At 58.1% G+C, this 55,957-nt stretch carries 56 protein-coding genes and 2 riboswitches (2 of these 58 only partly in view); of the genes, 24 read left to right on the forward strand and 32 right to left on the reverse strand.

Going from position 1 to position 55,957, the window contains the following annotated elements:
- The 12 genes from F0155_RS02980 to F0155_RS03035 form a co-directional block, all read right to left on the reverse strand.
- Window positions 1-311: the 5' end (the start) of a DUF6456 domain-containing protein gene (locus F0155_RS02980; protein WP_150522983.1), read on the reverse strand. It extends 514 nt beyond the left edge of the window; the window shows 311 of its 825 coding nt (coding positions 1-311); it begins with the start codon at window positions 309-311; the stop codon falls past the left edge of the window.
- Window positions 283-720, reverse strand: coding sequence for a helix-turn-helix domain-containing protein (locus F0155_RS02985; RefSeq protein ID WP_161599742.1), 438 nt, complete (start codon window positions 718-720; stop codon window positions 283-285). The genes F0155_RS02980 and F0155_RS02985 overlap by 29 nt, the downstream gene beginning before the upstream one ends.
- Before the next feature lie 192 nt (window positions 721-912).
- Window positions 913-1,548 carry a LysE family translocator gene (locus F0155_RS02990; RefSeq protein WP_150522985.1) on the reverse strand — a complete coding sequence of 212 codons (636 nt, stop codon included), beginning with the start codon at window positions 1,546-1,548 and terminating at the stop codon, window positions 913-915.
- 129 nt (window positions 1,549-1,677) lie between these two features.
- Window positions 1,678-2,094, reverse strand: coding sequence for a Ros/MucR family transcriptional regulator (locus F0155_RS02995; RefSeq protein ID WP_150522986.1), 417 nt, complete (start codon window positions 2,092-2,094; stop codon window positions 1,678-1,680).
- A gap of 503 nt (window positions 2,095-2,597) precedes the next feature.
- Window positions 2,598-2,951 carry a monovalent cation/H(+) antiporter subunit G gene (gene mnhG / locus F0155_RS03000; RefSeq protein ID WP_204934383.1) on the reverse strand — a complete coding sequence of 118 codons (354 nt, stop codon included), beginning with the start codon at window positions 2,949-2,951 and terminating at the stop codon, window positions 2,598-2,600.
- Entirely contained in the window at window positions 2,948-3,304 is a 357-nt protein-coding gene (locus tag F0155_RS03005; RefSeq protein ID WP_150522988.1) for a cation:proton antiporter, read from the reverse strand. Before F0155_RS03005 ends, mnhG begins: the two co-directional genes overlap by 4 nt.
- A complete protein-coding gene (locus F0155_RS03010) occupies window positions 3,301-3,777 on the reverse strand; it encodes a Na+/H+ antiporter subunit E (protein ID WP_150522989.1) in 477 nt (158 codons plus the stop codon). The genes F0155_RS03005 and F0155_RS03010 overlap by 4 nt, the downstream gene beginning before the upstream one ends.
- Window positions 3,774-5,366 carry a Na+/H+ antiporter subunit D gene (locus tag F0155_RS03015; RefSeq protein WP_150522990.1) on the reverse strand — a complete coding sequence of 531 codons (1,593 nt, stop codon included), beginning with the start codon at window positions 5,364-5,366 and terminating at the stop codon, window positions 3,774-3,776. The genes F0155_RS03010 and F0155_RS03015 overlap by 4 nt, the downstream gene beginning before the upstream one ends.
- 6 nt (window positions 5,367-5,372) lie before the next feature.
- Complete coding sequence (locus F0155_RS03020; RefSeq protein WP_150522991.1) at window positions 5,373-5,750, reverse strand: Na+/H+ antiporter subunit C; 378 nt, start codon at window positions 5,748-5,750, stop codon at window positions 5,373-5,375.
- Window positions 5,750-6,169 (reverse strand): Na+/H+ antiporter subunit B, encoded by a 420-nt coding sequence (locus F0155_RS03025; RefSeq protein ID WP_150522992.1) that lies wholly within the window; start codon window positions 6,167-6,169, stop codon window positions 5,750-5,752. Before F0155_RS03025 ends, F0155_RS03020 begins: the two co-directional genes overlap by 1 nt.
- Window positions 6,169-8,547: a putative monovalent cation/H+ antiporter subunit A gene (locus F0155_RS03030; protein WP_150522993.1), complete on the reverse strand. Its 2,379-nt coding sequence runs from the start codon at window positions 8,545-8,547 to the stop codon at window positions 6,169-6,171. Before F0155_RS03030 ends, F0155_RS03025 begins: the two co-directional genes overlap by 1 nt.
- Window positions 8,548-8,923: 376 nt before the next feature.
- The gene (locus F0155_RS03035; RefSeq protein ID WP_150522994.1) at window positions 8,924-9,259 is read right to left on the reverse strand and encodes a DUF2834 domain-containing protein; all 336 of its coding nucleotides are present in this window, start codon (window positions 9,257-9,259) and stop codon (window positions 8,924-8,926) included.
- A 157-nt stretch (window positions 9,260-9,416) separates the two neighbouring features.
- On the opposite strand from F0155_RS03035, the gene F0155_RS03040 reads away from it, so the two are divergent.
- The gene (locus tag F0155_RS03040; protein WP_150522995.1) at window positions 9,417-10,661 is read left to right on the forward strand and encodes an MFS transporter; all 1,245 of its coding nucleotides are present in this window, start codon (window positions 9,417-9,419) and stop codon (window positions 10,659-10,661) included.
- A 9-nt stretch (window positions 10,662-10,670) separates the two neighbouring features.
- Here the strand turns inward: F0155_RS03040 and F0155_RS03045 are convergent, their stop codons facing one another.
- The 4 genes from F0155_RS03045 to F0155_RS03060 all read right to left on the reverse strand — a co-directional run bounded on the left by F0155_RS03045 (window position 10,671) and on the right by F0155_RS03060 (window position 13,860).
- The gene (locus F0155_RS03045) at window positions 10,671-11,660 is read right to left on the reverse strand and encodes a FecCD family ABC transporter permease (RefSeq protein ID WP_192913743.1); all 990 of its coding nucleotides are present in this window, start codon (window positions 11,658-11,660) and stop codon (window positions 10,671-10,673) included.
- A gap of 95 nt (window positions 11,661-11,755) precedes the next feature.
- Window positions 11,756-12,691, reverse strand: coding sequence for an ABC transporter substrate-binding protein (locus tag F0155_RS03050; RefSeq protein WP_150522997.1), 936 nt, complete (start codon window positions 12,689-12,691; stop codon window positions 11,756-11,758).
- Between the two features lie 18 nt (window positions 12,692-12,709).
- Entirely contained in the window at window positions 12,710-13,483 is a 774-nt protein-coding gene (locus tag F0155_RS03055; RefSeq protein ID WP_150522998.1) for an ABC transporter ATP-binding protein, read from the reverse strand.
- A complete protein-coding gene (locus tag F0155_RS03060) occupies window positions 13,480-13,860 on the reverse strand; it encodes a DUF1636 family protein (protein ID WP_150522999.1) in 381 nt (126 codons plus the stop codon). Before F0155_RS03060 ends, F0155_RS03055 begins: the two co-directional genes overlap by 4 nt.
- A 296-nt stretch (window positions 13,861-14,156) precedes the next feature.
- A riboswitch (cobalamin riboswitch) is annotated at window positions 14,157-14,373 on the reverse strand.
- A gap of 284 nt (window positions 14,374-14,657) precedes the next feature.
- Between F0155_RS03060 and F0155_RS03065 the strand changes: the two genes are divergently transcribed.
- Window positions 14,658-16,907, forward strand: a complete 2,250-nt coding sequence (locus F0155_RS03065; RefSeq protein ID WP_150523000.1) for a mechanosensitive ion channel family protein — start codon at window positions 14,658-14,660, stop codon at window positions 16,905-16,907.
- Between the two features lie 53 nt (window positions 16,908-16,960).
- Window positions 16,961-17,174, reverse strand: a riboswitch (cobalamin riboswitch).
- Between the two features lie 127 nt (window positions 17,175-17,301).
- Here F0155_RS03065 and F0155_RS03070 read toward each other — a convergent pair.
- Window positions 17,302-17,859 (reverse strand): hypothetical protein, encoded by a 558-nt coding sequence (locus F0155_RS03070; RefSeq protein ID WP_150523001.1) that lies wholly within the window; start codon window positions 17,857-17,859, stop codon window positions 17,302-17,304.
- A gap of 242 nt (window positions 17,860-18,101) precedes the next feature.
- Here F0155_RS03070 and F0155_RS03075 point away from each other — a divergent pair, with 242 nt between their 5' ends.
- From F0155_RS03075 to F0155_RS03090, 4 genes are all read left to right on the forward strand, one after another.
- Window positions 18,102-18,452 carry a DMT family protein gene (locus tag F0155_RS03075; RefSeq protein ID WP_150523002.1) on the forward strand — a complete coding sequence of 117 codons (351 nt, stop codon included), beginning with the start codon at window positions 18,102-18,104 and terminating at the stop codon, window positions 18,450-18,452.
- A gap of 61 nt (window positions 18,453-18,513) precedes the next feature.
- Entirely contained in the window at window positions 18,514-20,598 is a 2,085-nt protein-coding gene (locus tag F0155_RS03080; RefSeq protein WP_150523003.1) for a S9 family peptidase, read from the forward strand.
- A gap of 113 nt (window positions 20,599-20,711) precedes the next feature.
- Window positions 20,712-22,313, forward strand: coding sequence for an ABC transporter substrate-binding protein (locus F0155_RS03085; protein ID WP_208999097.1), 1,602 nt, complete (start codon window positions 20,712-20,714; stop codon window positions 22,311-22,313).
- A 140-nt stretch (window positions 22,314-22,453) separates the two neighbouring features.
- Window positions 22,454-22,807 (forward strand): hypothetical protein, encoded by a 354-nt coding sequence (locus F0155_RS03090; protein WP_150523004.1) that lies wholly within the window; start codon window positions 22,454-22,456, stop codon window positions 22,805-22,807.
- Between the two features lie 78 nt (window positions 22,808-22,885).
- Here F0155_RS03090 and F0155_RS03095 read toward each other — a convergent pair whose 3' ends face one another.
- The 5 genes from F0155_RS03095 to F0155_RS03115 all read right to left on the reverse strand — a co-directional run bounded on the left by F0155_RS03095 (window position 22,886) and on the right by F0155_RS03115 (window position 28,261).
- Entirely contained in the window at window positions 22,886-24,580 is a 1,695-nt protein-coding gene (locus tag F0155_RS03095) for a BCCT family transporter (RefSeq protein WP_150523005.1), read from the reverse strand.
- A gap of 171 nt (window positions 24,581-24,751) precedes the next feature.
- Window positions 24,752-25,666: a cytochrome c gene (locus F0155_RS03100; RefSeq protein ID WP_150523006.1), complete on the reverse strand. Its 915-nt coding sequence runs from the start codon at window positions 25,664-25,666 to the stop codon at window positions 24,752-24,754.
- 345 nt (window positions 25,667-26,011) lie between these two features.
- On the reverse strand, window positions 26,012-26,473 hold the full coding sequence (locus F0155_RS03105) for a c-type cytochrome (protein ID WP_150523007.1): 462 nt from the start codon (window positions 26,471-26,473) through the stop codon (window positions 26,012-26,014).
- Window positions 26,474-26,648: 175 nt separating this feature from the next.
- On the reverse strand, window positions 26,649-27,248 hold the full coding sequence (locus F0155_RS03110) for a superoxide dismutase (protein ID WP_150523008.1): 600 nt from the start codon (window positions 27,246-27,248) through the stop codon (window positions 26,649-26,651).
- A 155-nt stretch (window positions 27,249-27,403) separates the two neighbouring features.
- The gene (locus F0155_RS03115; protein WP_150523009.1) at window positions 27,404-28,261 is read right to left on the reverse strand and encodes a DUF6159 family protein; all 858 of its coding nucleotides are present in this window, start codon (window positions 28,259-28,261) and stop codon (window positions 27,404-27,406) included.
- Between the two features lie 213 nt (window positions 28,262-28,474).
- On the opposite strand from F0155_RS03115, the gene F0155_RS03120 reads away from it, so the two are divergent.
- The 3 genes from F0155_RS03120 to F0155_RS03130 all read left to right on the forward strand — a co-directional run bounded on the left by F0155_RS03120 (window position 28,475) and on the right by F0155_RS03130 (window position 32,798).
- On the forward strand, window positions 28,475-29,155 hold the full coding sequence (locus tag F0155_RS03120; RefSeq protein ID WP_150523010.1) for a thermonuclease family protein: 681 nt from the start codon (window positions 28,475-28,477) through the stop codon (window positions 29,153-29,155).
- Window positions 29,156-29,367: 212 nt separating this feature from the next.
- Complete coding sequence (locus tag F0155_RS03125; protein ID WP_150523011.1) at window positions 29,368-31,545, forward strand: hybrid sensor histidine kinase/response regulator; 2,178 nt, start codon at window positions 29,368-29,370, stop codon at window positions 31,543-31,545.
- A gap of 86 nt (window positions 31,546-31,631) precedes the next feature.
- Window positions 31,632-32,798, forward strand: a complete 1,167-nt coding sequence (locus tag F0155_RS03130) for a YbfB/YjiJ family MFS transporter (protein ID WP_208999098.1) — start codon at window positions 31,632-31,634, stop codon at window positions 32,796-32,798.
- A 25-nt stretch (window positions 32,799-32,823) separates the two neighbouring features.
- Here F0155_RS03130 and F0155_RS03135 read toward each other — a convergent pair whose 3' ends face one another.
- Window positions 32,824-33,681, reverse strand: a complete 858-nt coding sequence (locus F0155_RS03135) for a branched-chain amino acid aminotransferase (protein ID WP_150523012.1) — start codon at window positions 33,679-33,681, stop codon at window positions 32,824-32,826.
- Window positions 33,682-34,021: 340 nt separating this feature from the next.
- On the opposite strand from F0155_RS03135, the gene F0155_RS03140 reads away from it, so the two are divergent.
- Together F0155_RS03140 and F0155_RS03145 are read left to right on the forward strand one after the other, a co-directional pair.
- Entirely contained in the window at window positions 34,022-34,453 is a 432-nt protein-coding gene (locus F0155_RS03140; protein ID WP_150523013.1) for a VOC family protein, read from the forward strand.
- 120 nt (window positions 34,454-34,573) lie between these two features.
- Window positions 34,574-35,236, forward strand: coding sequence for a haloacid dehalogenase type II (locus tag F0155_RS03145; RefSeq protein ID WP_150523014.1), 663 nt, complete (start codon window positions 34,574-34,576; stop codon window positions 35,234-35,236).
- Between the two features lie 609 nt (window positions 35,237-35,845).
- On the opposite strand, the gene F0155_RS03150 is transcribed toward F0155_RS03145, so the two are convergent.
- The 3 genes from F0155_RS03150 to F0155_RS03160 form a co-directional block, all read right to left on the reverse strand.
- Entirely contained in the window at window positions 35,846-36,271 is a 426-nt protein-coding gene (locus F0155_RS03150; protein ID WP_150523015.1) for a cupin domain-containing protein, read from the reverse strand.
- Window positions 36,272-36,400: 129 nt separating this feature from the next.
- Window positions 36,401-36,859 (reverse strand): hypothetical protein, encoded by a 459-nt coding sequence (locus F0155_RS03155; RefSeq protein WP_150523016.1) that lies wholly within the window; start codon window positions 36,857-36,859, stop codon window positions 36,401-36,403.
- A gap of 81 nt (window positions 36,860-36,940) precedes the next feature.
- Entirely contained in the window at window positions 36,941-37,702 is a 762-nt protein-coding gene (locus F0155_RS03160) for an outer membrane protein (RefSeq protein WP_150523017.1), read from the reverse strand.
- Between the two features lie 178 nt (window positions 37,703-37,880).
- On the opposite strand from F0155_RS03160, the gene F0155_RS03165 reads away from it, so the two are divergent.
- Genes F0155_RS03165 through F0155_RS03175 form a run of 3 tightly spaced genes read left to right on the forward strand, consistent with a single transcriptional unit; the run spans window position 37,881 to window position 39,341 of the window.
- Window positions 37,881-38,474 (forward strand): DUF2975 domain-containing protein, encoded by a 594-nt coding sequence (locus tag F0155_RS03165; protein ID WP_150523018.1) that lies wholly within the window; start codon window positions 37,881-37,883, stop codon window positions 38,472-38,474.
- Between the two features lie 25 nt (window positions 38,475-38,499).
- A complete protein-coding gene (locus tag F0155_RS03170) occupies window positions 38,500-39,081 on the forward strand; it encodes a DUF2975 domain-containing protein (protein ID WP_150523019.1) in 582 nt (193 codons plus the stop codon).
- A 38-nt stretch (window positions 39,082-39,119) separates the two neighbouring features.
- On the forward strand, window positions 39,120-39,341 hold the full coding sequence (locus tag F0155_RS03175) for a helix-turn-helix domain-containing protein (protein WP_150523020.1): 222 nt from the start codon (window positions 39,120-39,122) through the stop codon (window positions 39,339-39,341).
- 254 nt (window positions 39,342-39,595) lie between these two features.
- Here F0155_RS03175 and scpA read toward each other — a convergent pair whose 3' ends face one another.
- Together scpA and F0155_RS03185 are read right to left on the reverse strand one after the other, a co-directional pair.
- Complete coding sequence (gene scpA, locus F0155_RS03180; RefSeq protein ID WP_150523021.1) at window positions 39,596-41,764, reverse strand: methylmalonyl-CoA mutase; 2,169 nt, start codon at window positions 41,762-41,764, stop codon at window positions 39,596-39,598.
- The gene (locus tag F0155_RS03185; RefSeq protein WP_150523022.1) at window positions 41,761-43,785 is read right to left on the reverse strand and encodes a methylmalonyl-CoA mutase family protein; all 2,025 of its coding nucleotides are present in this window, start codon (window positions 43,783-43,785) and stop codon (window positions 41,761-41,763) included. The genes scpA and F0155_RS03185 overlap by 4 nt, the downstream gene beginning before the upstream one ends.
- Window positions 43,786-44,409: 624 nt before the next feature.
- Here F0155_RS03185 and F0155_RS23870 point away from each other — a divergent pair.
- Window positions 44,410-45,111, forward strand: a complete 702-nt coding sequence (locus F0155_RS23870; protein WP_150523023.1) for a helix-turn-helix transcriptional regulator — start codon at window positions 44,410-44,412, stop codon at window positions 45,109-45,111.
- 138 nt (window positions 45,112-45,249) lie between these two features.
- Here the strand turns inward: F0155_RS23870 and F0155_RS03195 are convergent, their stop codons facing one another.
- A complete protein-coding gene (locus F0155_RS03195; protein ID WP_150523024.1) occupies window positions 45,250-45,657 on the reverse strand; it encodes a DUF4332 domain-containing protein in 408 nt (135 codons plus the stop codon).
- A 45-nt stretch (window positions 45,658-45,702) separates the two neighbouring features.
- The gene (locus tag F0155_RS03200) at window positions 45,703-46,098 is read right to left on the reverse strand and encodes a DUF2267 domain-containing protein (protein ID WP_150523025.1); all 396 of its coding nucleotides are present in this window, start codon (window positions 46,096-46,098) and stop codon (window positions 45,703-45,705) included.
- Window positions 46,099-46,260: 162 nt separating this feature from the next.
- On the opposite strand from F0155_RS03200, the gene F0155_RS03205 reads away from it, so the two are divergent.
- The 7 genes from F0155_RS03205 (at window position 46,261) to F0155_RS03235 (ending at window position 52,996) form a co-directional block, all read left to right on the forward strand.
- Complete coding sequence (locus F0155_RS03205) at window positions 46,261-47,820, forward strand: helicase HerA-like domain-containing protein (protein WP_150523026.1); 1,560 nt, start codon at window positions 46,261-46,263, stop codon at window positions 47,818-47,820.
- Between the two features lie 155 nt (window positions 47,821-47,975).
- Window positions 47,976-49,364: a dipeptidase gene (locus F0155_RS03210; protein ID WP_150523027.1), complete on the forward strand. Its 1,389-nt coding sequence runs from the start codon at window positions 47,976-47,978 to the stop codon at window positions 49,362-49,364.
- Between the two features lie 51 nt (window positions 49,365-49,415).
- The gene (locus F0155_RS03215; RefSeq protein ID WP_150523028.1) at window positions 49,416-49,997 is read left to right on the forward strand and encodes an LOG family protein; all 582 of its coding nucleotides are present in this window, start codon (window positions 49,416-49,418) and stop codon (window positions 49,995-49,997) included.
- 145 nt (window positions 49,998-50,142) lie between these two features.
- The gene (locus F0155_RS03220) at window positions 50,143-50,730 is read left to right on the forward strand and encodes a DUF1131 family protein (RefSeq protein ID WP_150523029.1); all 588 of its coding nucleotides are present in this window, start codon (window positions 50,143-50,145) and stop codon (window positions 50,728-50,730) included.
- 100 nt (window positions 50,731-50,830) lie between these two features.
- Window positions 50,831-51,835: a methylmalonyl Co-A mutase-associated GTPase MeaB gene (gene meaB, locus F0155_RS03225; RefSeq protein WP_150523030.1), complete on the forward strand. Its 1,005-nt coding sequence runs from the start codon at window positions 50,831-50,833 to the stop codon at window positions 51,833-51,835.
- Window positions 51,832-52,434 (forward strand): pyroglutamyl-peptidase I, encoded by a 603-nt coding sequence (locus F0155_RS03230; RefSeq protein WP_150523031.1) that lies wholly within the window; start codon window positions 51,832-51,834, stop codon window positions 52,432-52,434. Before meaB ends, F0155_RS03230 begins: the two co-directional genes overlap by 4 nt.
- Before the next feature lie 121 nt (window positions 52,435-52,555).
- The gene (locus F0155_RS03235) at window positions 52,556-52,996 is read left to right on the forward strand and encodes a YHS domain-containing (seleno)protein (RefSeq protein WP_150523032.1); all 441 of its coding nucleotides are present in this window, start codon (window positions 52,556-52,558) and stop codon (window positions 52,994-52,996) included.
- A gap of 1 nt (window position 52,997) precedes the next feature.
- Here the strand turns inward: F0155_RS03235 and F0155_RS03240 are convergent, their stop codons facing one another.
- Window positions 52,998-53,585: a TetR/AcrR family transcriptional regulator gene (locus F0155_RS03240; protein ID WP_150523033.1), complete on the reverse strand. Its 588-nt coding sequence runs from the start codon at window positions 53,583-53,585 to the stop codon at window positions 52,998-53,000.
- 192 nt (window positions 53,586-53,777) lie between these two features.
- Between F0155_RS03240 and F0155_RS03245 the strand changes: the two genes are divergently transcribed.
- Both F0155_RS03245 and F0155_RS03250 read left to right on the forward strand, forming a co-directional pair.
- On the forward strand, window positions 53,778-54,248 hold the full coding sequence (locus F0155_RS03245; RefSeq protein ID WP_150523034.1) for a YHS domain-containing (seleno)protein: 471 nt from the start codon (window positions 53,778-53,780) through the stop codon (window positions 54,246-54,248).
- A gap of 213 nt (window positions 54,249-54,461) precedes the next feature.
- Window positions 54,462-55,835 (forward strand): TIGR03808 family TAT-translocated repetitive protein, encoded by a 1,374-nt coding sequence (locus F0155_RS03250; RefSeq protein ID WP_208999099.1) that lies wholly within the window; start codon window positions 54,462-54,464, stop codon window positions 55,833-55,835.
- Window positions 55,836-55,843: 8 nt separating this feature from the next.
- On the opposite strand, the gene F0155_RS03255 is transcribed toward F0155_RS03250, so the two are convergent.
- Window positions 55,844-55,957: the final stretch of a hypothetical protein gene (locus F0155_RS03255; protein ID WP_150523035.1), read on the reverse strand. 177 nt of this gene lie beyond the right edge of the window; 114 of the gene's 291 nt are visible here — the last part of the coding sequence; its start codon lies off the right edge, out of view; the stop codon is at window positions 55,844-55,846.

Consider the following 55,957-nt stretch of genomic DNA (forward strand, 5'->3'; position numbering starts at 1 on the left):
CCATCGTTCAGGGGAACCAGCGATCGATGCTGGTCGGCGATACCGTCTCCGCCAGCCAGAAACCGCTTCAAGGCCTTCAGCCAGTTGGCGCTGATCCGCTTTTCTGTATCACCAACCGGTTCCAGATATTCGGCGCGCACGCCAAGCTCGACAATCTCGCTGAGAACCTTCCGGTTTCTAGCGGGCAATCGATGCCGGAGGTTCCAGCTTCCTTCGCCGTTTTCATCCAGCATCAATCGTGTTTTCCCACCGGCCAAAGCCTTCAGGAGCAAAAGCAACAATTCAAAATCCTTGGGCAAACGCTTCGTCATAAGCCTCTCCACAAACGGAAAAAAACAATGGATCGTCCTTCAGGGAAATCAGTGTCTCCAACTGCGAAACCAGTTCATCAAATTCCGGGTCATCCCTCCTGCTTTCGGTGACACGGCAAGCATAGGCCGCCGTGCTTCTATGCCGATGATACCTGTGCCCGACATGCTCCAGCGACAGACCGAGTTCGACATGAGCCAGGTACATGACGAGCTGGCGGGCCTGGGAGACATGCCGCTCTCCCCTTGTTTGCAGGAAAAACTGCGAAGGTCGGATGCAATACGCCCGCGAAACATACCCCTCCGCTATATGGAGATGAGCGGCCACACGATTTTGCACCAGTTGGGCGAAAACGGGATAGGCACCCGGATGCAGGCGTTCGGCTTCACCTCCCCTCCGTTGCACGTTCATTTCCACTCCCCGCAAACGACTTTGGCATAATAGGTATATTTTCCTATATTTTAGCACAGTATTTCCGGTGGTGAATAACTTTCGCAATAACGTTAAGTTGCATCTTGAAAACCGGAGTATTCTGCGCTTTCCGGGCTGCACCATTTCAAGGAAAAAACAACTAGCGGTGCCTGATCCTAAATGTCTGCGAAGTCAGGTGCGATACTCGCGCAGACCGGACACCACCAGACTTGCACCCATGGCTCCGAATACGCCGCCGAAAACCAACTCGACGCCGCGCCAGAAGCGTTGATAGGCGCGCGAAGCTGTTCCGGTGAAAAACAGGATGGCATACGCCCCATAAACAACCATTGCACTGAGTGCCGCGACCGGAGCGAATGCCGCCACCTGAGGCGCCGACAATCGCGACCCAAACATGAAGGATGCGATAGCGGTCCAGCCAAGTGCGGCCTTCGGGTTCGACATCACAACGAGAAGACCTCGGCGCCATGAGGCCAAGCCCGTCTCAAGACGATCCGCCTGTGGAATGCGGATGCTCTTTCCCCTTGCGGCTGCGTAAAGGGCGCGGCACCCGATCCAGAGCAAATATGTTCCACCGACGAGTTTGAGACCTGTCAGGATTTCGGGCTGTCTCTGGATCACGAACCCAAGACCGAGAGCTGCAAGAATGACCCATATGACCGCCCCGCAGGAAACGCCGAGGGCAACCAGCAATGCCGCCTTGCGCCCCCTGCTCATTCCTTCCGCCGCGACGGCAATGAGATTTGGCCCGGGAGCGATCTGCATGGCGATCAGGGCAGCAAGGGTAAGTGCATAGACTTTGATCATGAAAGTACTGCCGGGCGAGTTTCTGGATCGGGAACCTGCGTGGGTTCCAGCGGGCCACATTCCTGCGGCCATTAAAAAACCGCCCGGAGGAGACCGGGCGGTTCAATATCTCTTGAAGAAGAGAAAGGCTTACTTGCCGCGCTTGCGCTGCTGGCCGAGACCCATCTTCTTTGCAAGCTCGGAACGAGCTGCTGCGTAGTTCGGAGCAACCATCGGATAATCCGGGCCCAGCTCCCACTTTTCGCGGTATTCGTCCGGAGTCATGTCGTAATGCGTGCGCAGGTGACGCTTCAGGGACTTGAACTTCTTTCCGTCTTCAAGACAGATGATGTAGTCCGGCATGACCGACTTCTTGACTGGGACAGCAGGCTTCAGCGGCTCCGGCTCCGGCTCCTGAGCGGTCGTGGAAGTGCGCTGCAGGGCACCGTAAACCTCATTGATCAGGTTCGGAAGATCTGTCGACGCCACAGTGTTGTTGCTGACATAAGCAGACACGATATCTGCTGTAAGATCTATCAGATTGCCGTCTACCGGGGTTTCCGTCATTTCTGGTCCATTCTTGTTTAAACCGGGAATTCTGTTTCTCTGACCCTATAAAGCTTCTTGACGCGATAAGCACCGTAAATAATCGATACTATGGGACGTCACTCACGAAAATGATTCTACTTTTCAGGTTTCGAATAAGCGTCTTATATGACGACTTACCGTCGTAGACAACCCCTGTTGTCAGTAAATTACTGTCCAATTTTAATTAAAGCACGCTTGTTCCTAATATTGGAAACAAAACCAGCGAGACAGTTCCAAAAAAATTGATAGTATATGTGATCTGCCAGCGATGGTTTTAGGATTGGGCCTGATATAATGGCCCAGCCTTGGTTTTTCCAGCGTTTCCATTGATATAAATACGCAGAAGGTCTGAACGACAGAAGCGGATATCTCGCCGTTCTTGTGCCGTGAACACGTGCCGCGTCTATGACTTGAAACATGGAATGGCAGAAAAAGTTCGGGCCCGGTCTACAAGATCCGGGCCCGTTGGAACTTGCAGAAAGTCAGTTTGCCTCGCCGGGGCGAATGACTGCCTTGAAGTCATCCCTCTTTGTTTCGGGGCATGGGCGATACCCTGCACGGTAGGCTGCGGTTGCCAGAAGGTGTGCTGATACCGGCGCCGTCAGCAGGAAGAAGATCACCCCCGCCACCGCACGGGTGAAAATCCCCGGATCGGAAGCATGGACAGCAAGCGCCAGCAGCATGACGCCTGAACCGAGGGTACCAGCCTTCGAGCCTGCGTGCATGCGCATGTAGACATCGTTCAGCCGCAAGATGCCGATGGAGGCGACCAGAGCAAACAGGGCGCCGATGACAATCATCACGCCAACGATGATATCAATCCAGGGTCCCATCATTGTTCGGCCTTTCTGCGTTCAATGGTTTCGTCCACTTCGTTCATGATCGCACGATCCCCTGCAACGCCCCGATTGAGGACGAAGCGGGCAAAGGCAACCGTTGCGAGGAAGCCGACAAGTCCGAGGGTGATCGCCACGTCGATGTAAAGATAGTAGGACGTCAGCACGCCGAAGGTTGCCAGAAAGCCGATGCCGACAGCGACCAGCATGTCGAGCGCCACAACCCGGTCCGGCAGGGTCGGCCCCTTCACGGTCCGGATACAGATCAGGATGAAGGACAGGGTCAGGATCGCAAGCGCGATGCGCACACATGCATCAAGAAAGTCGCCCGCAAAAATCTCAAGTGGGGTCATCGAAAGGCCTCCAGAATCTTGCGTTCAAAACCGTTCTTGATGTCGTCGATCGTTCCTTGCGGATCCGGGACATCAACGCAGTGGATGAACAGCGTCTTGCGATCATCCGACACGTCAACGGACAAGGTGCCCGGTGTCAGGGTGATCAGGTTGGCCAGAATGGTGATCTCGAAATCCTTGTCCACGGTCAGCGGGTAGGAAATGATGCCGGGCTCCAGATCGATCTTCGGGCGAAGCACGATCTTGGCAACACGCCAGGAAGACAGGACCAGTTCATAGATGAACAGGATCGCCAGACTGACGATCTTGCCGGACCGTGAGAAATAGGCCGACGTTCCGACCTGCTCGCGGATGAGGAAGAGAGCGCCGGTTCCCAAAAGGAAACCGAACACCAGATTGACGACGGAAAAGCTTCCCGTCACCGCTCCCCATGCGAGCGAGAGGAGAACATTGATCAGAAACAATCCGGTCATTGTGCACCTCCAAAGACAGAGTTGAGATAACCGGACGGATCAACGTTACCGATCGACCCGTAGGCGGACAGAGTGAACATGCCTTCCGGCTGGATACCGAAATAGATCACCAGAGCGGTGAGAATGCAGATCGGGACCCAGACCGCTGCCGGGGTCAGCAACTTGCTGGTAGCAGGCAGGGCAACGGCAGTGCCGTCTGCAGTCCCTTCCGGACCACCGCGCCAGAAGGCGTAGATCCAGATCCGGCCCATGGCGATGGTTGTCAGGAAGCCGCCAACGAGGATGGCAACGGCAACCCAGGTGCGTCCGGTGACGATCGCAGATTCAACCAGCATGACCTTCGGCCAGAAGCCGGAGAACGGCGGCAGGCCGGAGACGGCAAAGGCCAGAATGAGGAAGATCGCCGCGAAGGCCGGGCTGGCGGCATAAAGCCCGCCCAGCTTGCGAAGATCGTAGCTTCCGCCCATCTGCTGCATGACGCCGGCAACCATGTAGAGTGCCGTCATCACGATGATCGAGTGAACTGCGTAGAAAATTGCACCGGAGATCGCCAGCGGTGTTCCGATTGCAAGACCTGCCAGCATGGAGCCGATACCCGCGATCACGAGATATCCGAGCGCGCGGCGAACTTCGCTTTGGGCAATGGCACCAAGTGCTCCGACGATCATCGTTGCAATCGCCACGACGGCGATCAGGTCGGCCATGTATTCGCGCGAGGCCGGCATGATCATGACGAAGATGCGCAGCAACGCGTAGACACCGACCTTGGTCAAAAGACCTGCAAAGACCGCGGAGACGACCACGTTCGGCGTGTGATAGGACGCCGGAAGCCAGAAGTTCACCGGGAAAGCAGCCGCCTTCATGGCGAAGGCCAGAAGATAGAGCGCGGCAACCGTTGCCAGTGTTCCGTGGGCCGGAGCATCCAGCTGGGAAATCTTCATGGCAATGTCGGCCATGTTGAGCGTGCCGAGGATGCCGTAGAGAAGACCCGTGCCGATCAGGAAAAGGTTCGTGCCGATCAGGTTGAGGATGCCGTATTTCACGGCCCCATCCAGCTGCGGCCGGTCATTACCGAGAACAAGAAGGCCGTAGGAGGAAATCAGCAGCACTTCGAACCAGACATAGAGGTTGAAGATATCCCCGGTCAGGAACGCGCCGCACACACCTGTCATCAGCAGGAGCAGGAACGGATAGAAGCCGTAGCGCCGCCCGGTGCTGCCCACGGATGAGGCCCCGTACATGCCCGCGCACAGGGCGACGACAGACGCGATCAGCGACATGGTCGCGCCCAGCGTGTCCACCGTGAAGGCAATGCCGAAGGGCGGCAACCAGGAGCCCATCACCATGGTGATGACGCCCTTGTCGAGCACCCTGAGCAGCAAACCGCCATTGGCGAGCACCAAGAGCGTCAGGAAGATGAGACCGAGTTTCGGCTGTGCATTGGTGTTCTTGCGCGCCATCAGGCACACCGCACCGCCGATCATCGTGATGACCGTCGGAGCCACCACCAGCCAGTCACCTGCAGATACAGGTGTCAGGTTCCAGGCAGCGGAAAAGTCGACTTCAGGAGAAGGATAGGAACCGGCCATGTCAGATCAATATCCTTGCGGAGGAAGAGGGTCGTTTTCTGGTTCGGCAACGCGCATTTCGTTCACATCGTCCGTTCCCAGCTCCTGATAGGCGCGGAAGGCCAGCACCAGAAGGAAGGCGAAGAAAGAGAACGAAATCACGATTGCCGTCAGCACCAGGGCTTGTGGCAGCGGGTTGGCTGTCATTTCCGCAGGCAGATAGAGATCTGCCGGAATGACCGGGGGAACCTCACGGGTCAGCCGTCCGTTGGTGAAGATCGACAGGTTCACCGCATTGCCGAGGATCGCGACACCAAGCAGCATGCGGACCAGCTGCTTGGAGAGCATGAGATAGATCGAAACGGTAAAGAAGATACCGATCAGGATCGCAAGACCAAGTTCCATCAGTCGCTCTCCCTTTCTTCCAGAGCAAGGGCAATGGAGCCGATGGCACCAACCACCACGAGATAGACACCGATGTCGAAGACCAGCGGGGTCGACAGTGCCACGTCCACGTCGAAGAACTTGAACTCAAGCCACTGGCTGGTCATGAACGTCTGCTTCTTGAACAGGGACGGCAGACCGGACAGCGCCGCGATGAACAGGCCGAAACCGGCAATGCTCATCGGGTGAACGACGATTGCCCGGCGCACGGATGCAACACCGCAGGCGATACCGAAGATCGCCAGCGCGGACGCCGCGATCAGTCCGCCGATGAAGCCCCCGCCGGGCTCGTTGTGCCCGCGCAGGAGAACGAAGATCGAGAACAGCACCATGAGCGCGGAAAGGTAAGGCGCGACAGTGCGGAAGATGACGGTACGCATCAGGCGGCCTCCCCCTTCTTTTCAGGCGCCGGATCGGCGTCCTTCGGCCTTGGGGTATGAACCCGGATAAGCGCAAGGACGCAGAGACCGGCCAGTGTCACCACCGCGATTTCGCCCAGCGTATCAATGCCGCGGAAGTCGACGAGGATAACGTTCACGATGTTGCGGCCATGCGCGATGGAGCGGCTGTATTCGGTGAAGAAGTCCGACAGGCTCCGGTCAAACGGCTGCTGGGTGATGGCGATCAGCGTCAATGCCAGACCAAGACCAACGGCGAGCGCGATGACGCCGGTGACCAGTGCCGCTCCGCCCGAACGATGGTCGCGCGGGGTCAGGTTGAGACGCGTCATGACGAGGGCCAGAATAACCACCGACAGGGTTTCCACCATCAGCTGAGTGAAGGCCAGATCCGGCGCGCCATACAGCATGAAGATGATGGCGACCGCAAAGCCCTGAATACCCAGAGACACAATGGCTGTCAGACGGGTCTTGGCCACAAGGACGGCAATCAGGCCGATCACCGCGATCAGGAAGATGCCCCACTCATAGAAGTGGTAGGAGGGCATCTTCGGCATCGCTGGCCAGCCACCCGTCAAGTAACCCGGCAGGAGAACCGCAACACCGGTGACGATGAAGGTCAGCGCCATGTAGGTCTGCATCTTGCCGTTCTGAAGGGCACGGGTGATGACCGAGGACAGGGAAACGATCTCGGCAATGACCTGATCGAAGCCCTTGTCCGGTCCCCAACTCCGCAGCGGGCCAGACAGAATTGCGGCGACGAGTGCCCGCAGGCGATCCAGCTGCCAGAACAGGACGAGGCCAAGTGCGACGGTCGCCATGGACAGCATCAAGGGCACATTGCCAATGAAATATGGCGGCACGAGATGCAGCTCGACTTCGGTCGGCTTTCCAACGAGTGAGGAGAGCATCGGACCGACGAAGAAATGACCGGTGAACAGGGTCGTCAGAGCCAGCACCAGTCCGAGGAAGGACAGTGTCACCGGCCCGGCGAAGAGCAGAATCGGCCCTTCATGGGCGTGCTTGGGTGTTTCCACTTTCGGCCCAAGGAACGGCTTGATCGCAACGGCGGCGGCAATGACCAGCATCAAGGCATTGCCAACGACGGCAGTAATCGTCAGCCAAACGGCGGCACTCGGGGCGCCCGTGGTGCCGTAATACAGCACTTCCTTGGCAATGAAGCCGATAAACGGCGGCAGGCCCGACATGGAAAGCGCAGCAAGGCAGGCAGCAGTGAACGTGATCGGCATCGCGCCACGCAGGCCACCCAATTTGGTGACATCTCGGGTACCCGCCTCGTGATCAATCGTGCCGGCGACCATGAAGAGCGCGCCCTTGAACAGCGAGTGCGCGATCAGATAGAGCACCGCCCCTTCCAGAGCCCGTTCATAGCTTGTGCCGACCAGCATGACGAGAAGGCCAAGCGAGGCAACCGTCGTATAGGCGAGCATCAGCTTCAGGTCTGTCTGGCGAACGGCGAGGATCGTACCGACGAGAAGCGTTGCGCCACCGAAAACCGGCAGAACCGTTGTCCAAAGATCAGTGTCACCAAGCAGCGGATGCATGCGCATCAGGAGGTAGACACCGGCCTTGACCATGGTTGCCGAGTGAAGGAACGCGGAGACCGGGGTCGGCGCTTCCATGGCGTTGGGCAACCAGAAATGGAACGGGAACTGCGCAGATTTCGTGAAGGCGCCGCCGAGGATCAGGAAGAAGATCGGGACGTAGAAGCCGCTTTCGCGAATGATGTCGGGCGACTGCAACAGGACGGACATTTCCACCTGCCCCGTCACCGTGATGATCATCAGGAAGCCGGCCAGCAGGACCAGACCGCCGCCGCCGGTCACCACCAGCGCCTGAATGGCGGCACGGCGGGAGGCGGCACGAAGGTGATCGAAGCCGATCAGCAGGAAGGACGTGATGGACGTCAACTCCCAGAAGATGAACAGCGTGAACAGGTTGTTGCCCAGAACAAGGCCAAGCATCGCCCCCATGAACAGGAACAGGAACGAGAAGAACCGTCCCTGCTGCGGATGGCCTTTGAGGTATCCGCCTGCATAGAGAATGATGAATGTCCCGATGCCGGAGATCAGCAACGCAAAGACGGTCGACAGACCGTCAACGAAGAAGGACAGATCCACCCGGTAGATCGGAGCCCATGATCTCGAGGCCACGAACGTCTCACCGTTCGAAACCGGGCCAACAAACCCGGCGAAGTGCCAGAAGATCCAGGCAGGCACCAATGCCAGCAGCCAGGCTGCATTGTGCTTCAAATGCCGAGTGAGGAAGGGAGCGATGGCGGCGGCCAGGAAGGGCGCCAAAACCGCTAGGAGAGTGGTGTCAATCGCAGATTGCGTCATGCTGGTCCGAGTTCATGTTCGGTGCGGATGACGATGGGCGAGTACTTTGAAATAACGGCGCCCGGCACCCAGACTGGAAGGCCCAAGAGATATGGTTTTTACTTACGTCCTAGAGGGTTGGCACGCAACCGTTAGAAAAACGTTTCCAGATAACGGACACTATTAATTGTGGGTTTCCCCGCTAGATTTGAAATCTTGCAACAACGCATAGTCAAACCCCCTGAAAATTATCATTGTTGGCCGATATAGGTTCGGGGCTTTTCTTGTTCAATCGATTCTGGGTCGCTGTTCTTCTCACCAGCGATTGAAAGCCCCCGCCCCCACGCCTTTCCAGACGCTAGCACAGGCAGAAGACCGCGACAAACCTGAGATTCCGTCAATATGGACTGCGACAATCTGTTCCGCTCCGAGTCTCTCTCAAATAAAGATAGAGCGGCAGGGCACAGGACAGTCCGACGGTAAAACCGGCAGGCAAGACCATCCACCACGTCCGCACGCCAAGATGTCTTGCATCCGCAAAAGACCAGACCCAGAAGACAAAAATCGAGATCAGAACATCAGCCGAAAATCCGCCTGCTGCTCCGTTTGCAAACAGAGACTGGAGGAACAGCGGCACATCCAGACCGTTTTCGGCGAAGAATCGGGAAAAGAAGACCCAGGGAATCACCGTCCCGACGATTGTCATGACGAGATAGAAAGTCTTGAGGGACATAGTGATGGTCCTTAGGCTGTGTGGGCGACTTGGAGATGCATTTCGCCAGGAAATGCTTTGATCACTCAAATTGATCGGATGGCGGGCAAAGTTTCATTGGTGCTGACAACGCACTCCTGCTAGCGCTAGTCTTGGCCGAAACTCAAGAGCTTCCTGCATGTCAGCATCCGGAACACCCACTGATCCTTACGCCCCCGACGGCACCTACGCCTGGTTTCGGCTGGCGATTTGCATCATCCTGTCCACAGTCGGTGGTGCAGGCATGTGGGCGATTGTCATCATCCTGCCCTCTGTGCAGGCGGATTTCGGCGTGGATCGTGCGGATGCCTCCCTGCCCTACACCATGACCATGCTGGGTTTTGCTGCCGGCAACTACCTGATCGGACGTCTGGTTGACCGGTTCGGGATCGTCTTGCCGGTTCTCCTGTCGGCGTTTTTTCTCGGCGCAGGTTTTGTGCTTGCTGCGCTCAGCCCCAACATTCTGCTCTTCACGCTGGCACAGGGCCTTCTGGTCGGTCTGGGTACGGGAGCAACTTTCGGCCCCCTGCTTGCCGATCTGTCCCACTGGTTCCAGCGCCATCGCGGCATTGCCGTCGCCTCGGCAGCGTGCGGCAATTATCTTGCAGGCGTGCTCTGGCCATCCTTCATCCAGTGGGGGTTCACCTTCACCGACTGGCGCACCACCTACATGATGATTGGCGGGCTTTGCGTTGCGATCATGGTGCCGCTCACCTTCTTCCTGCTGCGCAAGCCGGACCACGATCTTTCCGGAGGCCATGCGTCTGTGCTTGGCCGGTTCGGTCAGCTGTCTCCGCAACTCAGTCCGGCGAAGCTGCAAATGCTTCTGGTTCTGGCCGGGCTCGGCTGTTGTGTCGCCATGTCCATGCCACAGGTTCATATCGTCGCCTATTGCGTGGACCTTGGCTTCAACGTGGCGCAGGGCGCGGACATGATCGCACTCATGACCGGCTTTGGCGTGATCAGCCGCCTTGCCTCCGGTTATCTCGCCGACAGGATCGGCGGCATTCGGACCTTGCTGCTTGGCACCTTCTTACAGTGCGCAGCGCTGTTGCTGTTCATCCCCTTTGACAGCCTTGGTTCGCTCTATGTGATCTCGATGATCTTTGGCCTCTCGCAAGGCGGCATCGTGCCGAGCTATGCGGTGATCGTGCGCGAGTATCTGCCCGCCCGGGAAGCCGGACAGCGCATTGGCCTTGTCATGATGTCCACCATCCTGGGCATGGCGCTTGGAGGCTGGCTGTCAGGCTGGATCTACGACCTGACCGGGTCCTACGACGCGGCGTTCATCAACGGCATCGCCTGGAACCTGATGAACATGGCCATTCTGGTGTTTATCCTGAGGAATGCGCGCGGACGCGGCGGTGAACCGGTTCCGGCTTGAAGGTTGGTATTACCCCTGCCGTCGCAGCAGCCAGATGAAGAAGAGACCGCCGATCAGACCGGTGACGATACCGATGGGAATGTCTTCCGGTGCCATGAGCGTGCGCGAGAGAATGTCGGCCCAGATCAGGAAGATTGCGCCTGCCAGCATGCTTGCCGGGATGACGCGTGAATAGCTTCCGCCAACGAGAAACCGCACGATATGCGGGATCATCAGGCCAACAAAGCCGATCATGCCCGAAAAAGCCACCATGACGCCGGTGATCAGTGCCCCGACGACGAAAACCGTCAGACGGAACCGCGCCACCGGGATGCCAAGCGTGGAGGCTGTTTCGTCGCCAATGGTCATCGCGTTGAGATCCCCCCCCCGCAGCCATAGAAAGGCCGAGCAGAGCACAAGGACCACCGACGGATAGACCAGATGCTCCCATTGCGCGAGCCCCAGCCCGCCCAGCATCCAGAACACCACCGTGTGCGTCGCCCGCGGGTCTCCTAGGAAAATCAGCGTGTTGGCGAAGGCCATGATGATGAAGGAGACCGCCACACCGGCCAGCACGAGCCTGTCGGCGCTGGTGGCCGCTGCAAAGCGCGTGACGCACAAAACCAGCAGCGTCGCGCCAAGAGCCCCGACGAAGGCCATGAACGGCACCGTCAGAAGTCCGAGAAACAACCCGGTATGCATCAATGCCAAAATGGCCCCGAAGGCGCCGCCGGAGGAAATGCCCAACAGATGCGGATCGGCCAGCGGATTGCGGGTGACCGCTTGAAGCGCTGCCCCGACAACGGCCAGTCCTGCGCCGACAAGACCGGCCAGCAACACACGCGGAAAGCGGATATCCCACACAATGGCTTCGCGCCCTGTCGACCAGGCCACTTCCACTGTTCCTGGAAAAAGCTTGCTTGTGACAATGCCGATAACCGTATCCGCCGGCACCGACACAGCCCCGACCGAGACCGCCATCACGATGGAGGCCAGCAACAGACCGAAGCCGCCAACCATCGCCTGGCCGAAACCGGTGGGACGAATGGCGATCGCTCGCGCATCTGTCCGGCGCAGCTCGACCTCTTCGGTGTCGGTCCGGTCTGTCATGAGTGTCACTCTCCCCAGAAGCCGTTGCCAAGCTTCTTTACGGCATCGATGTTGCGCGGCCCCGGAGTAGCCTCGGCATAGTCGAGCACCACGAAACGGTCGTTCTGTACGGCAGGAATATCAGCAAGGGCCGGGCTGGTCTTCAGAAAGTTGATCTTGTCTTGCGCAGTGACGCTGCCATAGTTGACGATTACAATGACGTCCGGGTTGCGGTCGACCACGCTTTCCCAGTCTACCCGCGCCCAGCTTTTCTCGAAATCATCCATGATGTTGACGCCGCCGGCAGCCTCAATCAGCGCGGTCGGCATGGCATAGCGACCAGCCGTGAACGGCTTGTCCTCGCCGCTGTCGTATACGAAGACTTTCAAAGGCTCGCCGGTGATTTTGAGCCCTGAGGTAAATTCCTCAAGCTCCGCCCGATAGGCGGCCACAAGGCTTTGTGCCTGATCCTCGACGCGGAAGATCTTCCCGAGGTTGAGAAGGTCGTTATACATGTCGTCCATCGACACTTTCGGCTTCTCGCCAATGTGAATGCAGGACTCCGTCAACTCGTAGACCTTGATGCCGAACGGCTCCAGAGACTCCGGTGTGACTTCTCCGCCCACCTTCATTCCGTAGTTCCAGCCGGCGAACAGAAAATCGGCGTCCGCGCCAATCAGCACTTCCTTGGTCGGATATTTTTCGGAAAGCTCCGGTAATTCCTCGACCGCTTCCCGCGCCTCTTCATCCAGGGTCTTCCAGCCGGACACACCGGTATAGCCGACCATGCGATCGCGCAGGCCAAGAATGAGCATCATCTCGGTGAGATTGGAATCGTTGGAGACCGCAGCCTTCGGCGCAGCATCAAACGTTACGGTCCTGTTGCAGCTTTTGATCTCGACGGAAGCTAGAGCGGACGTTGCAAGGAGGGAAAGGGCCAGAGAGGCCAGAAGGGATTTCATGGTGTTCGTACCTTGGGATCAAAGAGAAAACGTGAAGTGCGGGTCGCCGCTCGGTTGCAGGGTTTGAATACTGGTGCGAACCGAAAAGGCGGTCTCCACACGCTCTGGAGTGAGGACTTCTTCCGGGGGGCCAAAGGCAAGGGCCTTGCCATTTGAGAGCAGAAGCAGGTCATGGCAGAGCGAAGCAGCCATGTTCAGATCGTGCAGGCTCGTGACGATGGTGATGCCGAGGCCACGCACGAGGGCAAGAATTTCCAGCTGGTGGCGGATGTCGAGGTGGTTGGTCGGCTCGTCCAGCACCAGAAGTTTCGGCTCCTGCGCCAGAGCGCGGGCCACCATCGCGCGTTGCCTTTCCCCGCCGGACAGGGTGCCAAGCCGTCGGCCCGCCAGCGGCAGAAGCTGCATGCGCTTGAGCGCACCTTCCACGATTTCCGCATCCCGTGCCCCGCCCCGAGCAAGACCGCTTGCATGCGGCGCGCGGCCCAGCGCCACGATTTCGCGCACGGTCAGCGCAAAATCGGTCGGCTGCTCCTGCAAAACGGCAGCAATGTTGCGGGCAACCTCGCGCGCATTCATCGACCATATGTCGGAGCCATTCAGAATCACCCGCCCCTGACGCGGACGGTTGAAGCGATAGAGAAGGCGCAACAAGGTGGATTTTCCCGCCCCGTTCGCCCCGACAACGCCGAGGATATGGCCGGGTTTGAGCGTGAAGGACAGTGGGTGCAGCAGGACGCCCTTGCGGTCCGGACCCCATGTCACTTCATCGACAGTCAGCTCCGCAGCGCTCATGCTCCGGGCCCCTTGATGGCTGGTATGCGGGCCAGAGCGGTCCGCCGCAATTTTCCGGGTCGGTCCTTCGATATGCACCACCCGTCTTCAATCTCGCGATATTGGTGCGCAAAGGTCAGGAGATCGGCGACATCCTCGTCCGGCGCCATGTCGCCAAAGAGATAGGTTGCCTTGCCCTCGGCACGAAAGGCCACCGTGCAGGATCTTGAACAGCCCGCCATGCACTCCGGTCCGGCAATCGAGAACGCTTGGCTTAGGGTCGCGTCCCTTGCCAGTGCGCCGCTCAGCTGATCAAGGAGTGCCTTGCCCGGACGCTCTTCGCTGCCCGCCTCTCGGCAGGTGGTGCAGACGATGATCGCATGGGATTTACCGGTCATTGGCCGCATCCAGGTTGGTCAGGTTATGTAATGTTATTACATCACACAACTGATGCCTGTCCATGCCTTTTTCTGACCTGTCCGGAGCCATTGCACGGCCCGCGCGTATGCCAAGCGGCTTCAAAAGCTCGCGCATTTCTGAAAGTCGGGAGTTTCTGTACCCGTTTCCTCGTTTCATATCGCCCTCCGCGATTTGCGGGGCCATGAAAAGAAACCGGGTCTGGAGCAGAAGGGCGGACACTCGTCCGCGCTGTTGTCATAACCTGCGGCTTCTTGTCGGACACCCCGCCCGATTTGAAGTTCATCCGCTGATGGCAGGTCTCCTGACTTGCGGGTCGCCATGCTGCCTGCGCCTTCCCGGGTCTCCTCCCAGTGGCCTTCCTGCAGGTGCACTCGCCGCTCACAGTTGCGGGGGCAGTCACGGATTTGGTGGCTGATGCCTACGCCTCACCGTGTTCCCTTTTAATGCCAGAGAGAAGCTTCTTTCTGACAACCATTGCGTCCTTTGTTCATGTCTTCGGAATCGCGGGATGTCAATCTCTTCCACGCATTTATGACCGTTTCGCAAGGCTGCGCCCGAACCATGAAGGACCAAGCCGATCTTGCTCTCTTGATGAAGCTCGGCTTGGACTTGCAATTGACCTTATTGGCTCAAGAAACTGACCAGATGTTCATAAGACGAGCGAATTGATTTTTAATTGCCAGTGACAATCGAAACTATCAAGCCACCGAATACCCATGGTGATTTTACGATCGATATACTGCAGGCAGTCTCGCTCCCTGCAAAGTAAGCCATCATGACCGAAGCCCTCCCGATCTTCCACGAAGCTTCCATCTCCGGCATGCGAAAGGCAGGCACCGCCTTCAGATCATGGAATCGGTTAATCCGCTTCCTTGCGATGATTGCCCTCATATTGGCGGCAACACTTGCAAGCGCAGCATGGGCACAAGACAGCATCGATGGTCTTGCCGCGCAAAAGGCCGATGCAGACACCTACCTTACGCTCACGGATCAGCAGGTCAGACAAATCCTGCTCAACGAGATCAAGGAAAAGCGTGCCGACCAGCCTGAACAAAGCGCGGTCTTCAATCCTGCGAAAATCGCCCATTTCTTCAATTCGACGCTAGGAGACTTGTCGAAACATGGCCGCGAGATCTTTGGAGCCTACCAGGAACTGCCCGGAATCTTCTCGAGAGGCTTCGACGCCTTCAGCAAAGACCAGTCACCGGGATCGGGTGGACGGTTTGTTGTGGCGTTGTTCGTTTCACTCGCGATTGGCGGAATAGCGACAGTCGGGTTCTGGCGTTTTCTGGCGGCCGGAAACGGGCCAGTCTCCGAGCAACAGACACTTTTGCCCAGCGCCTTTGACAAGTTGTCCTTGCACGCCAGCGCCATCTTTCGGCAGATCCTGTCGATCTGTCTCTTTGCGGCGACGGCCTCCCTCATCTACTTCGTCTTCTTCGATGAAAGCGCAAAGAATAGGCTGGCATTTGTCTTCTACCTCGTGCCGATCTGTCTGTTCTGGTTCGCCACCGCCTTCCTGACCGCTTTCTATTCACCTGGAAATGAGCGGTTGCGGCTGCCATCCTTCACGAATGATCAGGCACTGAACCTTTTCGCCACAATGCTGATAGCTGTCGGGTTTGGTGCATTTGCGTTCTTCACCTGCGCCTTGATCAACACCCTTGGCGTTTCCGGTCCGGTACACGACCTTTTCCTCGTCACCGTTACCGGTATTGCAGCGCTGCTGATGTCGCTGTCATTTGCGCTGAACCGTGCGGCGATCGAGCAGGATCTGAACGTTGGCCCGTCGAGAAGCCGAAGCAGGTTCGCACGATACTGGGCAGGCTTTTTGATTGCACTTCCGCCACTCGTCTGGGCGCTGCTGGTCATCATGGAGCTGATCGGCGATGCGGTTCCTTATGGTGCCGGTTTACTCACGTTGCTTCTTGCCGGCGTCTATCCGCATATCGATGCTCTTCTTGTCCGCAGCGAACTCGACCTCCAACAGGACAAGGAACGCGGTTTTTCCTACGCCCTCATCAATACACTCCGTCCTTTGGGAGCAGCCCTGATTGCCATCGTGTTTCTGGCGTCTTGGCACCTGTTCGCCGTGGCCGGGCTTTCAGAAGACGATAACGGGTTGCGCCAGTACTGGAACACGCTGGTCAACAGCCTGTTTTACATTCTCGTGGGCCTATCCCTCTGGAACTTCAGCAACATCTATATTTCTCAGCAAATCGAGAAAGAAGATGCCTTGAGCGGAAACGCGGACGATCTGGGCGAAATGGAAATTGGCGGCACCGGGCTGTCCAGAACCCGAACGCTCCTTCCCCTCATAAAGCGCGCAATACAGGCACTGGTGATAGCCACGGTCTCCATGGCAATCCTGACCGCTGCAGGTGTAGACATCGCTCCTGTCCTGGCTGGCGCAGGTGTTGTCGGCCTCGCCATCGGCTTCGGCTCGCAAACGCTGGTGCGTGACATCGTTTCCGGGGCCTTTTTCCTCATCGATGACGCAGTCCGTATTGGCGAATATATCGACACCGGTTCGGTCAAGGGCGTTGTTGAACGGATGTCTGTCAGGTCACTGCAGCTTCGACATCACAGGGGCGCGGTTCATACAATTCCGTTTGGCGAAATCCAGACCCTGACGAATTACAGCCGCGATTGGGCGATTATGAAACTCCGCTTCACGGTGCCGTTTGACACAGATCTGGAGAAAGTCCGCAAACTCCTCAAAAAGGCTGGTCAGGAACTGTCCGAAAAGGAAGATATCAAGGACGATTTCCTTCAGCCCTTCAAGGCGCAAGGCGCGGTTGAGGCCAGCGACTACGGCTTTGTGATCAGCACAAAGTTCATGTCCAAACCGGGCAAACAGTTTGTCATCCGCCGCCATGCCTTCGCCACCGTGCAGAAGGTCTTTGAAGCAAACGGCATCCAGTTCGCCCGCCCGACGATCAGTGTTTCTTCCAATTCAGCGAAAGACGACCCCGAAACTGAAGGCGCCGCCGGGCTTTTGGCACACGCCAATGCAAGGAACTAGATCGGGACGTATTTTTGCCGAAGCGGCTCTTCGCAGAATACCCCACGCGATCTGACACTTTCGCGCAGATTGCAGGTCTTCTGACTTGCGGGTCGCCATGCTGCCTGCGCCTTCGCGGGTCTCCTCACCGTGGCCTTCCTGCAGGTGCACTCGCCGCTCACAATTGCGGGGGCAGTCACGGATTTGGTGGCTGATGCCTACGCCTCACCGTGTTCCCTTTTAATGCCAGAGAGAAGCTTCTTTCTGACAACCATTGCGTCCCCTGTTCATGTCTGTGGAAGCGCGGGATGCCAATCAGCAAGGCTGATCGAGGAATCAGGCTGCGGGAATGAGCCTCCGTCAACTCTGCGAATTCAAGAAATATGCGGTTTTCGCCCCCTGCGACCAACTGGCGTCAGTCAAAGCTTATGGCATCTGTACCGAAAGGAGGATTGAACTTACATGTCGTCCAATTTTTCTTACGGACAATTCCCTTCATCACGTGTTTGAAGTTTTCTGGTACAAATTCATCTTTCATATAAGCGAGCGGCTGAAGGGGTATTGTGTTCGCCTGTAGATGCCTCCACTGGTACGCTGACAAAACGTCTCCATCGCCAGAAATCAGCCTCCCAGTTTCTTGGTCAAAACCTGCGGTCGATAATGACTTAAGGCTATTCGCATATTGCCGCATAGCATAGTCGGCACAATTTACTCTCTGTAGATATTTGACCTCAGAGGTCCATCGGAACGGATCTTGAAGCCATGTATAAGTAGCACGTCTTCGCTTATACGATTCTTCTTTGTTACTATCTTGTTCTGGTCTGGCCGCCTCCACATTCTTGAAACTCGCCTCCACGACCTTAGTTGGACGAGAGTATTCTGAACTTTGTGAAGGATACAAAACCTTGAAAGACAAAAAGCCAACACCCAAACCAAGCAAAGGTAAAAAAAGAAAATCAACTAGCTTTTGCAACACTACCCCCCAGCCCTGGACAATATCGACACAAAGTATTTTGACACTGGCTAAAATACCATTTCATCTTCACATACTTCCTTTTCGTAACTAATTAGGAAACACGACCCGCGCGGTGGTGCTTCCACCCCTCACCTGACAAAAATAACGGTGACAAATGGCGTCGGGCGGCTCGAGGCCTGATGGTTTTCCCTTTTGGTCAGAGTAAGTTGCGCAGGATCTAGAACCGTGTGGCGAGCATTATGGACCGCATGTCTATTCCTGTGGTGACCATCGGACTGCTGGTCATTTCCAACCTGTTCATGACCTTCGCCTGGTACGGGCATTTGAAGTTCAAATCAGCCCCGCTTCTGACGGTCATCCTGATCAGTTGGGGGATCGCGCTTTTCGAATATTGTTTTCAGGTTCCGGCCAATCGCATCGGCCATGGCCATTTCAGTGCAGCTGAACTCAAGACAATACAGGAAGTCATTACACTTACTGTTTTTGTTGCTTTTTCGGTCTGGTATCTGAAAGAGCCCCTGCTCTGGAACCATCTGGTGGGTTTTGCGTTCATCGCAGCGGGTGCCTTCTTCATATTCCACAAGTGGTAGCCTGTGATTTCACCGGCCTCTTCCCTTGCCAATTCCGTCCAAAAAACCTAACTCGAATTGCATGACACATATTCCCACGCCCCCACGCGCTGACGCGCGGCCTGTCACCCTTGAGATCAACGGCTTCAAACGTCAGGACGACTATGCCTGGCTGAGAGCGGAGAACTGGCAGGAGGTGATGCGTGATCCTTCGGTTCTTGCAGATGACATCCGCCAGTATCTGGAAGCGGAGAATGCCTATCAAGGTGCCGTCATGGCACCGACCGAGGCGCTGCAGGAAGAGCTCTACAAGGAGATGCGCGGGCGTATCAAAGAGGACGATAGCTCGGTCCCCTCGCCTGATGGTCCCTATGCATACGGCGTGAAATACGTCACCGGCGGACAGCATCCGAAATTCATTCGTACGCCCCGCGATGGCGGCGAGGAAACCGTTCTACTCGACGGCGACAAGGAAGCGGACGGCAAGGCCTATTTCAAGTTTGGCGGCGCTAGCCATTCGCCGGATCACAAGCTGCTGGCCTGGGGGCATGACGAAAAGGGATCGGAATACTATTCCCTGAAGATCCGTGACCTTTCCACCGGCGCGGACCTTGATTATTCCATCGAGGATACCGCTGGCGGCGGGGTCTTCTCCAAAGACAGCAAGCACCTGTTCTATATCCGGCTCGATGCCAACCATCGCCCGTCCAAGGTGTTCCGCCACGAGATCGGGACCGATCCGTCGGCAGACGTGCTGGTTCACGAGGAACCCGATGCCGGGTTCTTCATGGGCGTTGGCGAGACCCAGTCCGGCGATACCATCGTGATCGACATTCACGATCACGAGACGTCGGAAGTCTGGATGATCCCCGCAGACAAGCCGCTGAGTGAACCGATGCTGATCGCCCCACGCGAGACCGGCATCGAGTATTCAATCGAGGATCACGGCGACACGCTCTACATCCTTACGAATGTCGGCGACGCGGAAGACTTCAAGGTCGTCACCGCGCCGAAGTCCGCTCCTGTCCGGGACAACTGGCAGGACCTTGTTCCGCACAAGCCGGGCACCCTCATCCTGTCGCTCACCGTCTACAAGAGCTTCATGACACGGCTTGAACGCGACGGCGGCCTGCCGCGCATCGTGATCCGGTCGCTTGCCGATGGGGCCGAGCATGAGGTTGCCTTTGACGAGGAAGCCTATTCGCTTGGGCTTGGTGGCGGCTACGAGTTCGATACCTCGACCATTCGCTTTTCCTATTCGTCCATGACGACCCCCTCGCAGACCTTCGACTACAATGTCGAAACCCGTGAGCGGGTTCTCCTCAAGGAGCAGGAAGTGCCGTCGGGCCACACGGCGTCGGACTATGTCAGCCGCCGCCTGCAGGCCAAGGCATCTGATGGCGAACTGGTGCCGATTTCGCTGTTCTATCACAAGGACACACCGCTCGACGGGTCCGCTCCGTGCCTGCTTTATGGCTACGGCTCCTATGGCATCACCATTCCCGCCAGCTTCAACACCAATGCCCTGTCGCTGGTGGACCGTGGCTTTGTCTATGCCATTGCCCATATGCGCGGCGGCAAGGACAAGGGCTTCCGCTGGTACAAGGATGGACGGCGGGAGAAGAAGAAGAACACCTTCACCGATTTCATTGCAGCCGCCGACCATCTGGTGGCCGAGAGCTTTACGGCCCACGACCGGATCATCGCCCATGGCGGCTCTGCCGGCGGAATGCTGATGGGCGCGGTGGCGAATATGGCGCCGGAGAAATTCGCCGGGCTGATTGCCGAGGTGCCCTTCGTGGATGTTCTCAACACAATGGTGGACGATACCCTGCCTCTGACCCCGCCGGAATGGCCGGAGTGGGGCAATCCTGTCACCGACAAGGACGCCTACCAGTACATCGCCTCCTATTCCCCGTACGACAATGTGGAGGCGAAAGACTATCCCGCGATCTTTGCAATTGGCGGCCTCACCGATCCGCGTGTGACCTACTGGGAGCCCGCAAAATGGGTGGCGCGCCTTCGGGCCACAAAGACGGGCGACAGCCTTCTCATGCTCAAGACCAACATGGACGCGGGCCACGGCGGTGCCTCCGGGCGGTTTGACCGGTTGAAGGAAGTCGCGCTCAATCAGGCCTTTGCGTTGATGGTGACAGGCAAGGCCTGATCTTCCTATTTGGAAATTGAATTTACGCCGGTCCAAAACCTTGGATCGGCGTTTCTTTATTTTTATTTCCCATTAGAGTTTTTATCGCCCTACCAAAACTGAAGGGAATTTCCATGACACACTCTTCCGTGACGCACATGCTGGCAGGCAAGTTTGCGCGTGGCCTAGCCGTCGCCGCATCTGCCGCCCTGCTCACTTCAACCGCGCACGCTGCCGACATCAGATGGGCGTCGCCGACCGATCCGCAAACCATGGACCCGCATGCGGTCAATTCCGCTGCCGTTCTGGGGTTCCTCAACAATGTCTATGAGGGTCTCGTGCGACGGGACCGGAACATGGCCATTGAAGGGTCTCTGGCGGAAAGCTGGGAACCGCTTGGAACCAGCGGCTGGCGTTTTCACCTGCGCAAGGGCGTCAACTTCCACGACGGGGCAGACTTTACTGCCGAAGACGTGCTGTTCTCCTATCAGCGCGCGTCATCCGAACAATCCGATACCCGCGCCTGGTTTGCATCCGTGACCGAGGTCAAGATCGTCGACGATTTCACAGTCGACTTTCTGACCAGCCAGCCTGATCCGATTTTCCCCGATTCCATTGCGAACTTCCTGATCATGGACAAGGGCTGGGCCGAAGCCCATGGCGCGCAGCTGCCGGCGCGGGATTCCGAAACCTACGCCACATTGTTGACCAACGGGACAGGCCCGTTTCGCCTACTGGATCGGGAACCGGGTGTGCGCACCGTTCTCGTGCGGTTCGACCATTGGTGGGACAAGGTGGAACACAATCTGACACGGGTGGAGTTTCTGCCGATTTCCAACCCGGCAACCTCGGTTGCCGCCCTGCTAACCGGGGAAGTTGACCTGATCGATCCGGTACCGGTGCAGGATGTTGACCGGATTGCCTCGGTCGACCACCTGAAACTGCACAAGGGCATTGAGGCGCGGGTGATCATGCTCGGCTTTGGTCACAAGGCTGAGACGCTGAAATATTCAGACGAGATGACGGACCGCAATCCGTTTCAGGACCCTCGGGTCAGGCAAGCCGTCTCCCATGCCATTCACACCGACGCCATCGTTGACAAGATCATGCGCGGAAACGGCGAAGCCGCCTCCCAGCTCGTCAGTGCCCAGATGAAGGGCTACAGCGAGAAGGCCGCAGGGCGCCCTGCCTTTGATCCGGACAAGGCAAAGGCACTGCTTGCCGAAGCCGGGTATCCGGACGGGTTTTCCTTTGGCCTGATGTGCCCGAATGACCGCTACATCAACGATGAAGCCATCTGCAAGGCCGTTGCGGCGATGCTCGCGAAGGTGGGCATCAAGACAAATCTGACCGCCATGCCGGTTCGCAACTACTGGCAGGAACTGCGGGAAGGCAATTTCGACATGTATCTTCTGGGCTGGTCGCCCGGCACCTTTGATGCAGAACACCCGATCCGTTTCCTCGTTCACACCCAAAACGACGAGAAGAAGCTCGGAAGCTGGAACTTTGGCGGCTATTCCAACGCCCGTGTCGACGAGCTTCTGCCGCAGATCCAGCGCGAGATTGATCCGGCCAAGCGTCAGGCGATGCTGGATGAGGTTGCCCTCATCTTGAAAGACGACACGGTCTATGTCCCCCTGCACATCCAGCCCCTGCTCTGGGGCTCGCAGGGAAACATCGACCTCGTGCAGCGGGCCGACGATTTCGTCATGCTGCGCTGGATCACGGTGAACTGATCTGAAAGTGCGCCGGAACTCCCGTGGTTCCGGCGTTCACGCCGCTGCGCCCCTCTTGGCAAGTTCGCGAAAGAATTGTAGGCCTGAGGCACGTAGCAACGCGACTTGATCGCACCCTTTTTTGGTTCAGGAGATTTTCAATGGCATCGGCTCGATTTGCCCCAAAGCGCTTGGCCGGGCTTGGCCTTGCGGTTCTGCTTTCCGGCGTTCTTGCCGGTTGCCAGTACCAGTCTGCCGAAGACCTTCTCTTCAAGCCGACACCGACCTTCTACAGCATTCCGCAGACCTACGGCACGCAGTATGACTGCCGCAGCTTTGCCGGCCCGGGCTGGAAGGGCACGGTTTCAGGCAAGTATGTCTCTTTCGACCAGACGCGCAATGTCAGCCGCGTTGGCTGCTTCAAGACTTTGCCGGAATGCCAGACATTCCTGACCTATATCGGCGGTTTGATCCAGATCGGCATCTATTCGCGCTGTGAGGAAGTTGGCGTCTGATTGTCGGGCTTATCCGAGAGATACAAAAATGCCCGCCGGTTTGGCGGGCATTTTCTTTTCCATAAGGCTCAAGCCGGATCAGGCATGCAGATCCTGCGTGATATGCGTGCCATCTGGTGCAATCGCATTGGGGTCGACCGCAGGCGACGCCGATGGATCTTCCTTCAGAGACTTCAAGAGCCCCCATGTCATGGCCAGCAGGACGAAGGAGATCGGGAATGCAGCCGCGATGGAAGCGGTCTGCAGGGCACCGAGCCCGCCTGCCAGCAGGAGCACGGCAGCGACCAGACCTTCACCCATACCCCAGATGATGCGGAATGCCTTTGGGGGATCATCATCGCCCATGGAGAGCATGGTGGTGATGACGAGGGTTCCGGAGTCGGACGACGTGATGAACCACGACGCGAGCAAGAAAGTCGCCAGCGCCGACAGTGGCCAGATCATCCAGCTCATGTCGCCCATCCAGGATGTCCGAGCGAGGTTGTCGATCGTGCCATAAAGGGCGGAAGGAAGATTCCAGGCCCTGACAGTCTCGATGACGCCTGCACCGCCTGCTGCACCCGGTCCACCAACTGCATTCATTTCCTGCCAGATGGCGTTGCCACCAAACATGCAAAGCCAGAAGAAGGCGATCAGGGTGGGAACGAACATCACGCCGACCATGAACTCGCGGATCGTGCGGCCACGGGAAATGCGGGCAATGAACATGCCGACAAACGGCGACCAGGAGATCCACCAGCCCCAGTAGAAGATGGTCCATCCACCCTGCCACGCGGCATTGCCGGGCTCATTGGCCGTCCAGAAGCCCATGGGAACCACGTTCCAGATGTAGTCACCAATGGAAGTGATGAAGAAGCTCATCAACCACTTCGCCGGACCAACCGCAACAAAGGCCGCCAACAGGACGACTGACAACCAGATGTTCCACTCGGAAATGATCCGGATGCCGTTGCCAACGCCAGACACGGCTGACAGGGTCGCGATGATGGAGATCACAAGGATAAGCATCAGTTTGGTGAAGATCGAGGGCTCGATGCCGAACAGGACGTTCAAGCCTTCCGCCATCTGGCTCACGCCAAGGCCCAGCGATGTTGCAACGCCAAAGACCGTCCCGAAAACAGCCAGAAGGTCAACAGCGTGACCCCATGGGCCGTAAATCCTGTTGCCGATCAGCGGGAACAGCGCCGAGCGCATGGTCAGCGGCAGCTTCTTTCGGAAGCCGAAATAGGCAAGGCAAAGCCCCACCATCACGTAGACCGACCAGCCGTGGAAGCCCCAATGGAAATAGGTCACCCGCATGGCGTCGACTGCCCGCTGGATGTTCATATCCATATGGCCGTTGAGATCGGCATGGGGATTGTTCGGATAGCCAAACGCACCGGAGTTATCGAAGTAGAAAATCGGTTCGGCAACACCGAAGAACAGGATCCCAATCCCGACCCCTGCAGAAAACAGCATCGAGAACCAGGAGAAATTGCTGAATTCCGGACGGCTGTCGTCGTCCCCGAGGCGCAGCGAACCGTATTTGGAGAACATCAAGTAGACGCAGACGAAGAACATCACCGTCATTGCGGTGATGTAGTACCAGCCGAGACCACTTTCGATCCAGCTGCGCACTGCGCCATAAACCTTTCCGGCAAAATCCACGTTCAAAACAGTAAAAATGACGAAGGCCGCCACCATTCCCTTGGCTGCTATACCCATCCCCGGGTGAAGCCCGGCAAAGAGACCACTCTTTGCCACGAGATGACTGTTCGGATGACTGTCACTCATCTAGTTTTCCTCCCCTACCAACAATGGTTAATGGTAGGTTACCCAGAGGAAGCTGATGGCATGTATGCGACCTACTTTTGTCTAATGCGACCCATTTTGTCGCACCCGGACAAATGATCGACGGCTTTTCTTGTCCGTTGAAACGTTATCCAGCAGTCCGGAAATGTTGACCTAGCGTTCGGGAAGCGCCTTCAGATAAACCGCAATTGCCGCCCTGTCCGAGGCAGCCAAATGGGCCATGTTTTCCTGAACGGAGACCATTTCGCCGCCCACGGAATCGTAGTCCGGCGTGAAGCCGCTTTCCAGATAGTAGGCAATGTCACCCGCGCTCCAGCTGCCAATTCCGCCCTCGCCCGGTGTGATATCCGGGATCTTGCCGTCTCCAACGGGTGCTGTCGCCCCGGCCAGCCAACGGGACTTGTCCAGTCCGCCGATGGCATTGCGCGGCGTGTGGCATTCGCTGCAATGGCCGGGCCCCTCCACCAGATATCGACCGCGCTGCCAGACAGCCTGATCGACGTCGCTGCCGGAAGGCGCCGCGATGACTGGAGCCGGATCAAGATAGAGAAGCTTCCAGAACCCTACGGCACGGCGGATGTTGAACGGAAATCCGATCTCGTGCTCGGCCGCCTTTCCATCAACGGCAGGCAATGTCTTCATGAAGGCGAAGAGGTCCGAGACATCTCCAAGCGTCATGCGGGAATAGGATGTAAAGGGAAAGGCGGGGAAATAGTGTTCCCCCTCCGGCGACGTTCCCTTCAGCATGGCATTGGCGAAGTCTTCAAGAGACCAACCGCCGATCCCGTCTGCCGCGCTGGCGGAGATATTGGGGGCCACGAATGTCCCGAAGGGACTTTCCAGCTTCACACCACCGGTCAGAACCAGTTTGGCCTCGCCCTTTGCGCCGGGGGCCGCGTGGCAGGATGCACAACCACCTGCCCAAAAGAGGGTTTCTCCACGAACTGCGTCCCCGTCTCCGGCCTGTGCCACCTCCTGCGCCGGAAGCGTTTCAGGCGTGCTGAGCAGATAGGCAACTGCTGCTGCAATACCGCCAACAACCAGCAGAAATGCGAGGACCTTTTTCATGGAATCTCCAAAAGAAAATAGTTATCTGCTTCGCAGATGATCTGCGAAGCGGGAGTTATACCAACCTCAAAGGATAAAAACCTATCTGACCGTGTTTGGGGACTGTTCGGCAAGGAACAGGTTGCAGGGCGATATGGTTTATCGTTCAAAACCTGTAACGCAGCAGAACTGTGCCCAAACACGGCCTTCGGTGGCTCGCTCCGGCTCGCCGGACAGCGTTGCGCTGCTTGAACGGCCAGTCAGGCCGTCCTGCGCAGCGCGCCTTGCCGGACAAACCGGACCAGAGCCATCAGATGGGTTCTTATCCTTTGAGGTTGGTATGAATGTCCAATTGCAGAGATCGGGTTACTTGACCCGGTAGCCTTCATGGCAGGACTTGCAGGTTCCAAGGATCGGAGCGAACGAAGCCTTGAAAGCCTCGATGTCAGCCGGACCTTCCTTGCCGGAAGCAGCAGCTGCAGCGTGGGCAGCGCCGGAGAATTTCGCCAGTTCCGCCTCAAACCCGGCCCGATCTTCCCAGATCTTCGGTGCAGCTGTGGTGTCGGCGGCCACATCAGACCCGTCCGGGAACAAGGCACCGAAGGTGTGGCCTGCTGCGTTCATGGTGGCGATGGCGGCCTTGCCGGCGGCCGGTGTGTAGGCGATTTCGCCCTTCATCATTCCGCCGCCAAGACCGGCAGCGGCCCCGACGGACTGCATGACAGCCTTGCGGTCAACAACCGGATTGCCTTCTGCAGCAACTGCGGCAACGCTTGCGGCAGCCAAGGATACGACGGCAGCGGCAATACCATATTTCAAATAACGCATGTGTTTCTCCTCTCAAGAACACTCGCAACGTGAAACCGTGCGAATTTACGTATGGGAATACACTTAGGCATTTCCGTGTTCGAAGGACAAGACACGTCGAAGTGAAACAGTTTCAAACAAAAAACCCCGGCCCATACGGACCGGGGTTTGTTCAATAATTCTTGCTGATTTGGGATCAGGAAGCTGCTTCGTAGAGTTCCAGAACGTAGTCCCAGTTGATCAGGCTATCGACAAATGCCTCAAGGTACTTCGGACGGGCATTGCGATAATCGATGTAGTAGGAGTGCTCCCACACATCCACGCCCAGAAGCGGAGTTGCGCCCAGAACCAGCGGGTTTTCGCCATTCGGGGTCTTCATGATTTCCAGCTTGCCATCCTTGAGCGCCAGCCATGCCCAACCGGATCCGAACTGTGTGGTGCCAGCTGCGATGAAGTCGGCGCGGAACTTGTCGTAGCCGCCCAGATCGCTGTCGATCTTGGAAGCCAGAGCACCCGGAAGGGCCTTGCCGCCACCATTCGGCTTCATCCACTTCCAGAAATGGATGTGGTTGTAGTGCTGACCGGCATTGTTAAAGAGGCCAGCATTTTTGCCGAAGCTTTCCTTGACGATCTCTTCCAGGGACTTGCCTTCCAGACCGCTGTCTTTCAGCAGATTGTTGCCGTTGGTCACGTAAGCCATGTGGTGCTTGTCGTGGTGGAACTCCAGCGTTTCGGCAGACATGTACGGGCCGAGTGCATCATAGGCATACGGAAGATCGGGCAATTCGAAAGACATGGCAAAACTCCCTTGGGTCTGAGGCTAACGGAAGGAGCAACCCAATTCTGCTTCGGCCTTCCGCTTCGGGCTGCAATTTAGGAGCCCGAATGCCAAACGGCAATGACGGAATGCGGAATAAAGAAAATTTTTCTTGTTTTTATTCCTCCGGACAATCACGTATGCACGAATGCGTTCCGCATCAGCTGACTGTCGAACTGATCGGGCACCTCGCCTTCCACCGCATAGATGTAAAGCGCCGCGCGCATGATGGCGCTCAAGGTGGAAATCACCAGATTGGCAAGCACGATCCAGATAATGGCCATGGCCACCAGACCCATTGCCAACTCCGGTGAAGTGGGAGCCAATTGCCCGACCAAGAGAAACACGGGTAAGACGACAATCGTGGCGAACATACTCAGCACGCCAAAACCTACGTGGCTGACAAGGGACTCCCCCCATGTCTTGCGGATAGCTTCGACAGATCGCTTCAAGGCTTCCGTTGGCCCTACACCGTCGACGACCAAAATGGGAACTGCAAAATAGGTAGCCACGGACCATGCAGCCCCAAGCAGCCCGGTCAGAAGCTTGGCAAGGCCCTCCAAGCGGCTTTCAAGGAGCTGAAGAAGCACGCCGACGGTTGCGGTGAGAAGCGCCCACGTCGCGATCTGTGGCAGGTTTTTGATGGAAAGACGGAACCCGTCCGCAATGGTCGGGTTTCCGCCAGAAAACCTGATCAAGGCACATCCGATCAACGCTGCATTGAAAAAGATAATTACGAAGTAACAGGCGAAGTAGAAGCCTAAAGCCAAAACCATATAGAGGATCTGCTGATCAACCTGCTGGCCGTCGCCCGTGTTTTGCGTAAGTGCATCGAGAATACCGGCCTCTTTCAGCGGAATAAACCCGCCGACCAGAACAGCAACAAGTGCAATCGCGCTCATGACAGGAAACAACAGGAGTTCCTTGTCCAGCATGAGCACGCGCCAGCACGGACCTAGCAGACTAAACGCGCGGGAAACCTTGTCAAACATTCACGAGCTCCCAAACCAACCTCCCCTTGACTGCAATAGTTTGATTTACCTTGGGTAAATTTCACTGATTTTCCGCTCAATCGTCACGAAATCGCTCTGTTTGCGTCCAACCATGGCAAACAAGTCCTTACCGACAGGTCTTTTCAACCTGTCGGTAACCCGCCAGATGCCAACAGTTGAAACTGGCCAACTCGCGATTCGATTGAAGTTCACATGACCCAGCCGTGTAAAACCGGGTTCCGCGCGCTGATTTGCGCCCTGCTTTTAATACCCGCGAGCTGGGTCGCTCCAGCGGCCGCGGCAACGAATGTGCGTGTCGTGGACGGCGACACACTGGTTATCGGCGGTCAGACCTTCCGTCTTGAGGGCATCGATGCTCCGGAGCTCGGTCAAAAATGCGTGAGTGCCAATGGCAATACGGTTCGCTGCGGCGCGGCTTCCAGAAAATATCTGGAACGCCTTGTCTCCAGGAAAACCATCACCTGTTCCGGAGATACACGCGATGCCTATGACCGCGTGATCGCGACCTGTTTCGCCGCCAGTTTGAACCTCAATTCCGAAATGGTTCTGCGTGGGCAGGCCTTCGCCTTTCGAAAATACTCAAAGCGCTACATCCGCGAGGAAACCCAGGCACGCAGCGCCAAAGCCGGGCTTTGGGCCGGACGGGCGGAAATGCCTTGGGACTTCAGGGCCCGAAAATGGGAAGTGGCCGATCAGGGGGCTCCGGCGGGATGCCCAATCAAGGGTAACATCTCCGATCGTGGCAAAATCTATCATCCGCCTTGGTCACCTGCCTATTCCCGCACCCGCATCAATGTGGCGAAAGGCGAACGCTGGTTCTGCTCGGAGCGCGAAGCCCGGGAGGCGGGCTGGAGACCTGCTGCAGGCTCATAAAACAGATCATGCGGATTAACCGCTATCCGCATCAATCAAAACGATAGAAACTCCACATACAACCCTGACACGGTTAACACGGTTCCCACAGGTCATTTATAGTTCCGGTCAGGCGCACGAAGTTTCCGGAAAAAGTTCCGGAAGCATTGGCCCTGCTTGTTCGGCTGATGTGCTGAAATGGTAGGCGCGACGACGCATGGGGCGGGTGGTGAATGCCGGCAGGCACGAAAAGGCAACTTTCTCCCGCACTACGCGAGAAAGATGAAAGCCCAGACGAGAACCCGGTTGTAAGCGAGCTGGATATTATCCGGTTGGCCTGCGGCTTTCCCTCACCGTCCATCAGGAAAGCCACGACCCGGTTTGTTCGACAGGAACAGTTCCGCAACTTCTTCTCCGGCAACATCCATATGCAAATGCTGGGATTTCCGGGCCTGCTTGCCACCTACATGATCATTCATCCGTTTTCAAACGGCACGCAGGTGGCGTGGTTTTTCCTTACTGCGATGGAATTTGTCGTTCAGTTCCTGCTTCTGATCGCTTTTGGAAACGCGGAGAAGCGGCGTCGCTATTCCCGCCGCCGCATTTACGGCGTCTATTTCCTGATGGCGATCTGGATTTCCGTTGCAGTGGGCTTGATGCCAATGATTGCCGACCAGACCGCCCATGGGGAATCCCAACGGCTGGTCCTCTATTTCATCTTTCTATTGTGGGTGTTTTTCGTCACGTGGTGGTGCGCGTTCTTTCCGATCATGAGCCTTGTCGCAGTGACCATCATGATGTCCCTGTATCTGATAACGTCGCAAAATTCCGACATAGTGGGGCGGATCGAGTGGACCATTCCCTGTATCTACATGCTTTTCGTCATCTTTTTCTGGCGACAATGGCGCGTGTTCGTGGACAGCACGCTGCTGCGCGACGAGATCAGGAGATCGCGGGACAATGTCTCCCTCGCCCTTGCAGAATTTGAGATAGCTGCGGAAGACTGGCTGTTCGAAACCGACCCGGACGGTCGTATCAACACCGTGCCAGACCGGATGCGCGAGGCTGCAGCTCCAATCATCATCATCGAAAACCAGACCCGGCTTTCAGACCTTTTTGAGGAAGCCACCGGCGCGTCCTACAATCTGATGACGTCTTATCGCGTCCGCCTGCCCATCCGCGATCTGGTGGTGCAACTGAAACCCGCCACGGACGAGCGGTACTGGAAACTTCGCGGTCGCCCCTTCCACGACGAGGACGAGGGGTTCAGGGGGTACCGGTTCATCGCTACCGATTTTACCGAAACCCATGCGCTCCAGATCTCTTCGGCAGAGCGGGAAAGACACGATGCCATTGTGCGAATGACCGCCATCATCGCCCATGACTTCAACAACTACCTCGCCACCATTGTCGGCTCGCTGGATGTTCTGGAAATCCGGGACAACCTCTCCCCGGCAGGAAATGCAGCTCTTCAAAATGCCCGAAAGGGTGCGATGCGGGCGGCCCAGGTAACCCATGACCTTCTGTCCTTCACCAATGATCACAAGCCGCTGGCGGCCCGGCAGATCAACTGCCTGAAATCCATTGAAGATGTCTCGCAGGATATCCTGAGTGCCCACGGCCTCGCTCTCATTTTCAAGATCTCCGTCGACGCTGACCTTCATGTGCTCGCCGATCCGGTGACGTTTCAGCGGGCCCTTCGCAATCTGATGGAAAACGCGGCAAAGGCCATGAGTTTCAATGGCCTGATCAAGGTGCGCGCGGAAATGATTGACGATGGCAAGATCGCAATTTCGATCCGCGATCACGGCCCGGGAATCCCCGACGACATGCTAGACAAGGTCTTTGAGCCGTTCTTCACCACACGCAGATCCGAAGGGGGAACCGGTCTCGGGCTTGCCATGGTGAAGGCCTTTGCCCGCAAGTCCGAAGGTCATGTGAAACTGGAAAATGCCCATCCCGGCCTGAAGGCGACACTGGTTTTACCCGCGGCACTGGCCTTGCAGGACTTTGCTCCGGAAGCCGATGAAACCCGCCACCAGCCGCGATCCTATAACGGTCGGAAAGCCTTGCTTCTGGAAGACAACAAGGAGCTGGAGGCGACCATGAGAGAGATCCTTGCCGATCTCGGATTTCAGGTGACCTCTGCCGACAGTCTGGACGCCTTGAAAAACCGGACGCGGCTGGATGGCCGACTGGATCTGATTGTAAGTGATATCGTGCTGACCGACGGGCATTCCTTTAGTGCCGTGGAAGATATACGCCGCTCACGCGAGAAGCCGCCCGCGGTGATTTACGTTTCAGGCTACTCCAAGGTGCAGCCGCCCGAAGGCACCGAAATCCTGCTCAAACCCTTCTCCATGAACGACCTTTCCGCCCGCATCCATGCTGTTCTGGGTGCCGAGGCGTGAACGGCTAGCACCCAAGCTGCAGCTTGATCTTGCACGACCAAAGCAGGTAGCCTCAGCCACCTTCCCGTTTTGCGATTGGTCATTGCTTGCGCCCGTCATCTTCTCCGCTTCTTCTCGCCGTTGGCGGCCTGATTTCCCTTGCAGCCGCCATGGGAATTGGCCGCTTTGTCTACACACCGATCCTGCCTTTCATGCTGGATGGCACGAGACTTTCCGCCGACGATGCAGGTCTTGTCGCCTCGGCGAATTTCCTCGGCTATCTTGTCGGGGCTCTGGCCGGGTCCATGCGGGGGCTCCCCGGCAGCCCGAGAGGCTGGTTCCTCACAGCCCTTCTGGCCAGCGCGATCAGTTCGGTGATGATGGGGTTTGGCGAGAGTTTGGGCGGATTTCTTGCCCTTCGGTTCATCGGCGGCTTTGCCAGCGCCTTTGTGCTGGTGTTTTCCTCCGCCCTTGTTCTGGACCGGCTCAGGGACGCGGGAAGGCCGGATCTTTCCGCCGTCCATTTTGCAGGGGTCGGCTGCGGAATTGCCTTTTCGGCGATCCTGATTGCAGCGCTCGGCCATCTCGGAGCCAACTGGCAGGAGCTTTGGTATGCTTCCGGAGCGGCAACGCTGTTGCTCTTTGGCCTTGCAGCGCTCTTGGTTCCCGCGACATCGCCTGCGCCAGCACCAGCCGCCGCATTGCCTGGGCAGGAGGCGCGAACCTCACCGTTTGACGCCCCCCTCTTTCGCCTGATCGCCGCCTATGGCCTGTTCGGGTTCGGATACGTCATCACCGCAACTTTTGTGTCCGCACTTGCCCGCTCCACCCCGGCCTTGCAGGCAAGCGAGCCCTATGTATGGCTGGTGGTGGGGCTTGCAGCCGCGCCGTCGATCTTTGTCTGGAACCGTGTGTCCGTGGCCATCGGCTCCCGCAAGGCATTCAGCCTTGCCTGTGTCGCGGAAGCCTTCGGTGTCAGCCTGACAGTTCTCAGCCAGAAACCGCTTCTCTTTGTTCTGGGGGCTGGACTATTGGGGGCAACATTCATGGGCATTACAGCCCTTGGGCTTATGGAAGCCCGCGCCCATGCAGGGCGTCAGGGGCACGCCAATCCGAGACAGATCCTTGCAATCATGACGGCTAGTTTCGGGCTTGGCCAAATGGCGGGGCCGTGGTTTGCCGGAGAGCTGCATGCCCTTACCGGTTCGTTCCAGACCCCGACCCTGTGCGCTGCAGCCGCGCTGCTTGTGGCGGCTGCGCTTGTTTACAGGTGATCAGCTATACAGGTGATCAGCCAGCTCACGCGTGGGCAAATTCCCAATACAGCTCGCGCGCCTTTTCCGCGACCGGGCCGGGCTGGAGGCTGCGCTCTTCAATTCGGTTGACCGGCGAGACCTTGTTGTAGTTCCCGGTCGAGAAGATTTCGTCCGCTTCCAGGAAATCCTTGTAGGCCAAGGTCCGTTCATGCACCGGAACGCCCGCCCGGCGCAGCAGATGAATCACCCGCTGGCGCGTCAGACCATTCAGGAACGTTCCGTTCGGGGTTGGTGTATGGACTTCGCCATCCTTTGCCATGAAAAGATTTGCGGAGGTCAGTTCGGCGACATTGCCCAGCATGTCCAGCACCACGGCGTTGTCAAAACCGCGGCCCTTCGCTTCTACCATTGCCCGCGCGTTGTTGGGATAAAGACAACCGGCCTTGGCGTTGACGGGCATGCATTCCATGGTCGGACGGCGGAATGGCGACAAGGTGATCGAGGCCGCAGCACCTTTCGGGGCCATCGGCGCATCGAAAAGGCACAGGCAGAACTGCGTGCTGTTGGCATCCGGCGCAATCACACCGGGTCCATCGCCTTCCGCCCAATACATCGGCTTGATGTAGATCTGCTTGTCGGGAGAGAATTTCGAAACGCCCTCCTTCGTCAGCTCCATCATCTTGCCAACCTCAAACGTTGCCTTCATGCCAAGCGCCGCTGCGGAATCGTTCACGCGCTGGCAGTGAAGATCAAGGTCCGGCATCACGCCTTCGAAATAGCGGGCACCGTCAAACACGCTGGACCCGAGCCAGGACGCATGGGTGCGAGGCCCCATGATCGGCGGGTTGCCCGCATGCCATTCGCCTTCATACCAGGTCCAGGTTTCGCTCCAGGAACTCATGATCGTTTCTTCCCCAAAATCGCATTCTCGGCCCAGGCCTGTATCTGCCTGCGCACTCTTCGTCTTTAGTGGAAAGAACGACACCCGCTCAGCAAGGTCAATACTTTCGCCGTCATTTGGTTCTTTTGGAATGAATAATCCCGCTGAGCCCGGTTTGTCGAAATAAATGGAATCAAAACCCCACCCACTCCGTCACTTTTTTCTCGCATTCCGGCGCTGGAATGATCGACAGAATTTACACGATGTACACGTTAGCGCGGTTTTCACAGCGGGCGGCGATTGACACCGCGAATTTCGTGTTCCTACTATGTTCTCACAAAATCAATATAGGGCTTTCGTGATGGAACAGCGACTCAGCATGGTCACCCTGTCGGTACAGGATGTTGCGGAAACCCGCCGATTTTTCGAGCAGGGCCTCGGTTGGAAGGCGAACAACTTCGAGAGCGATGACATCGTCTTCTTCCAGACTGGCGGAAGCGTTCTGGCCATCTATTCGCGTCAAGCGCTTGAACGGGATCTCGGACAGGCCGCCACCCAATCCCTCGGTGCGATGACGATCGCCTGGAACGCCCGCACTGAAAGCGAGGTGGACGAGGTCTTCTCCCAAGCCATGCGGGCCGGGGCGATCTCGGTTTCACGACCAGCCAGAGCCTTTTGGGGAGGCTATTCCTCCCATGTCGAGATTCCCGGCGGACACCTTCTGGAGATCGCCTACAATCCCTTCTGGTCCATCGACGATGCTGGCAATGTGACGATCCCCGAAGGAACGTGACCGTTCTTCCGCAACGACCTTTTACCGCAGTGCACACTTACGCGGTTTGTACGGCTTGACGATTGTCGGGGCGTCTGGTCATGTGAGCGCCGTTTGGTGCCCAAATGGCTGGAGTCTCGCATGTCGCACGCTGCTTATGTTTTTGATGCATATGGAACTTTGTTCGATGTTCATGCGGCGGTGCGCAAAAACTCCGAAAAGCTCGGCCCGGATGCACAGCGCCTCTCCTCGCTCTGGCGGGAAAAGCAGCTGGAATATTCCTGGGTGCGCGCACTCATGGGGCAATACAAGGACTTCTGGCAGCTGACGGAAGACGCGCTGGACACGGCCTTTGCGCTGGTCCCCAGCGCCGACAAGTCCATGCGCGAGGAGTTGCTCAACGCCTACTGGACGCTGGACTGCTATCCGGAAGTTCCAGAAGTGCTGACCCAGCTGAAGGCAACCGGCGCAAAGCTCGCGATCCTCTCCAACGGTTCGCCTGCCATGCTGGACGCTGCCGTTAAGGCCGCCGGCATCGCAGAGCTGCTGGACGACGTCTTTTCCGTCGACAGCCTCAAGACCTTCAAGACCGACCCGAAGGTCTATGAAGAGGTCACTTTCTCCTACCGGATCTACCCGGACGCGGTCTCCTTCCAGTCGTCGAACCGCTGGGATGTTGCGGGCGCAAAGAAATTCGGCTTCCGCACCGTATGGATGAACCGCACCGGCATGCCCGATGAATACGCGGACCTTTCTCCAGCCGCGACCCTCAACGACCTTACGGGCCTTCCGGCGCTCGGATAACTCTCTCCTCCCGAGAGATCGCCGCCCCTCGCCCGCCGCTGCGCGTCGACCTCTCCCCATGGGAGAGGTGAAACGGCATCGCGCTCAAACGGAATTGGGTTGACGATTCTGAGAGCTGCCCTCTTGCGCCGTCCTGCACGTGATGCGGGACCTGTTTCAGCAGTCATTGGCAGTCGCAGTAGATCCCGGCTCGCACTGCGCTTGGCCGGGACGGCGGCAGGGGCGGACATTCGATTTGTGATCAACGACCGATGCGCTCCCTCTCCCCGGTCCGGACTCCCCCAAGGGGGAGGGGATTGAAAGATCGCGCACAGCCTCATCCGTCATCCCGGCCAAGCGAAGCGCGAGCCGGGATCGGAGAGCCCCCAATGTCCATGTAAGATACCGGGTTCACCGACCCCGGATCTCCGCTGCGCTTCGTCCGGGGTGACGATGGAGAGATGCTGCTACACCTCCCTCTCCCACCGGGAGAGGGCTGGGGTGAGGGGCCGAGATGCCACTGCCCTCCCGAGAGATCGCCTCCCCTCACCCGCCGCTGCGCGTCGACCTCTCCCCTTGGGAGAGGTGAAATGGCATCGTGCTCATCTCGAAAGAAGTTGCAGGGAGCCTTTACTCTGCAGCTTCCTGAAACGGCTTGCCTTTTTCAATGACATGCGTGGTGTAGACGACAACCGGCGCGGAGCCGGTGTTGGTCATGCCGCCGTGGACCTTTCCTTCCGGAAAATGAACCGTCATGCCTTCGGTGAACATGATGGCCTTGCCATTGGGCGCGGTCATTTCTCCGCCGTCGACCACCACCAGATGCTCATCCCCGTGATGGGTGTGGAGCGGAATGCGCGCGCCCGGAGCAATCTCCAGCCGGGAGACGACAACCTCGATCGACGGATCGCGGGTCAGGTCCGCACGGTTGAGGATGGTACGGGTCACGCCGTCTTGCGCAAGCGCCTGCAATCCACCCGACAAGACCAATGCCGCAAGACCCAAAGCGCCAAAAGCCAAAGCCCTACTTGAAAATACCTTTCCGAGCACAGTCATTTCCTCCCCTGCTGCGCACGTTCAACGCGTGCACAGTGAGAATACAACAAGTTACCAGCAAGTCTTCTGATTCCTCACCAAACGGAGGCTTTTAATCTGGCTCTTCGGCGAAATGTCCCTTCACCAGTTTCAGAACTGGATCGGCAATGTCTCGCCCGTGGACAGACGGCAGGAGCCGACGCCGCCGCCGGAAAAACCCGATCCGGGGCTCGCAAGGGTCAGGCGGCATTCCATTGACCGGGCGTGGCTCATCAATATGCCACGTGCTGTAGATGTCGACTCGCTCTTGGCATTTTCAAACAGGGCAAGATCCCCGAACTTTTTCTTGTCTATGTTCCAGTTAAGACCGACGCCCAGATTGTCTGAGACGGCCTTTTCAATAACCAGCTTGCCCTGAAAAAGCTCGCCGTTTTTCATCTTCGCTGTTGCCATGGCGCTGTCCTCCAGGAACTCCTCGCGGATATCGAAGGTAACGCGCTCGGCGGCATAGCCGTTGAGGGCGGTGAGCTGGCCGCTGCCGGTCGTTGTCTGGGTACAGGCGGCCAGCATAAGGGCGCAAGCAGCCGCGCCGGTGAGTGTCGTTTTCATGTTTCCGTTTTCCAGTGGGAGTAAGGAATGACCTCCCCCGGCCGGGATGTGGGTCTCCGGCCGGGAAGATGGTCCGCCTGATCAGAATGCGTAGGAGACACCCAGCATCAGGCGATGGTTTGCAGCGGTGCGCTCGATCTGGCTTCCACCGAACATGTCCTTTTCGTTGAGGATGCCGGTTGCCGAATAATCCGCACGAATGCGCCAGTTTTCAGAGACAGCCACTTCGACACCGCCGCCGAACATCAGGCCGACCCCGACCGAGGAATGCGTCTTTCCATTGGCCTTGGTGGAATGTTCGGTTGCCGCCAGACCGGCGGAGAGATACGGCATGAAAGTTTCGAACGGCAGACCGACGCGGGCGCGCAGACTGCCTGACCACTTGCTGCCGGCCTTCACCGACCCGACGCCAGCCAGGTTCTTCTTGCTCTGACCGCCGAGATAGGTTGCCCCCGCCTCGACACCCAGCACAACGCGGGAAACCTGCCAGTTGTAACCGCCGAACAGGCCAAAGGCGGCATCTGTGCGAGACGCGGTGCTCTTGGCGCCGGTTGCCTTCAGTTCCGTCAGGGTTTGCGAACCGCCGACTTCCGCACCGAAATACGCCCCTTCCCAGATGGAGCCGCGCGAGGGCAGGGTTGGCGTGACGAATTCATCATAAACCGGCAGGTCGGCAGCCTTGGCTCCAACAACGAGCCCGCCGAGCACGGTGCACATGACAAGCGGGCGCAGCCAGAAATTCCGGTGCGCAGCCACCCGGCCAGCCGCTCCACGGCCCGCGGACAGGCGGTGGTACGGGAATACGGGCTTCAGGCCTGCATGCTTCATTTGATCAATCTGCATTGGATATCCCAATCACTCTTGCTTCAATCTTGCCTCTTCGAATAAATTATCGTGAGACAATAATTTTCTAATTTGCTAGTTTTATTTTTTTGTCAATCGCTATATTTTTTTCTTGTACCATTCCCATCTTGGGGCTAAACACCCCACACTCGCCAAAGTCTGCCCGAAGGAGAGCGATATGAGCCCGGCTGAAGCTGCTGTGAAATCACGCTCGGAACGAGCGGCGCGTCTGACCCGTATTCGGCGGGTGTCGCGGCTCATGAAATGGTTCGTGACCCTGTTCATGATGCTCTTGCTGGCGACGCTGGTCCTGACGATTGCAGCGGTCTATTCACCTGAAAGCTTTGATGCTGCTGGAGAAATCATTGAGCTTGGCGATTTCGAACGTCGCCTTGGAGACATTCCGCTTGAGCAAAGAATGCTTACCATGGGCCTGCTCGGCCTGGCCTTCGGCATCCTGTTCGTCATTTGCTGGCAAGTCCGGCGGTTGTTCGAGTTTCTGCGTCAGGGAGACTTCTTTTCTCCACGCACCCTGTCGTGTTTCGTTGCCATCGGCCTTTGGCTGATTGCCTTCGGGATCCTCGAAATCCTGATCGATCCGATTGCGTCCTACCTGCTGACACTGGACATGCCGGACGGACAACGCGTATTCGACATCAGCCTTGATGGCGGGGAACTGTTTTTCGGCATTGTCGGCGGGCTGATGATCGTCTTTGGCTGGACCTTGCGGGAGGCCGCAGCCATCGCCGAAGAGAACCGGCAGTTCGTGTAGGGCGCAAGGAAGACAGGAGAAACCGATGGATTTGCCCCTCTCACAAGACACCGCAGTGCGCTTGCAGCGACTCAGCAGGCTTGCCTGTATCCTCAAGTGGGTTACGACGGCTTGCATCGCAATCATGGTTGTCGCCGCAGCTGGTCTTGCCCTCGCGCTGGTCTTTCCCGATTTCGACTACTTGGCGCCCGAGACGTCCGTCTATCTGGAGGATTATGAGCGCGCCTATGCTGATATCCCGCTTCTGCAGAGGATCGGTCTGCTAGGGCTTGCTCTTGGGTTCTTCGGCTTTCTGAGCGCCCTTGCCTGGAACATGCGTGCACTGTTCAAGCAATTCGAATCCTTGCGCTTTTTTGAGCAGGAAACCCTGCACCGTATCTTCCTGATTGGCAGCTACCTGATCGCGTTTGCAGTGTTCGACTTTGTCGAGGACCCCATTTCCTCTGTTCTGACCACGCTCGATTTGCCTGAAGACCAAAGGATCGTTGAAGTTTCCACGGACGGAGCCGAACTGTTTGTTCTGATCTTCGGCGGCCTCATTCTCGTGTTTGGCTGGATCATGCGCGAGGCGGCGTTGATCGATGAGGAGAACCGGCACTTTGTCTGAATTCATCGCTTGTCCGCCCGGTTGCCCGGAGGTGCCCCATGCCCATCATCATTGAGCTGGATGTCATGCTGGCCCGGCGCAAGATGCGCTCCAAGGAGCTGGCCGAACGCATCGGAATCACCGAGCAGAATGTCTCGCTGCTGAAATCCGGCAAGGTAAAGGGCGTGCGGTTCGAGACTCTGGAAAAAATCTGCGAAGTCCTGAACTGCCAACCCGGCGACATTCTCATCTATGAACCGGAAGATGGCGCCGAAAGCTGACTGTTCTCTGGAACAAGGCGCGCGTCACCCCCTTGCGCCGTCCCGCACCCGATGCGGGACCTGTTTCAGTACTCATCGACAGTCGCAGCAGATCCCGGCGCGCGCTGCGCTTGGCCGGGACGGCATGTGGAGAGAATTCGTCGTCCTCCTCGGCCCTGTGCCGAGGATCTATCCAAGGCTGATGTTCCGTAGATGGTCGGGACAGGCCCGACCAAGACGAAGATTGTAGTTGGCGTCGCCGACTGCCTGCGCCCCTACTCCGCGGCCTGCTTCGGCTCATAGCCCAGCGCTGCGTTCAGCTTGCCGATGAGATCGACGGCGGCTTCGGCGATGACGGTGCCGGGGGGGAAGATGGCGGAGGCGCCAGCGGCCAGGAGTTCGTCGTAATCCTGCGGCGGAACAACACCGCCGACCACGATCATGATGTCCCCTCGTCCCTCATCCGCCAGAGCCTTTTTCAAGGCCGGAACGAGGGTCAGGTGTCCTGCGGCGAGCGATGACACGCCAACGACGTGAACGTCGTTTTCCACGGCCTGACGGGCAGCTTCTTCCGGGGTCTGGAACAGCGGGCCGATATCCACGTCAAAGCCGAGATCGGCAAAGGCGGAGGCGATGACCTTCTGGCCACGGTCGTGGCCGTCCTGCCCCATCTTGGCAACGAGGATACGCGGACGGCGTCCGTCGTTTTCCTCGAACTCTTCGACGAGCGACTGGATCTTGTCGAGCGTTCCGCCCATGGCACCTGCCTCCCTCTTGTAGACACCAGAGATGGACTTGATCTCGGCGCGGTGGCGGTCGAAGACCTTTTCCATGGCCATGGAGATCTCGCCCACGGTGGCCTTGGCGCGGGCGGCCTGAACCGACAGGTCCAGGAGGTTGCCTTCGCCAGTTTGCGCGCATTTGGTAAGCGCCTCAAGGGCGGCTTGAGTTTCGGCCTCGTTGCGCTCGGCGCGCAGGCGTTCCAGCTTTTCGATCTGGCGCGCCCGGACTTCCGCATTGTCCACTTTCAGGACATCGATCGGCTTTTCAAAGTCGGGCTTGTACTTGTTGACGCCGACCACGGTCTGCGCGCCGCTGTCGATGCGGGCCTGCGTCTTTGCGGCCGCTTCCTCGATGCGCAGTTTCGGAATGCCCTTCTCGATGGCCTTGGCCATGCCGCCAAGCTCTTCCACTTCGCGAATATGCGCCATGGCCTTGGCGGCGAGATCGGCGGTCAGCTTTTCGACATAGAAAGACCCGCCCCACGGGTCGATGACCTTCGTGGTGCCGCTTTCCTGCTGCAGGAACAACTGGGTGTTGCGGGCAATGCGGGCGGAGAAATCCGTCGGCAGCGCCAGCGCCTCGTCCAGCGCGTTGGTGTGCAGCGACTGGGTATGGCCCTGCGTTGCGGCCATGGCCTCAACACAGGTGCGCACCACGTTATTGAAGACATCCTGCGCGGTCAGAGACCAGCCGGACGTCTGGGAGTGGGTGCGCAGCGACAGGGATTTCGGGTTTTTGGGCGCGAAATTCTCGCGCATCAGGGTCGACCAGATGAGACGCGCGGCACGAAGCTTGGCGACTTCCATGAAGAAGTTCATGCCAATCGCCCAGAAGAAGGACAGGCGCGGCGCAAAGGCGTCGATATCCATGCCTGCAGCAACCCCGGCGCGGGCATATTCAATCCCGTCGGCAATGGTATAGGCCAGCTCCAGATCCGCCGTCGCACCGGCTTCCTGCATGTGGTAGCCGGAAATGGAAATGGAGTTGAAGCGTGGCATGTTTTGCGAAGTGTACGAGAAGATATCGGAGATGATCTTCATCGATTGCTTCGGTGGGTAGATGTAGGTGTTGCGGACCATGAACTCCTTCAAAATGTCATTTTGAATGGTGCCCGAGAGGTCTTTCTGGGCAACGCCCTGCTCTTCTGCTGCCACGATATAAAGCGCAAGAACCGGCAGCACAGCGCCGTTCATGGTCATGGAAACGCTCATCTTGTCCAGCGGGATGCCGGAAAAGAGCGTGCGCATATCATAGATGGAGTCGATGGCCACACCGGCCATGCCGACATCGCCGGAAACGCGCGGATGATCGCTGTCATAGCCGCGATGGGTGGCGAGGTCGAAGGCAACCGACAGGCCCTTTTGCCCGGCGGCCAGATTGCGCCGATAGAAGGCGTTGGATTCTTCTGCTGTCGAGAAGCCGGCATACTGGCGCACGGTCCAGGGCTGCTGGACATACATGGTGGGATACGGCCCACGCATGAAGGGAGCAAGACCCGGCCAGGTGTCGAGGTGTTTCAGGCCGGCAATATCGTCGGCGGTGATCACTGGCGCAACATCGATGCCTTCCGGCGTTGTCCAGGTGCCGGCGTCCTTCGGGGTGGCAGCCTTGCCAAGAGCGTCCTTGAAGGCAATGGTCGAAAAATCGGGGATCCGGCTCATGACTTGGCCTCCAGCTTCACAACATTGTCTTCCGCAGTCTTCGCGATCCCCAGACGCTCATGCGCCTCGCCAAGCAGCGACAGGAGATTTCCGCCAGCATAAAGATAGGTGTCAACGCCTGCGCCCGTGAGAGCCGCTTCCAGCTCTCCCGGCTTTCCTGCAAGGTAAAGATGGCTGGCGCCAGCCGCCTTCAGCGCCTTTGCGGCAGCTTCGGCCTGATCGGCATACACACGATCTGACGAGACGATACAGGCCATGCGCGCGCCGCTTGCCTTGAAGGCGGCAACAAGGTCGTCCAGCGAGGCGACAACATCCCCGCCCCGGGCCTCAATGCCGCCTGCGGCGAAGGCATTGCGGGTCCAGGTCGCTCTTGCGGTAAACTCCGACAGGGAGCCGAGGCAGGCGAGGAAGATGCCGGGCAGTTGCCCAGTCTTCAGTTTCGCAAGCTCTGCCTGCTCACGCAGGATTTCAAACGGCACAGCCTCCCGCTGGGCATGGATGCGTTCCATGGTGCCAGCCGGTGCGCTGCCGGGTCCGCCGATGGTGATCAGCTCGCAAATGTCCGCACCGTCGAGATAGGCCGCGATCTTGGCCTTCAGGAAACTTCCGTCGGATGGCTTGGGGAGCTCCCGACGTGCTGCGCTCAGTTGAACGTCAAGCGCCTTGTTTTCCAGAACCGAGACAGGCTTTTCGAAAAGGTCAGGAAACTCGCTGACACCTGTGATCGGACGCAGACGACGGGCGATCTTTTCGCCGCGCGCTGCTGCTGTCGCGGCGATGCGGTTCTGCACGATACCCTTGGTCAGGGCCTTGAACAGCCCCCCTTCCTTCTCGATGTCCTGCAGCATGCTCCAGGCGGCCTCGACCAGCTGCTCCGTCCGTGCCTCAATGGCACCGGAACCCGCGGAAGGATCGGCCACCATGTGCAGGTTGCTTTCCTCGATCAGGATGGACTGTGTGTTGCGCGACAAACGGCGGGCGAAGCTGTCCGGCAGGCCGATGCTGCCGGTGAACGGCAGGACGGCCACCGTATCCGCCCCGCCAATACCGGCTGAGAAGGCAGCGACCGTGTTGCGCAGCAAATTGACCCAGGGATCGTTCGTGGTCAGCATCCGGTAGGAAGACTGCATGTGCAGTCGCATGGGTGTTTGGTCCAGACCACATCCATCCAGAATGGCAGCCCAAAGCCGGCGAGCTGCGCGGGCCTTGGCAATGGTCCCGATCTGGTCGGCATCTGCAGTCAGGGTGAAACCGATACGGTTCTGAGGGGCAGTATGATTAGGCAGACCAGCCTCGAGCAACCGCAGATACTCGATTGCAGCGGCCATCACGCAAGCGAGTTCCTCTGCCTGGCTCGCACCTGCGTTGTGCCAGGTCCGTCCATCCGGCTCCAAAACATGCGCCCTGCAGCCGATTTCATCCAGAGCGGCAACCGCATCACAGATCCGGGCGCTCACCATCTCGCGGTCAAACCAGTATTCGCCGCGCTGCGCGTTCCAGCCAAGAGGATCCCAACCGGCGTTCAGGGAAACCGTTTTGGGATCCAGACCGGTTTTCGAGAGGTGGGCAGCAAACATGGCCAGCATGGGCGCCCACTCGTGCCCGGCAGCGATGCGCAGCGTCACGAGATCCAGAAGCACGCCATCCAGCAACTGGCCAAGATCGGCAACCGTGTTGACCCGAATGCCATTGCCGTCTGAAATCGTCGAGCTGGCAAATACAAGCTCCAGACCACCAGCACCGCCATTGAGGTCTTCAAGGATCTGTGCATTGGCATCGCGGACTGAGGGAAGATCCACACGCTGGACGATCGTCCAGGGAACCCCTGCACCACGTCCCGCCTGCGGAGCTGCATCTCCACGACGCTTATATATAGGCTCGATCGAGAAGCCGTCTTCCGACCGGCCCGTCAGTCTGGAGCGGTCTGCGCCTTTCAGGGCGGCATCAACGGCGGTCCACCAGTCCTCTTCCCGTGCTTCAAGAAAAGAATCGGGTATCGTCACAAAAGGGCAATCAGTCATGCGCGTCTCCAGTTGCCCTGTTTTAGTCTTGATGCTGAAAAAAAGGCAACTCAGCCGTTGGGATAGCACGCCCCATGCGACTACACATCACGGCTTTCTGCCAATTATTGGTTGCAGGCAAAATAGATCGGGACAATACGGCGCCAATTACGTCAGTTTGACACCATGACGAATCGGGTTTTCCGGCAAATCATTCACTACAATCAAAGATTGCATTAACGAAAATTAACTACGAAAAATTGTTGTTATTCTTTGTTTACTTAGCCTTATCGATGGTTTTTACAACTTGATACTTGCTGCTCATTACAAGAGATTGTCTTCACGTTGGCTTTTTTATTAACCCGACTTTTTACGACAAATTTCTGGCGTAAAATGCCAATTTCCCGGAATTTCCCTATTGGTACGATCGTCAATTGTATTGTACTTTCTCAGTGCTGCCGCATGGGAAGAATGCCCCCATACTAGCAGGAGGCTTGCAGAGCCTCGTCTACTCAACGGAAGGAGACGCTGAAATCTGCTAAATCCCATCGGCGGGCCGCCGAAATAAGTGCAAAAATGCACAGCGAGCGGGCCGGACAAAAAAGCGATCGATGAAAAAAGATTGCAAAACAATGGATGTGCACAATGCTTGACCAATCTGAACTGAAGAACAAACTCCGCGCTATTTCCGAGGCGAATGCCGCTCACCACGTGTTGGACATTCTTGAGTCCAATCTGCGCCGTATGGGTGCGACCCACGTGCTGATCACCGGCCTTCCGATGCCGAACCGGCCGATCGACAGCCTCGTTCATCGCTTCCGCTGGCCAGACCAGCGCAATGATGGCATCGAGAGCACTTCGCTTTCTGCCAATGACAGCGCCCTCATGCTGGGCCTTGCTTCCAACCGCGCCATGGTCTGGACCATTTCCGCTGGCGACATGGAGCATTCCGACCTTCTGGCAGCAGCCGGTGAAGGCAACCAGGTCGTGATCGTTCCGGTCACCGAACTGCACCCCTTCCAGGCATTCGTATATGCCAGCGGCCCGTCCATTCAGGCGAACAAGTGGGAGCTGGCAGGTCTTGAAGTCCTGTCCAACGCTGCCTTCGCCCGTCTTCGTGACCTTGGTGTGGTTTCCGGCCAGCGTCCGGGCGCCCTCTCTACTCGCGAGCGCAAGGTTCTCGAACTGACCGCTTTCGGCAAGACTGCCGGTGAAATCGCCGACCTGCTGGATATTTCCCAGCGCACGGTTCACGCCCACCTGCAAAATGCCAGCGTCAAACTGAACGCCTCCAACAAGACACACACTGTTGTCGAGGCTCTGCGGTACGGTCAGATACGTGTCTGACTGAACCCCTTCAAGAAATGAAACTAACAGGCGCCTGACTTCCACCAGCAGGCGCCTTTTTTCATGCCAAAATCAGCGTTTCAAATAGAAAATGCCCGCCAAAAGGCGGGCATTTCTGTTGTCAACGAGCTGTCAGGCTCAGTAGGTCATCATCGGCGGCAGTTCTTTTGCCTGCTCGACCCACTTGATCACCTGGCTTTCGCTCGGCACCTGACGGACGAGTTTCTTTTCCTCGTTCACCTCGACCATCTTGGCAGCGAGGTTTTCCGGCTTGCGGTGCTTGAGTTCCTTGACTGTGTCCACACCGGCAGCTTCCAGAAGCTCGGAATATTCTTCACCGACGCCCTTGATGCGCATCAGGTCAGCCATATTCGCCCATTTCAGGATGCGCTTGTCATCAATGCCGGTTTCCTCGGCCAGAGCCTTGCGACCCTTCGGGTCCTTGGCACGCTCCAGATAAGCATCCGTGGTCTTGATGCCGACAGCCTGAAGCTTCTCAGCGTAAGTCGGACCGATTCCTTCAATCTCAATGATCGAATATGCCATCAGCCAATGTCTCCTTCCAACCGAACCTCTTGAACCCTGGGGTAATCAAATGATCTGGCTCAGGCCCGGGATATTCGAAATCACATCGTTTACGACGTCGTCCCCGGCCTTTTCCTTAGCATAAGATACGAGTTCTTTTGTAACTGTTTGTACTTCTCCCATGGAAAGACCTGACGATGTCAGCTCTCCAAGCGCTGCCATGGCGCCGCCGCTGCCACCCATCATGCCGCCGAGCGCACCCAGAATGCCGCCGCCACCGCCGCCGCTTACTGCACGTTCGGCAATCAGTTCCGATGCTCCCGGCAAAGCTGCCAGAACCTGCTGCATCTGGTTGGACGGGCCATCCTTGTTGAGAAAGTCAAGGATGATCGCGATTGCCTTCTTGGCGAGATCGGCATCGATTCCCGCTGCCCCTGCAATGCGATTGATCAGTTCTTCCATAAGTCACTCCCATAGCCTTCCCGAAAGGAAAGCGATTCACCAAAATTCCCGCACACCTTCGCTATAAGGCAGACGAAGTTCATCGTCGACCGTGACAATACGATTGCGGAATGCTTTCTTTGGGGCAATCAGTAATTGGATTCGCTTGGAGGAAAAAACGCGGTGAGCAAGGATACGGGTATATTTGTCGGAGCCGCTCCGCAGGACATTTTCCTGAACCTCAAGCTGGCCAACCGGCATGGCCTGATTGCAGGCGCGACAGGAACCGGGAAAACGGTCTCTTTGCAGATCCTTGCGGAAGGGTTTTCAAACGCGGGCGTCCCGGTCTTTTGCGCCGACATCAAGGGCGACCTGTCCGGCATCGCGATGAAGGGGGTCGAGAAGGACTTTCTGGAAAAGCGCGCCAAGGACATCGGGTTTGCGGACGAATTTTCCTACACGTCCTTTCCCGCGACCTTCTGGGACCTGCTCGGCGAACAGGGACACCCGATCCGCACCACGATCTCCGAGGTCGGTCCGCTTCTGCTCGCGCGATTGCTGGAGTTGAACGACACGCAGGAAGGCGTCCTGAACATCGTGTTCGAGCTTGCAGATGACGAAGGTCTCCTGCTTCTGGACCTCAAGGACCTGCGCTCCATGCTTGCCCATGTCTCGGACCGGGCAGACGAGCTATCCAAGCACTATGGCAACGTGTCCAAGGCCTCGGTCGGGGCCATCCAGCGCCGGCTGCTGGTTCTGGAACGGCAGGGCGGCGAAAACTTCTTCGGCGAACCGGCGCTGAACATCCGCGACTTCCTGCGCACCGGCCCGGACGGCCGGGGCATGATCAATGTGCTGGCCGCCGACAAGCTGATGACGGCGCCGCGCCTTTATTCGGTCTTCCTTCTCTGGCTTTTGTCAGAGCTGTTTGAGGAGCTGCCCGAGGTTGGTGATCCGGAAAAGCCGAAGCTCGTCTTCTTTTTCGATGAGGCACATCTCCTGTTCAACGATGCGCCCAAGGCCCTGGTTGAAAAGGTGGAACAGGTCGTTCGCCTGATCCGCTCCAAGGGGGTTGGCGTGTATTTCGTCACCCAGAACCCGCTCGACATTCCCGAAACGGTCCTCTCCCAGCTTGGCAACCGGGTACAGCATGCCCTTCGCGCCTTCACACCGCGTGACCAGCGGGCTGTTCGCGCAGCAGCCGAAACCTTCCGCCCCAATCCGGACCTCGACACGGATCGGGTGATCATGGAACTGGGCGTTGGCGAGGCGCTGGTTTCAACGCTGGAAGGCAAGGGCATTCCGTCCGTTGTGCAGCGAACCCTCATCCGTCCCCCCTCCTCCCGCCTTGGCCCGGTGACCGATGCCGAACGGCGCGAGATCATTCAGGCGAGCCCGTCCTTCGGGGTCTATGAGCGCGTTCGCGACCGGGAATCGGCCTATGAGGTGCTTCTGCAGCGTGCCGAGGAAGCGCAGCGGCAGGAGGAACGCCAACGGGCTGCCGAGGAAGAGGAATGGGACCGCGCAGGCGAACCCCGTCGCACCCGTTCGGGCTTCCAGTTGCCGGATTTTGGCCGCGATGACCGCCCGACGCGCAAGAGCACACAGCGCCGGACCCAGCGCCGCAGTTCCCGCGATAACGCCATGGAAGCCGGCCTGAAATCCGCGGCCCGCAGCATCGGCAATTCGCTTGGTCGCGCTCTGGTTCGCGGCTTGCTCGGATCGCTAAAACGCGGCTTCTAGAAACACCCTGTGGTAGAGGTCAGATCCCTTTGCGGAAGCCTGACCTTTGCCAAAATTGGGTTTGCGATCCGCCCCGATTTGGTGTCTGTTGAGCGTTCTTTGAAGCGGCTGCAAGGGCTGCTTTGGAACCCGATTTTTTCTCTTGAGGATACGCGATGAGCAACATCGACACGGTCCTCGCCCGGATTGATTCCAATCTGGATGCGAGCCTTTCCCGCCTTTCAGACCTTTTGAAAATCAAGAGCATCTCCACCGATCCCGCGTTCAAGGCCGACTGCCGCGCTGCCGCCGAATGGCTCGCCGCCGAGCTGAACGAGATCGGCATCGAGACGCGCGTTCGCGACACGAGCGGCCATCCGATGGTCGTTGGCCACAAGAAGTCCGGCAAGCCGGGCCCGCATGTCCTTTTCTACGGCCATTATGACGTTCAACCGGTCGATCCGATTGCCCTTTGGAACAGTGATCCGTTCGATCCGCAAATCGTCACCAAGGCCGACGGCACGAAGATGCTGGTTGCGCGCGGTGCCTCCGACGACAAGGGGCAGCTGATGACCTTTGTCGAGGCTGCACGTGCCTTCATCCAGGAAACCGGCGATCTGCCGATTGATGTGACGATCCTGTTTGAGGGCGAGGAAGAAAGCGGCTCTCCGTCGCTGCACCCGTTCCTGGAGGCCAACAAGGACGAGCTCTCCTGCGATCTGGCGCTGGTTTGTGACACGGGCATGTGGGACGCCAACACGCCTGCCATTTCCACCATGCTGCGCGGCATGGTCGGCGACGAAATCATCGTGCGGGCAGCGTCCCGTGACCTGCACTCGGGTTCTTACGGTGGCTCTGCCCAGAACCCTAACCATATCGTCGCCAGCATCATTGCCGGGCTTCACGACGAAAATGGCCGGGTCACCCTGCCCGGTTTCTATGATGGCGTTCCCGAAATTCCGGCGGACATTATGGAAAACTGGAACAACCTTGGCTTCGATGTTGAAGAGTTCCTTGGCGAGATCGGCCTGAAATATCCGCGCGGCGAAAAGGACCGCACCCCGCTTGAGCACCTGTGGGCCCGCCCGACGGCGGAAGTCAACGGCATGTGGGGCGGCTATCAGGGCGCCGGGTCCAAGACCGTCATTCCGGCCGAGGCCCATGCCAAGTTCACGTTCCGCCTTGTGGGCGACCAGGACCATGAGAAGGTTCAGGAAAGCTTCCGCGCCTATGTCCGCTCCAAGATCCCGGCCGACTGCACGGTGGAGTTCATTGCCAAGGAAGGTAGCCCGGCAACCCGCCTCGACACGACCATTCCTGCCGTAGCAAAAGGCAAGAAGGCGCTCAAGGACGAATGGGGTGTTGATGCGGCTCTCGTTGGCATGGGCGGCTCCATCCCGATCGTGGGCGACTTCAAGCGTATGCTCGGCATGGATTCCCTGCTGATCGGTTTTGCGCTGGAAGACGACCAGATCCACTCCCCTAACGAAAAATACAACATAAAGAGCTTTCATAAGGGGATACGCTCTTGGGCACGGGTTCTGGACGAGCTGTCCAGAGGTTGATTGGACATGCTGCGGGAGCCCGGTTCCCGCAGCTTCCACCGGAGGAATGAGATGAAGTCAGTCTGTGTGTTCTGCGGCTCCAACTATGGAACCAGTGAAGCCTATTCTCAGGCAGCATGGGACATGGGAAAGTCCATTGCGGAAGCCGGCCAGACGCTTGTCTATGGCGGTGCCAATGTCGGCCTGATGGGGATGGTGGCTGATGGCGCCATTGATGCCGGGGGCAAGGTCATCGGCATCCTGCCGAAGGCGCTGCAGGAAAAGGAACTCGCCCACACCGGCCTGAGCGAACTGCATATCGTTTCCTCCATGCATGAGCGCAAGGCCATGATGGCCGAGCGATCGGATGCCTTTGTGGCCCTGCCCGGCGGAGCGGGAACCATGGAAGAGATCTTCGAGGTCTGGACCTGGGGCCAGCTTGGCCTGCACCAGAAACCGTGCGGACTTTTGAACATCCACGGCTTCTACGACCATCTGATCGAGTTTCTCGACCATCAGACAACTGAAGGATTCATGAAGCGGGAAATGCGCAACATGGTTCAGGTTGCGGAAAAGCCTGAGGCGATTTTGCAGCTGTTTCGGACCTATGTGCCGCCGTCCACGCCGAAGTGGATCCGGAAAAGCGAGACATAAGGGCTGAAAGAGCAGCTCTAACCTTTTGTGTTTTCTAGCAAACCATAAAAAGCCGTTCAGAACATTTTCCTGCCTTTGCGTCGCCCAATTTCGAGTGCTAATTGCTTCGCACCTGACAAAAACAACACTACCGGGTGCTTGATATATGGCTTTGCCTCGCCTTGTTGGCGCGCTGCTGATCGCCGCAGCTGCTGCCGCCTGTTCTCCTACAATGGACAGTGATGGTCCGCTTCTGGTTCCGCGGACATCGGATGTCACGCTGGTGAAATTCACCGACGACCATGTTGGCGGCATCACGGCCAACACGAGCTATGGTGCCAAGGCCATCGAGGCGGCCCTTCCGGGCTTCACCACCGAAGGCATCCAGTCTGCCAACGAGAACAAGACCGAATGGGCGCTCGCCGCGTTCAACTCCGACGGTTTTCAGGTTCTGCAGGTCTTCAAGGGTGACAATGGCAAGGTGCGCACCGTTCATGGCGTGACCCACCATCTGGAAGGCCCGAACGGCGAGCGGATCGGCATGACCTTTTCCGAAACGCGCCAGCGCCGCAGCCAGTGCCGGGTTGGCAGCAACCTGTGGCGCGGCATGGCCATCTGTGCCTCCAGAGGCCATCCGAGCGTGGAGCTGATCTATTCCATCCCCGGCTTTCAGGGCCCGTTCGACAAGCTCGCCCCTGACAACGAGCTGGAAAATGCGATCCTGCAACGCATCGTGTGGACACCGCGGAGCTGAGGGTCGCTTCCCTCAGCTTATCCAAATGTCTGATGGCTTTGCCGGGCTTCCGGCTCAAAAGGCCCGTGACGGCGGGCTGCATGTCGGTTAAGCCTTGGGAATGTCGATTCAAACTCCATCGCGCCTGAACAAGGACGCCCTTGCCGAGGGGCTTCGGCAGGGCAATCGTGCGGCTCTTGCCCGCGCCATAACGCTTGTGGAATCCCGCAAGGCCGAGCATCGCCAGATCGCCCGTGCGCTCATTCAGGACCTGCTGCCCCTGACCGGCAAGGCGCACCGCGTTGGCATCACCGGGGTGCCCGGTGTGGGCAAATCCACCACCATCGACATGCTGGGCTCCAACCTGACAGCCGCAGGTCACAAGGTGGCCGTGCTGGCGGTTGACCCGTCCTCGACCCGCACCGGCGGCTCGATCCTCGGCGACAAGACCCGCATGGCGCAGCTGGCGGTCGACACAAGTGCCTTCATTCGCCCCTCACCATCTGCCGGAACACTTGGCGGCGTCGCGGCCAAGACCCGCGAGACGATGCTTTTGTGCGAGGCAGCGGGTTTCGACATCATCCTCGTGGAAACCGTTGGCATCGGCCAGTCCGAGACCACGGTTGCCGACATGGTGGACTTCTTCCTTGTCCTGATGCTTCCCGGCGCGGGCGATGAGTTGCAGGGCATCAAGAAGGGCGTTCTGGAAATTGCCGACATGATCGCCGTCAACAAGGCTGATGGTGACGGCGCACTTCGGGCCCGCTCGGCGGCCTCCGACTATCGCGCCGCGTTGCATATCCTGGCGCCAAAGTCTCCCACATGGTCGCCGCCCGTGATGACCATTTCCGGCCTTGTCAATCAGGATCTCGACAAGCTGTGGGAGCAGGTGGAACTCCACAAGGCGAAGATGACCGCCACAGGCGAATGGCAAACCCGCCGCGCCGACCAGCAGGTCGCCTGGATGTGGGACATGCTGCAACAGCGCATGATGGAAGCCCTGAAAACCGACCCGCGCACTGCCAGCCGCCTCAAATCCCTTGAGACATCCGTCCGCAACGGCGAAACCGCCGTGTCCTTTGCAGTCGACGAACTAGCCGGGCTGATCGGGCTTTCTAACACATGACCACCAAAACAATCCTCGTTACCGGCTTTTCCGGGTTCCCGGGAATGCCGATCAATCCGACGGCGACGCTGGTTCAGCGGTTGCCGAAGCGGTTGCCGGCTCGTGTGCGCGGCGTTTCGTTTCGCTTTGCCGTTTTGCCGCCGGAATGGCGGGCGCGGGAGAGCGTGACGCAGGCGCTTATCCGGGATGTTGATCCCGATTGCGTGGTTCACTTCGGGGTGGATGGCAAGCGCCGGGCGATCAATATCGAAACCCTGGCCCGCAACTGGGCCTCGACGATCCGGGCGGATTCTGCGGGCGATGTCGCCCCTTCTGCGCTGCTGGCCCCAGCCGGCACGCCTGATCGGCCCTCAACCCTGCCCGTGCAGCATATGCAGCAGGCTGCGTCGCGCAGCGGGGTTGATGTGCGGCTGTCCGACAATGCCGGGGATTATCTCTGCAATGCGACCCTGTGGGACACGCTTGGCACGGGCCGCCCGGCGGTTTTTGTCCACGTGCCCGCCTTTCCTCGTGGACGCTTTGAGAACCGGCCCGCCTATCACGCGGTGGAAGATGCTGCCGTTTACATGCTGCGCGATCTGGCGCTGCGGATGAGCTGATCTTTTGAGATCGGCATGACGACATCATGAAGGCGGAAAGACCGGCCTCACGCAGTTGTTGGTTGAGTGTCATCGGCCCAACCCCCATTTTCAGTCCACAGACAGTTTGTGGAGGTTTGCCATGTTCACCCGTCGCCGGATTTCGATCATTGCCCTTTTGGTGCTTGGATTTGCCGCCGTCCTGACGTGGATCGTACCGTCCGAGGCCAAGGACCCGCTGGCCCTGACCGGGTATGATCCGGTCTCCTATTTCGCCGGATCGAAGCCGGCGAAAGGCAAGGCCGAGTTTACGGCGGACCACCGCGACCAGACCTACCGGTTTGCCTCTGCCGAGAACCGGGATGCCTTCTCCGCCAATCCGACACAATACGCGCCCCAATATGACGGCTATTGCGCCTATGGCGTCTCACGCGGCTACAAGGTCGGCGTTGATCCGCTGGCCTACAAGGTCGTGGATGGGAAGCTTTACGTGAACTACTCCAAGTCCGTGCAAAAGACATGGAGCAAGGATATTGCAGGCTACATTTCCAAGGCCGAGCAGAACTGGTCGAGCCTGAAATAGGTTATCCCAACTTCAAAAGGCGGCGGACCTCGCTCAGGACACCGTCGCCGAAACGAACAGACTGGCCTGCCCGCCCGAGCACTCGAAGCCCCATGAATTGCGACACGAGCGCTTTTGCCCCGGCGCGAACGTCTTCCGCTTCCGGCCCCTTGTTCAGGTGATCGGCAAGCGCTGCTGCAAATCCGTCCTCCATGCGGGCAAACATGGAATTGAGGCGCAGTTCGACATCCGGATCATGCGCCGCGCGATCAACTGCTGCATTGCAGAGAAAACAGCCGACCCTGTCGCCGTTTGATCGTCCCATGTCGACGATGGACTGGAAAACCCTCAGGATGCGGTCGTGGCCCGACCCCGCAGTTCTGTCCATCAGCCCCTCCACCATCGGTACGATGGACTGTCTGGCATAGAGATCAAGCGCGGCGAGATAGAGCGATTTCTTGTCCAGAAAGGCCTTGTAGAACGAGCCCTTGGTCAGACCCATATCGGCGAGCAGATCGGCAAGGCTGGCATCTTCGTACCCCTGATTCCAGAAAACCCTCATGGCCGACTCTAGCGCCTTGTCTTCGTCAAATGTCCTGGGTCTTCCCATTCGGCTCCGGCCTCACAAGTGTCTCACGCGTAGTTGAACCGACGTGTTTTGTACCAATCGGTTCCAAACCTTATGTTTGGTCTGTCGGACCCAAACGAACCGGTCGCGCCCTTTAGGGAACTGATCGGTTCACTAATCTCTCACACTCCCGACGCACCGACAATCATGCCGTTTCACTCAGGAGCCACCCGAATGTTCAGCTATCTCAAAAAGGGCATCGTCGCTGCCCTGTTCCTCGCAGGAACGACTGTTTCCGTTCTCGCCGCCGGAGCCGATGTCAACACGACTGTCACCGGCCTTGCCATTCGCGGCCATGACCCCGTTGCCTATTTCACCAAAGGCGAGCCGACCGCTGGTGAGGTCAACATCACGGCGGACTATAATGGCGCCACCTATCGTTTTGCCAATGAGGCAAACCGGGACGCCTTCAAGGCCGACCCGGCGAAATACGCTCCCCAATATGGTGGCTTCTGCGCCTTCGGCACCGCGATGGGCTTCAAGTTTGATGGCGATCCGGACGTCTGGAAGATCGTCGACAACAAGCTTTACCTGAACCTGTCCAAGAGCGTTCAGGAGCGCTGGAATGAAGACGTTCCGGGCTTCATCGAGACCGCCAACACCAAGTGGACCGACATCAAGGACGTTGCCCCCGGCGATCTGTAAAAACCGCTCGCCATCCTGATGTCAGCAAGCAAAGGCCGGGTCTGCCCTCCCCGGCCTTTGTCGCTTTGTACCAACCTGCGAAGACCAGAACTTGTCCTTGCAGGTGCGAATTAAACCATCCCCTTGGCAAAATGACGAAACGGCACGGTGCTTGCACAGTTGGCATCAAGTAGATCCAACGATCCCGAAACGGGACAATGCAGGGCAAAAATCGTGGCGTTTCGAGACACATCCGTATTGAACCGACGTGCCTTTCTGGCAGGAAGCGCCTTGTGCCTGTCCTCGGCGAGCGCAAATGCTCTGGTTCAAATCGCGGAAATGCGCGGATCCATCGAGGCGCCGGAGCTTGGCCTGTTGCCGAATACGGGGACAGACCAGACCCAGCAATTCCAGAGCGCGGTCAACCGGGCCGTAGAGAATGGCCGTGCCCTGTTCCTGCCCGCAGGCATCTATCCCGTTGCCAATCTGCGCTTTCCCAGCGGCTCATTGATCGTTGGCATTCCGGGGCGCACGCGTCTTGTCTATCAGGGTGGCGGCGGCCTTCTGGCCCGCGCGGAAGGTGTCAGCAATATCGGGTTGACCGGAATCACCTTTGACGGCGCGAACCGCACCATTGGCGAGTTCACCGAAGGCCTTTTGCATTTCATCGGCGTTCGAAACCTCACACTGGAAAATTGCGAGATTGCGGGCTCGACCCGTACCGGCCTGCTGGTTGACCGCTGTTCCGGGCGCATCGAAAACTGCCGCATTTCGGGTGCTGCGGAAGCCGGCATCCGCTCCAACGAGGCAGACGGGCTCTCCATCATAGGCAATACCGTTGCCGACTGCGCCAATGGCGGTATCTGGGTGCATCGCTGGCGTGACGGCGAGGACAACACGATTGTCTCCGGCAACCGGGTCGAGCGCATTGGCGCCAAATACGGCGGCACGGGACAGTTCGGCAATGGCATCAACGTTTTCCGCGCCCATGGCGTCACCGTGTCCAACAACAAGGTGTCGGATTGCGCCTTCTCGGCCATTCGCTCCAACGCCGGGTCCAATGTCCAGATCGTTGGCAACACCTGCCTTCGGTCGGGCGAAACGGCGATCTACTCGGAGTTCGGATTTCAGGGTGCGCTGATTTCCAGCAACATCGTCGATGGCGGCACGATGGGCATTTCCATCGCCAACTTCATGGATGGCGGGCGTCTTGCTGTCTGCTCGAACAATCTGATCCGCAACCTGACAACCCAAGGGCCTTACAAGCCGGAAGTGGCTGGGTTCGGTATCGGTATTGCCGCAGAAGCAGACACGACGATCACCGGTAATGTCATTGAAGGCGCACCGCGCTTCGGGATGCTTCTGGGCTGGGGGCCCTATATGCGCAATCTCGTCGCTTCCCAGAACATTGTCCGTCAATGCGGAACGGGAATCGCGGTGTCGGTCGTGGAGGGCGTCGGCTCGGCGGTCATTTCCGGCAACATAATCCAGGGCAGCGAAAACGGAGCCATCACCGGTTACCGCTGGCTGGACAAGGCAACCGGCGAGCTGAACGGCTCAGATGAGTTCCCGTCCCTTTCTGTCACCGGCAACCAGATTTCGGCGTAAGGGAATAATCACCCTTCCGCGTGGCGCTCGGCCTGGATCACGAGGTTGCGGAGCATGGCTTCGGCCTTGCCGCGGATATTGGCAAGGGCCGGATCGCTCTCGGCAATGCCGGATGGAACCAG

The organism is Roseibium sediminis (assembly GCF_008711325.1).
In the GTDB taxonomy this organism is placed as follows: Bacteria; Pseudomonadota; Alphaproteobacteria; order Rhizobiales; family Stappiaceae; genus Roseibium; species Roseibium sediminis.

Bases quoted from the DNA above. Each gene is read 5' to 3' on its own strand.
- F0155_RS03080 (WP_150523003.1), top strand. From the start codon at position 18,514: ATGACACATATTCCCACGCCCCCACGCGCTGACGCGCGGCCTGTCACC.
- F0155_RS03185 (WP_150523022.1), bottom strand. From the start codon at position 43,785: ATGACTGATTGCCCTTTTGTGACGATACCCGATTCTTTTCTTGAAGCA.
- F0155_RS03005 (WP_150522988.1), bottom strand. From the start codon at position 3,304: ATGACCCCACTTGAGATTTTTGCGGGCGACTTTCTTGATGCATGTGTG.
- F0155_RS03110 (WP_150523008.1), bottom strand. From the start codon at position 27,248: ATGTCTTTCGAATTGCCCGATCTTCCGTATGCCTATGATGCACTCGGC.
- F0155_RS03100 (WP_150523006.1), bottom strand. From the start codon at position 25,666: ATGAAAAAGGTCCTCGCATTTCTGCTGGTTGTTGGCGGTATTGCAGCA.
- F0155_RS03085 (WP_208999097.1), top strand. From the start codon at position 20,712: ATGACACACTCTTCCGTGACGCACATGCTGGCAGGCAAGTTTGCGCGT.
- F0155_RS03150 (WP_150523015.1), bottom strand. From the start codon at position 36,271: ATGACTGTGCTCGGAAAGGTATTTTCAAGTAGGGCTTTGGCTTTTGGC.
- F0155_RS02990 (WP_150522985.1), bottom strand. From the start codon at position 1,548: ATGATCAAAGTCTATGCACTTACCCTTGCTGCCCTGATCGCCATGCAG.
- F0155_RS03015 (WP_150522990.1), bottom strand. From the start codon at position 5,366: ATGGCCGGTTCCTATCCTTCTCCTGAAGTCGACTTTTCCGCTGCCTGG.
- F0155_RS02985 (WP_161599742.1), bottom strand. From the start codon at position 720: ATGAACGTGCAACGGAGGGGAGGTGAAGCCGAACGCCTGCATCCGGGT.
- F0155_RS03210 (WP_150523027.1), top strand. From the start codon at position 47,976: ATGAGCAACATCGACACGGTCCTCGCCCGGATTGATTCCAATCTGGAT.
- F0155_RS03120 (WP_150523010.1), top strand. From the start codon at position 28,475: ATGACCCAGCCGTGTAAAACCGGGTTCCGCGCGCTGATTTGCGCCCTG.
- F0155_RS03195 (WP_150523024.1), bottom strand. From the start codon at position 45,657: ATGGCATATTCGATCATTGAGATTGAAGGAATCGGTCCGACTTACGCT.
- F0155_RS03055 (WP_150522998.1), bottom strand. From the start codon at position 13,483: ATGAGCGCTGCGGAGCTGACTGTCGATGAAGTGACATGGGGTCCGGAC.
- F0155_RS03075 (WP_150523002.1), top strand. From the start codon at position 18,102: ATGGACCGCATGTCTATTCCTGTGGTGACCATCGGACTGCTGGTCATT.
- meaB (WP_150523030.1), top strand. From the start codon at position 50,831: ATGTCGATTCAAACTCCATCGCGCCTGAACAAGGACGCCCTTGCCGAG.
- F0155_RS02995 (WP_150522986.1), bottom strand. From the start codon at position 2,094: ATGACGGAAACCCCGGTAGACGGCAATCTGATAGATCTTACAGCAGAT.
- F0155_RS03215 (WP_150523028.1), top strand. From the start codon at position 49,416: ATGAAGTCAGTCTGTGTGTTCTGCGGCTCCAACTATGGAACCAGTGAA.
- F0155_RS03140 (WP_150523013.1), top strand. From the start codon at position 34,022: ATGGAACAGCGACTCAGCATGGTCACCCTGTCGGTACAGGATGTTGCG.
- F0155_RS03235 (WP_150523032.1), top strand. From the start codon at position 52,556: ATGTTCACCCGTCGCCGGATTTCGATCATTGCCCTTTTGGTGCTTGGA.
- F0155_RS03095 (WP_150523005.1), bottom strand. From the start codon at position 24,580: ATGAGTGACAGTCATCCGAACAGTCATCTCGTGGCAAAGAGTGGTCTC.
- F0155_RS03170 (WP_150523019.1), top strand. From the start codon at position 38,500: ATGGATTTGCCCCTCTCACAAGACACCGCAGTGCGCTTGCAGCGACTC.
- F0155_RS03035 (WP_150522994.1), bottom strand. From the start codon at position 9,259: ATGTCCCTCAAGACTTTCTATCTCGTCATGACAATCGTCGGGACGGTG.
- F0155_RS23870 (WP_150523023.1), top strand. From the start codon at position 44,410: ATGCTTGACCAATCTGAACTGAAGAACAAACTCCGCGCTATTTCCGAG.
- F0155_RS03240 (WP_150523033.1), bottom strand. From the start codon at position 53,585: ATGGGAAGACCCAGGACATTTGACGAAGACAAGGCGCTAGAGTCGGCC.
- mnhG (WP_204934383.1), bottom strand. From the start codon at position 2,951: ATGATGGGACCCTGGATTGATATCATCGTTGGCGTGATGATTGTCATC.
- F0155_RS03050 (WP_150522997.1), bottom strand. From the start codon at position 12,691: ATGAAATCCCTTCTGGCCTCTCTGGCCCTTTCCCTCCTTGCAACGTCC.
- F0155_RS03065 (WP_150523000.1), top strand. From the start codon at position 14,658: ATGACCGAAGCCCTCCCGATCTTCCACGAAGCTTCCATCTCCGGCATG.
- F0155_RS03045 (WP_192913743.1), bottom strand. From the start codon at position 11,660: ATGGTTGGCGGCTTCGGTCTGTTGCTGGCCTCCATCGTGATGGCGGTC.
- F0155_RS03010 (WP_150522989.1), bottom strand. From the start codon at position 3,777: ATGACCGGATTGTTTCTGATCAATGTTCTCCTCTCGCTCGCATGGGGA.
- F0155_RS03040 (WP_150522995.1), top strand. From the start codon at position 9,417: ATGTCAGCATCCGGAACACCCACTGATCCTTACGCCCCCGACGGCACC.
- F0155_RS03160 (WP_150523017.1), bottom strand. From the start codon at position 37,702: ATGCAGATTGATCAAATGAAGCATGCAGGCCTGAAGCCCGTATTCCCG.
- F0155_RS03245 (WP_150523034.1), top strand. From the start codon at position 53,778: ATGTTCAGCTATCTCAAAAAGGGCATCGTCGCTGCCCTGTTCCTCGCA.
- F0155_RS03145 (WP_150523014.1), top strand. From the start codon at position 34,574: ATGTCGCACGCTGCTTATGTTTTTGATGCATATGGAACTTTGTTCGAT.
- F0155_RS03135 (WP_150523012.1), bottom strand. From the start codon at position 33,681: ATGAGTTCCTGGAGCGAAACCTGGACCTGGTATGAAGGCGAATGGCAT.
- F0155_RS03090 (WP_150523004.1), top strand. From the start codon at position 22,454: ATGGCATCGGCTCGATTTGCCCCAAAGCGCTTGGCCGGGCTTGGCCTT.
- F0155_RS03175 (WP_150523020.1), top strand. From the start codon at position 39,120: ATGCCCATCATCATTGAGCTGGATGTCATGCTGGCCCGGCGCAAGATG.
- F0155_RS03200 (WP_150523025.1), bottom strand. From the start codon at position 46,098: ATGGAAGAACTGATCAATCGCATTGCAGGGGCAGCGGGAATCGATGCC.
- F0155_RS03115 (WP_150523009.1), bottom strand. From the start codon at position 28,261: ATGTTTGACAAGGTTTCCCGCGCGTTTAGTCTGCTAGGTCCGTGCTGG.
- F0155_RS03030 (WP_150522993.1), bottom strand. From the start codon at position 8,547: ATGACGCAATCTGCGATTGACACCACTCTCCTAGCGGTTTTGGCGCCC.
- F0155_RS03125 (WP_150523011.1), top strand. From the start codon at position 29,368: ATGCCGGCAGGCACGAAAAGGCAACTTTCTCCCGCACTACGCGAGAAA.
- F0155_RS03025 (WP_150522992.1), bottom strand. From the start codon at position 6,169: ATGCGTACCGTCATCTTCCGCACTGTCGCGCCTTACCTTTCCGCGCTC.
- F0155_RS03020 (WP_150522991.1), bottom strand. From the start codon at position 5,750: ATGGAACTTGGTCTTGCGATCCTGATCGGTATCTTCTTTACCGTTTCG.
- F0155_RS03220 (WP_150523029.1), top strand. From the start codon at position 50,143: ATGGCTTTGCCTCGCCTTGTTGGCGCGCTGCTGATCGCCGCAGCTGCT.
- F0155_RS03165 (WP_150523018.1), top strand. From the start codon at position 37,881: ATGAGCCCGGCTGAAGCTGCTGTGAAATCACGCTCGGAACGAGCGGCG.
- scpA (WP_150523021.1), bottom strand. From the start codon at position 41,764: ATGAGCCGGATCCCCGATTTTTCGACCATTGCCTTCAAGGACGCTCTT.
- F0155_RS03105 (WP_150523007.1), bottom strand. From the start codon at position 26,473: ATGCGTTATTTGAAATATGGTATTGCCGCTGCCGTCGTATCCTTGGCT.
- F0155_RS03155 (WP_150523016.1), bottom strand. From the start codon at position 36,859: ATGAAAACGACACTCACCGGCGCGGCTGCTTGCGCCCTTATGCTGGCC.
- F0155_RS03060 (WP_150522999.1), bottom strand. From the start codon at position 13,860: ATGACCGGTAAATCCCATGCGATCATCGTCTGCACCACCTGCCGAGAG.
- F0155_RS03230 (WP_150523031.1), top strand. From the start codon at position 51,832: ATGACCACCAAAACAATCCTCGTTACCGGCTTTTCCGGGTTCCCGGGA.